Below are 56,568 nucleotides of genomic sequence, written 5' to 3' on the forward strand. Positions count from 1 at the left end.
CGGCGGCACGCAGCTGCTGCCGCGCCGTGTCGGGGCGGCCCGGGCGGCCGAGCTGATCTTCTCAGCGCGGCGGGTGGAGGCCGTGGAGGCGGGCGAGTTGGGGCTGGTCGACCGGCTGGTCGAGGAGGGCCGGGACCGGGAGGAGGCGCTGGCGCTGGCGACGCGGATCGCCGGGAACTCGCCGGTGGGTCTGCGCGCGGCCAAGCGGGCGCTGCGGCTCGGGCAGGGCCTGGACCTGCGGGCCGGGCTTGAGGTCGAGGACGCGGCGTGGCGGGCCACGGCGTTCTCGGGCGACCGGGCGGAGGGTGTCGCGGCCTTCAACGAGCGGCGTACGCCGCAGTGGCCGGGGGAGTAGGGGCCGCAGCGGAGCCGGGCGATACCGGTCGTCCCCGTTCGCGTCGTAAACAGGTCAGTCTGGCTGGAAACTCCCTAGCCTGGAGTGATGGGTGAGGACAGACGGCTCGCGGCCGTCGTCGCGTTGGCTCAGGGGATGGCGGCCGCACACGGGTCGCGTGAGGCGTGGCGCGCCGCGGCCGCCGGGGCGTGCCTGGCACTGGGCGGGAGCTTCGCCGCCCTGTCGGTCTGGGAGCGCGAGCTCGGGCGGCTGCGGGTCCTGGTGAACGTCGGGGAGCTCGCCGAGGGGGAGGAGGAGTTCCCGGACGACGAGGCCTACCCGGTGCACCAGTTCGCGGAGATCACCGAGTTCCTGCACGAGCAGTGGGCCGGTGGCGGGGAGCCCGACGCGTGGGTGGAGACCGCCGAGGGGCCCGCCGCCGGGCGGCCCGGCTACAGCCACCAGCGGGTCGCCGCCCTGCGGCGCCGGGGCCGCGGCTGCTGCGTGGTCGCGCCGATCGTGCTGCACGGCCGGGCGTGGGGCGAGCTGTACGTGGCCCGGCCGGCCGGTGAGGCCGTCTTCGGGCGGGGCGACGCCGACTTCGCCACCGTCCTGGCCTCCGTCGTTGCCGCGGGCATCGCCCAGACGGAGCGGCTGGAGGAGGCCCGGCGGCTCGCCTTCACCGACTCCCTCACCGGGCTGGCCAACCGCCGTGCCGTGGACGTACGCCTGGAGCAGGCGATCGAACGGCACCGCCGGGACGACGCCGTCGTGAGCCTCGTCGTCTGCGACCTGAACGGGCTCAAGCGGGTCAACGACACCCACGGGCACGCCGCGGGGGACCGGCTCCTGGAGCGGTTCGGGTCGGTGCTGTCGCTCTGCGGGGCCATGCTGCCGGGGGCGCTGGCCGCGCGGCTCGGCGGGGACGAGTTCTGCCTGCTCGCGGTCGGGTCGCCCGCCGACCAGGTCGTGAAGGCGGCCACGGAACTGTGCCGCAGGGCAGCCGAGTTGGACCTCGGGGACGGGGTGGCCTGCGGGGTCGCGTCCACCGAGGACCCGATCGGGCCGGTGCGCTCGGCCCGGCGGCTGTTCCGGCTCGCCGACGCGGCCCAGTACCGGGCCAAGGCCGAGCGGGCGGACCGGCCGGTGGTGGCGGGGCGGGCCGGGCCCGACGATCCCGTCGTCAAGCTCGCCGACGAGCCCTCCCAGGAGGAGGGCGGGGAGCGCCGGCGGTTCCGCGGCCGGCACGCGCCCTGACTCCGGCCCGGCGGTGTGACCGGTATCCGGCGGGGTGTGACGTATTCGGTAAGGGGTGAACGCGTTCCCCAGTGGTGACATCATCGAATTCACTGCGTACGCTCCTGAATATGGATATGCACACTGTGGTGGTGGGGACGTCCGGGGTGACCGCGTCCGACGTGCTCGCCGTGGCGCGCGGCGGCGCCCGCGTCGAGCTCTCCGAGGAGGCCGTGGCCGCCCTCGCCGCGGCCCGCGAGATCGTGGACGCGCTGGCGGCCAAGCCGGACCCCGTGTACGGCGTGAGCACCGGCTTCGGCGCCCTGGCGACCCGGCACATCAGCCCCGAGCTGCGCGCCCAGCTGCAGCGCAACATCGTCCGCTCGCACGCCGCCGGGATGGGCCCCGCCGTGGAGCGGGAAGTCGTCCGCGCGCTGATGTTCCTGCGGCTGAAGACCGTCTGCTCCGGGCACACCGGCGTCCGGCCCGAGGTCGCGCAGACCATGGCCGACCTCCTCAACGCCGGGATCACCCCGGTCGTGCACGAGTACGGCTCCCTCGGCTGCTCCGGTGACCTCGCGCCGCTGTCCCACTGCGCGCTCGCGCTCATGGGCGAGGGCGACGCCGAGGGCCCCGACGGTGTCGTGCGCCCGGCCGCGGAACTGCTCGCCGCGCACGGCATCCAGCCGGTCGAACTGCGCGAGAAGGAGGGGCTCGCCCTCCTCAACGGCACCGACGGCATGCTCGGCATGCTGGTGATGGCCCTGGCCGACCTGGAGACGCTCTACCGGTCGGCCGACGTCACCGCCGCCCTGTCCCTGGAGGCCCTGCTCGGTACCGACAAGGTCCTCGCGCCCGAGCTGCACGCCATCCGGCCCCACCCGGGGCAGGCCGCCAGCGCCGCCAACATGCTGGCCGTACTGAAGGGCTCCGGCCTGACCGGCCACCACCAGGACGACGCCCCGCGCGTCCAGGACGCCTACTCGGTGCGCTGCGCCCCGCAGGTCGCCGGCGCCGGGCGCGACACCATGGCCCACGCCCGGCTGGTCGCCGACCGCGAGCTGGCCGCGGCCGTGGACAACCCCGTCGTGCTCCCCGACGGCCGGGTGGAGTCCAACGGCAACTTCCACGGGGCACCCGTCGCCTACGTCCTGGACTTCCTGGCCATCGCCGCCGCCGACCTCGGCTCGATCGCCGAGCGGCGCACCGACCGGCTGCTCGACAAGAACCGCAGCCACGGCCTGCCGCCCTTCCTCGCCGACGACGCCGGTGTGGACTCGGGCCTGATGATCGCTCAGTACACGCAGGCCGCGCTGGTGAGCGAGCTGAAGCGGCTCGCCGTACCGGCGTCCGCCGACTCCATCCCGTCCTCCGCCATGCAGGAGGACCACGTCTCGATGGGCTGGTCGGCGGCGCGCAAACTGCGTACGGCGGTCGACAATCTCACGCGCGTGATCGCGATCGAGCTCTACGCCGCCGCGCGCGCGGTGGAGTTGCGCGAGGGCCTGACCCCGGCGCCCGCGTCGCGAGCGGTCATCGACGCCGCCCGGGAGGCGGGCGTCGAGGGTGCGGGACCGGACCGGTTCCTCGCGCCCGACCTCGCGGCGGCGGACGCGTTCGTGCGCGACGGGCGGCTGCTGGCCGCGGTCGAGAAGGTCACCGGGCCGCTGCAGTAGGCCGACGGGGCCCTGTCGTCGACAAGGCGGCGGGGCCCCGTCGTCGGCACAGCGCGATGCACCCCTGTCGTCGGCACAGGGCGGCGGGGCCCTCCTCGGCAGGCCGGGGCGGCGGGGGGTGTGGTCCGGCGGGTCCCCGCGGCAACCGCCGTCAGAGACCGAGCCGTTCCCGGCGTACCGAGTACACGACGAACCCGGCGCCCAGCGTCAGGCAGAAGGTCCCGCCGATCACGTACGGCGTGCTGTCGAAGCTTCCCGTGTCGGCGAGGCGGGTGCCGCCGACCGAGGCGTCCGCGGTCGTGGCCGCGATCCGCGCCTGCTCCGTGACCTGCGGCGACGGACTCGTCGAGACCGCGTCTCTCACCGGGGAGTCCGACGTCGCGTTCGCGGACGGGACGAACCACAGGGCGCCCAGCAGGGACGCCGCGGCGGTGGCGGTCAGCAACGGACGGCGAGCGGATGACACGGAATATCGATCCCCTTGTGGCGCTGGCGAATTGGCCGTGTGGGGCGATGTTAGTGAAAGTCGCGGGTCACGGGAAAGTCACGGGAGGGCCTGGACGTACGCTCCCGCCATGAGCACTCCTGAGACATCACGTTTTGTACGGCTTCGGGTGGAACTCGTTCTCGAGGTCGACGACTCGGACGCGGTCACCAAGTCCGCGCTGCGCCGCATCGCCGACGAGCCGGAGATGCCGGCGGCGGAGCGGGCCCACGCCGAGAGCGCTGTGACGGAAGACACCGCGGAGGCCCTCGCCTACCTCGTGGACCCGTTCGACCTGGTCAGCCAGGTACCCGGGGTGGAGCTCCAGCAGGCCTCCTGGAGCAGCGAACGGATCGAGTACGACCCCGACTCGCCGGACTGGGACCTCGACGAGGATGATGGCGAGGACAGTGACGGCTGAGCTGTCCGGAAACTCGTGACCCCGGGCGGCAACCGCCGCCCGGGGTCTTCGCGTCTCAAGTGGCGCACAGACCGCACCCGTAACGACCGCACCGTCCGTCACGGACGTGTTGATCCCCACATCTGCGCCACCTGGGGAACCGGGCGCATCGGTCGTAGCGTTGAACGTTCCGGATGAGGACTCACGAGTCCCGGCGGGGGCACTCAGTGGTGACGGGGACACTCGGGGTTTTGGGGAAATCGGCAACGATGGAGAAGCGTGTGATGACGGTCAGTAAGCGGCGCAAAGGCCTGACGGTCGCGTCCGCACTGCTCGGCGGGGTCCTGGTGCTCTCGGCCTGTTCCGGTGGTGACGACGACGCCTCCGGTGGCGGCGGCGACAGCTCGCAGTCGAAGGTCGACGAGGCCGCGGCGAAGAAGACCTCCGAGGCCCAGATCAAGATCACGCCCGAGGACGGCTCCGACAACGCCTCCATCAACAACTCCGCCGCCGTCACGGTGAGCAAGGGCACGCTCACGGACGTCAAGATGACGACGTCCGAGGGCACCGAGGTGAGCGGCCAGATATCCGCGGACAAGACCAGCTGGAAGCCGACCGCCCAGCTGGAGCGGTCCACCACCTACAAGCTGGCGGCCGAGGCCAAGGACTCCGACGGCCGCGTGGCCCACGAGAACGCCTCGTTCACCACGGTCTCGCCGGCCAACAGCTTCATCGGCAACTTCACGCCCGACGACGGCACCACCGTCGGTGTCGGTATGCCGGTCTCGATCAACTTCGACAAGGCGATCACCAACAAGGCCGCGGTCCAGAAGGGCATCAAGGTCAGCACGACCGGCGGCCAGGAGGTCGCCTGCCACTGGTTCAACGCCAACCGCATGGACTGCCGGCCCGAGGACTACTGGAAGGAAGGCTCCACCGTCACGCTGAAGCTCGCGCTCGACGGCGTCGAGGGAGCCAAGGGCGTCTTCGGCGTCCAGCAGAAGACGGTCACCTTCAAGATCGGCCGCAACCAGGTCTCGTACGTCGACGCGAAGACCAAGCAGATGAAGATCACGCAGGACGGCAAGACCGTCCGCACGATCCCGATCTCCGCCGGCTCGCCCGAGAACAAGACCTACGAGGGCATCATGGTGATGTCCGAGAAGTTCAAGGAGACGCGCATGAACGGCGCGACCGTGGGCTTCACGGACGACGACGGCAAGGGCGAGTACGACATCAAGGACGTGCCGCACGCCATCCGCCTCTCCAGCTCGGGCACGTTCATCCACGGCAACTACTGGGGTGCGAAGTCCATCTTCGGCAGCGTGAACACCAGCCACGGCTGCGTCGGCCTCCAGGACGCCAAGGGCGCCAACGACCCGAACACCCCGGGCGCGTGGTTCTTCAAGAACTCGATGCTCGGTGACGTGGTGGTCGTCCAGAACACCGGCGACAAGACCGTCGCCCCGGACAACGGCCTCAACGGCTGGAACATGAGCTGGGCCGACTGGAAGGCCGGCTCGGCGGTCTGACGGTCCGCCGGTTCCACGCATCAGGGCTGCACCGGACGAAAGGCCGCCGCCCATCCCGCACGAGGGGTGGGCGGCGGCCTTTTTCCTGTTCTCATCCCTCTCTTATGCGTCGCTCAAGCCCCCATCACGGGCCGTCCCTGGCCTGCGGCCATGTTCTTCACCCACGTATGGCGACGATCCGCAACGGCCGAATCTCTGTCAAGGAGAACGCGGGTGCGTAACCATGCGGCCCTGTAACGGAGTTCCGACGGCTGTGTAACAGTCGGCCGACGGATTTCTTACCGTCATCTCATCTATTGAGCACCTGATCACCCGTCGGCATACTGCGTATTCCGGGGGGTGTACGTGCGTGCGTACGAGACCACCCCCGGCCGGGTGAACGGGGAATTCACCCGGTTCTTCTGCAAGGGGGAAACTTGCGCAGACAAGTGAACAGGGCGTGCGCGGCCACGGTCGCCACAGCGGCGGCCGTGGCTCTGGCGGCGGGCATGACCAGCCCGGCGTCGGCCGACGGCGAGCGGGCGGCGGCGTCCGCCAAGCCGGCATCCCTGACCGCCAAGCACCGCATCACACTGATCACCGGAGACCGGGTCGTCCTGGACGCCAAGGGCCGTGTCATCGGCCTGGAGCACGCCAAGGGCCGTGAGAACGTACCCGCCCAGATCCGCAAGGTCGACGGTCACACCCTCGTCATCCCGGCCGACGCGGCCCGCCTGGTCGCCACCGGCAAGCTCGACCAGCGGCTCTTCGACGTCACCGAGTTGAACAAGTCCGCGACCCGCAAGGCCCAGAAGAAGGGCCTGAAGGTCATCGTCGGCTACCAGGGCAGCGCCGCGGCCACCAGGGCCGACGTCCGCGAGGCCGGCACCCTGCGCCACGCGCTGAAGTCCGTGAACGCGGACGCGGTGCAGACGCCGCAGCAGGACACGCCCGAGCTCTGGGACGCGGTCACCAACGGGGAGAAGACCGCCGCCGGGATCGCGCACGTCTGGCTCGACGGCGTCCGCAAGGCCAGCCTCGACAAGTCCGTCCCGCAGATCGGCGCGCCCAAGGCGTGGTCGGCCGGCTTCGACGGCAAGGGCACCAGGATCGCCGTCCTGGACACCGGTGTCGACGCCACCCACGACGACCTCAAGGGTCAGGTGGCCGGCGCCAAGAACTTCACCACCTCGCCCGACGCGTCCGACAAGGTCGGCCACGGCACGCACGTCGCCTCCATCGTGGCCGGCACCGGCAAGAAGTCCGGCGGCAAGTACAAGGGCGTCGCTCCGGGCGCGAAGATCCTCAACGGCAAGGTCCTCGACGACGGCGGCTTCGGCAGCGACTCCGAGATCCTCGCCGGTATGGAGTGGGCGGCCGCCGAGGGCGCCGACGTCATCAACATGAGCCTGGGCGGCGGTGACACGCCCGCCATCGACCCGCTGGAAGCGGCGGTGAACAAGCTGTCCGCCGAGAAGGGCGTCCTGTTCGCCATCGCGGCCGGCAACGAGGGCGACTTCGGCGAGCAGACCATCGGCTCCCCGGGCAGCGCCGCCGCGGCCCTCACCGTCGGCGCGGTCGACGACAAGGACAAGCTCGCCGACTTCTCCAGCCGCGGCCCCGGCATGGACGGCGCCCTCAAGCCCGACGTGACCGCGCCCGGCGTGGACATCACCGCGGCCTCCGCCCCGGGCAACCAGATAGCCCAGGAGGTCGGCGAGAAGCCGGCCGGCTACATGACGATCTCCGGTACGTCGATGGCGACCCCGCACGTCGCGGGCGCGGCGGCGATCCTCAAGCAGCAGCACCCGGACTGGAAGTACGCCGAGCTGAAGGGCGCCCTCACCGGCTCCACCAAGGGCGGCAAGTACACCCCGTTCGAGCAGGGTTCGGGCCGGATCCAGGTCGACAAGGCCATCAAGCAGTCCGTGATCGCCGAGCCGGTCTCGGTGAGCTTCGGGGTGCAGCAGTGGCCGCACACCGACGACAAGCCGGTCACCAAGGAGCTGACGTACCGCAACCTCGGTACGAAGGACGTCACGCTGAAGCTGGCGTCGACGGCCACCAACCCCAAGGGCCAGGCGGTTCCGTCCGGCTTCTTCAAGCTCGGCGCCACCTCGGTGACGGTCCCGGCCGGCGGCAAGGCCTCCGTGCCGTTCACCGTCAACACCAAGCTCGGCGGCACGGTCGACGGCGCGTACTCGTCGTACGTCACGGCGACGGGCGGTGGCCAGACCGTCCGCACGGCGGCGGCGGTGCAGCGCGAGGTCGAGTCGTACGACGTGACGCTGAAGTTCCTCGACCGCGACGGCAAGGCGGCGAAGAACTACAGCGCCGACCTGACCGGCATCGCGGGCCTGGGCCAGGGCAAGGGGGCCATGCCGTACGACGAGGACGGCACCGTCACCACCCGTGTCCCCAAGGGCACCTACGTCCTCAACACGAACATCTACGTGGGCGACGACCCGGAGAAGTTCGAGGGCGTCGACTGGCTCGCGCAGCCCAAGCTGAACCTCACCAAGAACACGACGATCACGCTGGACGCCCGCAAGGCCAAGCCGGTGGACATCACCGTCCCGGCCACCGGCGTCAAGTCGGAGTTCGCCTCGGCCGACTACACGGTGGAGAGCGGCGACAGCAGCTACGGCTTCGGCTGGTGGCTGGACTCCTACGACAACTTCCGCAGCGCCCACGTCGGCCCGCAGATCACCGACGGTTCGCTGACCCAGCAGTGGGACGGCCACTGGTCCAAGGGCGGCAAGGAGGAGTACGACGTCATCGCCGGCGGCCCGGTCAAGCAGCTCGCCACCGGGTTCACCAAGCACTACAAGGCGAGCGAACTCGCCACGGTGAAGGCCGGCCTCGGCGCCTCGGCGGGCGGCAAGAAGGGCGCGATCAACGCGGTGGGCTGGATGCCGTGGAGCAGCAGCGCCTCCTCGATCGGCATCCTGCAGACCCTGCCCGGCACCCGGACCCTGCACCTGTCGGCCCAGGGCGGCGTGAAGTGGCAGCTGGAGTTCAACCAGTCCGGAGGTGTGGACCAGGACGGGTTCCCGGTCGACGAGGCGGCCTACGCCCTGGGCACGCAGAAGTACGCTGCGGGCAAGAGCTACTCCAAGACCGTGAACACCGCCGTCTTCGGGCCGCGTCTGACCGGCGACTTCGGTGTCATCCGCGAGGGCAACCAGATCTACGGTTCCCTGCCGCTGTTCGCCGACGGCAAGGGCAACGTGGGCTACTCGAAGTTCTCCGCGGTCGACACGACCCTCTACCGCAACGGCACCAAGGTCGGCAGCAACGACGACCCGCTGTTCGGCGACAAGCAGTTCAAGGTCCCGGCCGCCGACGCCGAGTACAAGCTGACGACGTCGGTCAAGCGCAGCGTCAAGGTCGCCTCGGCCTCCACCCGCGTCGACGCGAGCTGGACGTTCCGCTCGAAGAAGACCAACGGCATCACGAAGCTGCCCGTCTCCACGGCCCGCTTCCTCGCGGCCACGGACCTGGGCAGCAAGGCACCCGCCGACAAGTCCGTCAAGGTCCCGGTCACCGTCGAGGGCGCGGCCAAGGGCAGCAACCTGAAGTCGCTGTCGGTCTACGTGTCGTACGACTACGGCAAGACCTGGAAGAAGCTCACCGTCAAGGACGGCAAGGTCAGCGTCAAGAACCCGGCGAAGGGGAAGGGCATCTCCTTCCACGCCAAGATCGCCGACAAGAAGGGCAACAAGTCGACGATCTCGATCTACAACGCCTACTACGGCAAGTAAGCCGTAGCGCAAGCACGTTGACGGCCCGTCGGAAGCCTCGGCTTCCGGCGGGCCCGTCGCGTCACGGGTGCCCCGCCCACCCCTGGGCACGACACCGGGACGAGGGGGCCCCGGCCTCTCAGTCCGACGGTGTCGAAGCCCTGGTCCCGGAGCGGGTCGCGTCCGCGCCCCAGCTCGCCAGGAGGCGCAGGGCCTCCGCCGAAGGGGTGCCCGGTTCCGCGTGATAGGTGATCAGGGACTGCTCGCCGTCGTCGACCAGGCGGAACGTCTCGAAGGACAGGGTCAGGTCGCCGACCAGCGGGTGGTGCACGCGCTTGACGCCGTAGCTCTTCTCCTTGACGTTGTGGGCGGCCCACAGGCGGCGGAAGTCCTCGCTCTTCACCGAGAGCTCGCCCACCAGGGCCGACAGCCGCGGGTCGTCCGGGTGGCAGCCCGCGTCCATGCGCAGATAGCCGACGATGTCGGACGCCTTCTGCTCCCACTCCACGAACAGCTCGCGGTACTCGGGCCTGAGGAACACCAAGCGCGCCCAGTTCCGCTCCTGGGCCGGCATCTCCGCCCAGTCGCCGAAGAGGGCCGACGCCATCCGGTTCCAGGCCAGGACGTCCGAGCGGCGCCCGACGATGTACGCCGGGACGGACTCGATCGAGTCCAGCAGATGCCGCAGCGCCGGCCGCACCTGCTGGCTGCGCGCCACCGGCTTCTTCTTGTGCTGCTTCGGCTTCGCCAGATGCGTCAGATGCGCATGCTCGGCGTCGCTCAGCCGCAGGGCACGCGCGATCGCGTCCAGCACCTCCGCCGAGACGTTGCGGCCGTTGCCCTGCTCCAGCCGTGTGTAGTACGCCACGGACACCCCCGCAAGCTGCGCCAGCTCCTCGCGGCGCAGCCCGGGCACGCGCCGCCGCCCGAAGTCGGGCAGCCCCACGTCCTCCGGCTTCAGCCGGGCCCGCCGGGTGCGCAGGAACTCACTGAGCTCGGCACGCCGGTCCAGGCCGCCACCGGCCGTCCGCGCGGGTTCGGGCAGTTCGTCCATGCCGTCCAGTATTCACGGTCGTACGCACACGAGCCTGACCCCGCCAGTGGTACGCACCGTGTGCGTACGCAAAACCGTGGCCTGGGTGAGTCCTCCAGGACCGGGCACGCTGGAGTTCGTGCCCGGTCCGAAGATCCAGAAGGCAGCCGGGCACACGACCCCCGCTAGGAGAACCCCGGCATGACCACTGCTGCTGCGTACGCCGCTCCCGCCCCCAAGGCTCCGCTGGAGCGCACCACCATCGAGCGCCGCGAGGTCGGCGCGCACGACGTCCTGATCGACATCAAGTTCGCCGGTATCTGTCACTCCGACATCCACCAGGCCCAGGAGGGCTGGGGCGAGGCGATCTTCCCGATGGTCCCCGGCCACGAGATAGCCGGTGTCGTCTCCGCGGTCGGCCCGGGCGTCACGAAGTTCGCCGTCGGCGACCGCGTGGGCGTCGGCTGCATGGTCGACTCCTGCCGCGAGTGCGAGAACTGCAAGGCCGGCCGGGAGCAGTACTGCGTGCAGGGCAACGTCCCGACGTACAACGGCATCGGCAAGGACGGCGAGCCCACCTACGGCGGCTACGCGCAGAACGTCGTCGTCGACGAGAACTTCGTCGTCCGCATCCCCGACGGCCTCTCGCTCGACGTCGCGGCCCCGCTGCTGTGCGCCGGCATCACCCTCTACTCCCCGCTCCGGCGCTTCGGTGCCGGCCCCGGCAAGAAGATCGCGATCGTCGGCCTGGGCGGCCTCGGCCACATGGGCGTCAAGATCGCCCACGCGCTCGGCGCCGAGGTGACCGTGCTCTCGCAGTCCCTGCGCAAGCAGGAGGACGGCCTGCGGCTGGGCGCGGACCACTACTACGCCACCAGCGACCCGAAGACCTTCGAGGAGCTGGCCGGCACGTTCGACCTGATCGTGTCCACGGTGTCCGCCCCGCTGGACTTCAACGCCTACCTGTCGCTGCTGAGGACCGAGGGCACGCTGGCCAACGTCGGCGCCCCCGAGGAGCCGGTCTCCCTCAACCTCTTCTCGGTGATCGGCGGCGGCAAGACCCTCGCCGGCTCCATGATCGGTGGCATCGCCGAGACCCAGGAGATGCTGGACTTCTGCGCCGAGCACGGTCTCGGCGCCGAGATCGAGCTGATCCGCGCCGACCAGATCAACGAGGCGTACGAGCGGGTCCAGTCCAGCGACGTGCGCTACCGGTTCGTGATCGACACGGCGACGATCTGACGACGCCCCCCTGTGCAGCAGCCCCGAGGGCCCCGGCCGCGCGCCGGGGCCCTCGGGGCTTTCGTGATGCACGGCCGGCCGCAGCCGGGGTACTCGTGGGGGAGTGCACCAGAGGGGTTCGCCGGGTACGTCAGGGGAGGCCCATCATGACCGTGCAGCTGAACCACACCATCGTCGTCTCCCACGACAAACGCGCCTCGGCCCGGTTCCTCGCCGACCTCCTGGGACTCGACGTGAGCCCGCCGTACGGCCCCTTCCTCCCGGTCGAGATCCCCAACGGCGTGACGCTCGACTTCATGGACAGCCCCGGCGCCATCACGCCGCAGCACTACGCCTTCCTCGTCTCGGAGGAGGAGTTCGACGAGATCTTCGGCCGCATCCGGGAAGCGGGGCTGACTTACTGGGCGGACCCGTTCCACAGCCGCCCGGGGGAGATCAACCACAACGACGGCGGCCGCGGGACCTACTTCGACGACCCCGACGGCCACCGCCTGGAGATCATCACGAGGCCCTACGGCAGCGGCGGCTGAGCCGCCCGCGCCTGCGGCTGGGTCCCTGATCCGGTCTCCCCGGGCCGGTCCTGCTCCTCGAAGGTCCACACCGCGCGGGCTCCCGGGCCGACCACGAGGGCCGAGTGGCCGATCCGCTCCACGTGCCGGTCCGACACCGGCCGGTTCAGCGACATCTCGACCCGCTTGAGACCCACCTGGTCCAGGGGCACGGCGTCGAACCGGATCGTGGTGCCGCCGTCCTCGGCGACGACACCGCCACCCGGCAGGGACCGGACCGTGAGCCCGCCGGCCTTCAGCAGGGGCACCGTGGACGCGAGATCCCGGGCGGTCACCGCGATCCTGATCCCGGTCACGTCCCGCATCCGGCGGTCCCGGTAGGTGTCGGGCAGGTACCGTTCCCGGCCCACGTCACCAGGGTGGGAGGCGGGCTCGGTGCCGCTGCGCGGGTCGGCGAAGTACTCCGGCCGGTACTCCATCCCCCAGGCGCCGAAGAGGTCGTACTCGCCGGTGGTGAGGACGGCGTCGAACCACGGCACGGGGACGCCGTCGCCGAAGTCGCGCGTCTGCTGGAACTCGACCGGCTCGCTGACCCCGGCCTTCCGCAGCCGGTCGACCACCACGGGCAGGTCACCGGCGCGCTCGGTGGACACGCCCAGGCCGGCGGAGCCGAGGGTGCCGTCCTTGCCGGGCACATCGCCCACCCCGAACAGCTCCACGTACGTCTCGCGTCCCCGCAGATAGCGGCCGGTCCAGGTCTGCCCGCCCGCGCCGGTCGTGGTGCGGACCTGGAAGTCGGCGAAGTCCCGCAGATGGGCGGAGTGCTCGATGGCGTCGGCGGTCACCCGGTCGAGCACACCGTAGGCGTGGTTGTAGAACAGCAGGCGCCCGGCCGCCGCCCCGTTCTCCTCCGCCCGTGCCGTGACCGCTCCGCCCTGGACCGCCCCCGCGAGGGCCAGGGCGATGACCATGACCAGCTGTAACGCTCGTCTGAGAACCATGCGAGGGAGCGTAGGGCGGGAGGAAACGCTTCCGCTGCGGATTTCGCCCTTCGCCGGCTAGGCCTTGGCCAGCGGGTCGGCCGGTGGCGGTGCCGCCGCCGAGGAGTCCTGCCCGCCCTGGTCGAGCCGGAACGGCGGGTACTTGTCCGTCAGCAGCGCGGCGTAGGCCGCCACGCGGGCCGCCCAGCGCGCGAGGCCGGTCAGGAAGTCGAAGAGCGGCCGCGGGTAGCGGGCGGTGAAGAGCAGGATGACCACGGCGACCAGGGAGAGGAAGGGCAGCAGCCCGGCGCCCCGCCAGTCGTCCTCGTCGCCCCAGCCGCCCCCGACGATCATCGCGACGACGATGTACTGCGGGATGGCCAGCAGCCACCACTTGACCAGCACCAGCCCGCGGGACAGCCGCTCCGGGTAGACGACGTCGAAGCGCGCCGGGTAGTCGGGCACGTCGGCGAGGGTGAACGGCGGGTACCGGTCGGTGCCGAGCACGGTGTGGGCGTAATAGCCGACCCGCCAGTTCCAGCGCAGTACTCCGACGCTGAAGTCGAACAGGGGGCGCGGGTAGCGGGCGGTGAACAGGATGGCGAAGAAGGCGATCACCGTCACGACGACGAACGCGATCCACAGGAAGAACAGCACGATGTAGTGCGGGATGGCGAGCAGCCACTTCACCAGCCACATCCACCGGGACAGGCGGGGATCGACGGACGCTTCCAGTCGTACGGGTGACGCGGCGGCAGGAATCATGAGGCGGCACTCCTCTCGCCTGCAGATTCGCAAGCGGGGGGCCGCCCCGCGACCTGGACGGGGCCGTTCGCGTTCCCGGCCTCCCGGCCTCCCGGCTGTCGGCTCCCGCTTCGCCCGCTCCGGCTGCCACTCCCGTCACGGCTTCGGGTGCCGCTCCGGTCGCGCCTCTAGGACGGGACGGCGGCCCCGGTGTCCGGCTCCTCCGTGCCCGCTTCGGCTTCCGGCTCGACGAGCTGCTCGCGCACGTAGTTCCACACCACCGCGATCAGCGCGGCCACGGGCACGGCGAGCAGGCTGCCCACGATGCCGGCCAGGTTGCCGCCCAGGGTCACCGCCAGCAGGACGACGGCCGCGTGCAGGCCCAGCCCGCGGCTCTGCAGCATGGGCTGGAAGACGTTGCCCTCCAGTTGCTGCACCACGACGATGATGACCAGCACCATCAGCGCGTCCGTCACACCGTTGGAGACGAGCGCGATGAGCACCGCGACGAAGCCGGCGAACAGGGCGCCGACGATCGGCACGAACGCCGAGACGAAGGTCAGCACCGCCAGCGGCAGCACCAGCGGCACGCCCAGGACCCACAGGCCGATCCCGATCAGGACGGCGTCGAGCAGACCGACGGCCGCCTGGGACCGTACGAAGGCGCCCAGGGTGTCCCAGCCGCGTGCGCACACGGTCGGGACGTCGGTGGCGAGCCGGCCGGGCAGCTGGCGGGACAGCCACGGCAGGAACCGCGGGCCGTCCTTGAGGAAGAAGAACATCAGGAAGAGCGCGAGGACCGCGGTGACGACACCGTTCACCACGGTGCTCACCCCGGTCACGACCGCGCCCACCATGCTGCCGACGCCCTCCTGGGCGCGGGAGACCGCGCTGTCGAAGGCCTGGTTGATCTGCGCGTCCCCGATGTTCAGCGGCGGCCCGGCCGCCCACTCGCGCAGCTGCTGGATGCCCTTGACGACCCCGTCGGTCAACTCCCCGGACTGGGACGCCACGGGTACCGCGATCAGCGCCACCACACCGGCAGCGACCAGCAGGAACAGCACGGTCACGACCGACGCGGCCAGCGCGGGCGGCCATCCGCGCCGGCGCAGGAGCCGGGCCGCGGGCCAGGTCAGCGTGGTCAGCAGCAGTCCGACCACGAGCGGCCACACCACCGACCACATCCGGCCCAGCAACCACAACGCCACGGCCGACCCGGCGAACACCAGCAGCAACTCGGTGGAAACCCGTGCGGATATCCGCAGCGCGGCACGGGATCTGTCGGAACTCAGAGGCGCAGTCACGCAGGCACCTTACGGGCTGAGCGCGCGCCCGCAGAGCCCCGTGTCCCGGAAGCGGGCCGTCAGCGGACGGTGTACATGCTGAAGATGTGCACGGCCGCTTCGATCTGCGCTCGCGTGTGGTCGTCGGGGTTACCCGTGATCCGGACGAAGACCACGGACGAGCCGGGGTCGTCCGCGACCAGCAGCGTCAGCGGCACCCGGCCCGAGAGCGGGTAGCCGTACCAGCCGTCGGGCTTGTCGACGTCGGTGCCGGGCAGGGCGTTGCCCACGGCCTGCCAGTCCAAGTCGTCGAACTCGTAGCCCGAGAACTCCGCGATGGTCTCGCAGAACGGCCGCAGACCCTCCTCGAAGATCCAGCCCCCGCCGAAGCTCAAGGCGGAGTCCGCGGAGTCCGCGGAATCCGCGGAGTCGGCGGGGTCAGCCATCGGCCCTCGCCACACCGACCGGGCAGGCAACCCCTGTACCGCCGATGCCGCAGTAACCCCCGGGGTTCTTGTCGAGGTACTGCTGGTGGTATCCCTCCGCCGGGTAGAAGGGGCGGTCCTGCGCCGTGACGATCTCCGTGGTGATGTCGCCGTGGCCGGAGGACCTGAGGATCTTCCGGTACGCCTCCCGGGAGGACTTGGCGGTGGCCTCCTGCTCGGGGGTGTGGGTGTAGACCGCCGAACGGTACTGCGTGCCCACGTCGTTGCCCTGGCGGAAGCCCTGCGTGGGGTCGTGGGACTCCCAGAACGTCTTCAGCAGGCGCTCGTACGAGATCTGCTCCGGGTCGAAGACCACGCGTACCACCTCGGTGTGGCCGGTCAGGCCCGAGCAGACCTCCTCGTACGTGGGGTTCTCGGTGTGGCCGCCCTGGTAGCCGACGAGGGTCGTCCAGACACCGGCCGGCAGCCGCCAGAACACGCGCTCGGCGCCCCAGAAGCAGCCCAGGCCGAAGTCGGCGGTCTCCAGACCCTCGGGGTAGGGGCCGAGCAGCGGGTTGCCCAGGACGGTGTGGCGGTCGGGGACCGTGAACACCGGCTCGGGGCGGCCGCGCAGCGCCTGCTCGGGAGTCGGCAGCTGGGGCGTACGGCTGTACAGGAACATGCGGGCTCCAATCGGGGCGACGCCCACGTCAACATGTCGGTGGCGGCTGGAATTCCGGCCGGTCCCGGCCCTCGCGCGGGGCTCAGTGCGGCAGGCTCGCCGGGCTGCCGCCGTTCGCTTCGTAGCCCGCCACGGCCAGGGCCCGGTACACCGCGAACTCCGCCGCCGGATCCGCGGACAGGGTCCAGGGCAGGGCGCCCACATGGCCGTCGACGTGCACCAGCTGGTTCATGGCCTCCGACCAGCGCTCGCCGCGGACCAGGAAGAACACCAGCATGTGCCGGACGTGCGCGAGCATCGGGTCGTCGGGGCGGGCCGAGTGCACCGCGTGCAGCGCGCCGTGGACCGCCTTCGTGACGACCTCGCTCTGCCAGAAGCTCGCGACGAGGGTCACCTCGGGGAGGTGCTCGAACACCGCGAAGAGCGGCATCGCCGAGAGGAGGGAGCCCTGGGGCGCCCGGGCCGCGGCGGCCTCGGCGAACGCGTACGCCTCCGCACGCGAGCCGTGCCACTTCTCGCACCAGTAGTGCAGCGCCGCCAGATGCGCCCCCATGTGGGCCGGGGCGCGGTCCAGGATCTTCAGCCAGAGCTGCTCGAAGTCCTTCTGCGAGTAGCCGAGGCCGCGGGCCACCGACAGCTCGACGATGTACGGGATCGGGTCACCGGGGGCGAGCAGCGCCGCCTCGCCGCACGCCGTCCGTGCCTCTTCCATGATGATCCGGAACTCGTCCGTCCCGGGTGTCGCCGTACGCCACGCCTGCTGCACCAGGAACTCGGCGTGCACCGCCGCACCGCCCGCGTCCTTGGGCGCCTCGGCCCGCCACACGCGCAGCCACTGCCCGCCCGGCGCCTCGCTCACCCCGCCCGGCCGCCGTGACAGCTCCAGCGAGGCCGCGCCCGCGAAGGCCTGTACGCGCTGCCAGCGCCGCTCGCCCTCCGACTCCGTGCCCGCCAGGAGCTGCTGCGCCGCGCGATGGTCCTGCGTGCGCTGCACCACGTCCAGGACGTCCAGCAGGTCCTGGTCGGGGCCGGGCATGCGGATGTCGAGCTCCTCCTCCAGGACGAAGCCGTAGTTCGCCGGGTCCGCGGCGTCCGGGTGGTCGGGCGAGACCAGCCCTATCGCACCGCCGCGCTTGCGCCGCAGGAAGGGGAGCAGCACGAACCCCAGCATGACCAGCGCGATCAGGACCCAGAGAATCTCCATGCGACAAGCGAACCAGACCGCGCCGACAATTGGCCAACCTGCTCCCGGAACCTGTGGAAAACCCCGCGTCGTCCCCGTCCCCCGGCGCGCTGCGCTTCGGCGCATTACCCTCGGTGCCCATGAGCGACAGGCACATCAGTCAGCACTTCGAGACGCTCGCGATCCACGCGGGCAACACCGCCGACCCCTTGACGGGCGCGGTCGTCCCGCCGATCTACCAGGTCTCGACCTACAAGCAGGACGGCGTCGGCGGGCTGCGCGGCGGCTACGAGTACAGCCGCAGCGCCAATCCCACCAGGACCGCGCTGGAGGAGAACCTGGCCGCCCTGGAGGGCGGCCGCCGCGGTCTCGCGTTCGCGTCCGGGCTGGCGGCCGAGGACTGCCTGCTGCGCACGCTGCTCGCCCCCGGCGACCACGTGGTCATCCCCAACGACGCCTACGGCGGCACCTTCCGGCTGTTCGCCAAGGTCGTCGCCCGCTGGGGCGTGGAGTGGTCGGTCGCCGACACCAGCGACCCGGCCGCCGTGCGGGCCGCCATCACGCCGAAGACCAAGGTCGTCTGGGTGGAGACGCCCTCCAACCCGCTGCTCGGCATCACCGACGTCGCCGCCGTCGCGCAGGTCGCCCGGGACGCCGGCGCCCGCCTCGTCGTCGACAACACCTTCGCCACGCCCTACCTCCAGCAGCCGCTGTCGCTGGGCGCGGACGTCGTCGTGCACTCGCTGACCAAGTACATGGGCGGTCACTCCGACGTCGTCGGCGGTGCCCTGGTCACCGGTGACGCCGCCCTGGGCGAGGAACTGGCCTTCCACCAGAACGCGATGGGCGCGGTCGCCGGGCCCTTCGACTCGTGGCTGGTGCTGCGCGGCACGAAGACCCTTTCGGTCCGCATGGACCGGCACAGCGAGAACGCGGCCAAGGTCGCCGACATGCTCACGCGGCACGCGCGCGTGTCGAGCGTGCTGTACCCGGGCCTGCCCGAGCACCCCGGGCACGAGGTCGCCGCCAAGCAGATGAAGTCGTTCGGCGGCATGGTCTCCTTCCGTGTCGAGGGCGGCGAGGAGGCGGCCGTCGAGGTCTGCAACCGCGCGAAGATCTTCACGCTGGGCGAGTCCCTGGGCGGCGTCGAGTCGCTGATCGAGCACCCCGGCCGCATGACGCACGCCTCCGTGGCCGGCTCGGCCCTGGAGGTCCCCGGCGACCTGGTGCGGCTGTCCGTCGGCATCGAGAACGCCGACGACCTGCTCGAGGACCTGCAGCAGGCACTCGGCTAGCGGAGCCGGTCCGGCCCGGACCGGCTCCCTCGCGGGGTCACCAGCCGGTGAGGGGTGGGGTCGTGTCGGACGGCGGCTCCACCCACGGGCGGGCCGTCAGCGCCCACACCGTGAACGCCACGGCCGCCGCGCACAGCAGCAGCCACATGACGCGGCGGGCGAGCGTCCTGCGCCGCAGCATGCGGCCGCCGCGGCGCACCGCCTCCGCGTGGATCTCGGGCGGCACCGGCCGCGACGGGCCCTGAAGAAGCCTCCGTACGGCCGCCTCGCGGTCGTTCCCGCTCATGCCGACCTCCGGTCGCCGGCCGGGCTCACGGCGTCGCCTTCGCGGCCGTCGCCGCGGGTGCCTGGCCCCGCGAGCGGTGCAGCAGGGCCGACGTCGCCCGGTGCGAGATCGCCCGGACGCGCTCCGGGGACAGTCCGAGCAGGGCCGCCGTCTGCTCCTCGGCGACACCTTCGTGGAGCCTGAGCACCAGGACGAGCCGCTCCTGCGGGGTGAGCGGCGCCAAGGGGCTCGCGGGGTGCGGGCGGGAGCGGCCGAGCACGCCGTGGTGGTGCCAGGCGCCGCGCGCGAAGCGGGTGGCCAGTTGCCGGCGGGTGTGGTCGTAGGGATCCTCGCCGTGCAGCCCGTCCCAGCAGGCGTACGTGTGGGCCAGCGACAGGGTCAGCAGGCGCCGCGCGCGGGGGTTGTCGTCGGGGGACTCGGCGGTGAGCAGCGTGGCGGCGTGCAGCAGCCGCCCGGCCGCGCCCGCGACGAACGCCTCGAACTCCCGGGCGCGACGGGTTGCCCGGGACGCATGCCGCTCCAGCACCGCGCCTCCCGCCTGACGGCGACCCTGAGGATGCGGGCCCCGGCCGCGCGCGACGGGGCCCGGTCTCATATCAGGCCAGACACGGCCCCGAGGTCAAGAGCCGCGCACGGCTCGGTCGGTGCCACGCGCGCGTGCGGCGCCGGTCGCCGTGCCCGAGGGCGTGGGGAACGGGGCGGCGGGCGCTTCAGGGCGTGGTCGGGAACCGTGTCGCGGGGCGTCCCGGACGCGGTCCGGACCGTGCCGCGGGACGTTCCGGGGACGGCCGGGAGCCGGCTCCCGGGGTGTTCAGGGCGTGGCCGTGAGCCGTGCCGCGGGGCGTTCCGGACGCGGTCGTGAGCCGGGCCGCGGGGTGTTCCGGACGCGGTGCGGACCATGCCGGGGGACGTTCGGGACACGGTCGGAAGCCGGGCGGCAGGGGGCTCAGGACGTCGACTGAGCCTCCGGTCCCGGCACCCCCTGCGCGCTCATCCGGGAGGACAGCGCGGTGTTGAAGCGCGTGAGGAGGTCGCAGAACGCCTCCCGCTCCCCGGGCTCCCAGTCGTGCGTCAGTTCGGCCATCAACTGGCGCCGGGAGGAACGCACTTCCTCCAGCCGGGCCTGGCCGCGCGGGGACAGCTGCAGCACCACCGCGCGCCCGTCCTCGGGGTGCGAGGTGCGCTTCACCAGACCGGTGTCGACGAGCGGAGCCACCTGACGGGTGACCGTCGAGGAGTCGATCCCCATGCTCGCGGCGAGTGCCTTGACGCCCATGGGGCCTTCCTTGTCGAGGCGGTTGAGGAGCAGATAGGCGGCGCGGTCCATGGAGTTGCGCACCTGCCCGACCCCGCCGAGCCGGGTCTGTTCGGCACGGCGGGCGAACAGCGCCACCTCGTGCTGCAGCGTGTCGAGGAGACCGGTGTCACCGACGGTCGTCATGTCCATCGACATTTCAGGTGTTGTGGGCATGGCCGGGGGCTCACTTCGTGGAGGGCTGGCAGATTGGGGGACAGGGTACGCGGCCGGAAGGCGGGCCGTACCGGCGCTGCGCAAAGCGGGTCTCGGAGGTTGGTCACAACGGCCGTTCCCGCCTGTGAACTGCGATGCTGGAGTCATGAGCTACAGCACGGCTGACTCCTTTCGGACCGTCACCCTCGACGACGTGCGCGGCGCGCAGAAGATGCTGTCGGGTGTGGCGCGGGTGACCGCGATGGAGGGCAGCAGGCACCTGTCCCAGATGGTCGGTGCGCCGGTGCACCTCAAGTGCGAGAACCTCCAGCGGACGGGCTCGTTCAAGCTGCGCGGCGCGTACGTCCGGATCGCGGGCCTGCTGCCGGAGGAACGTGCCGCCGGTGTCGTCGCCGCGAGCGCCGGCAACCACGCGCAGGGCGTGGCCCTCGCGTCCTCCCTGCTGGGCGTGCGCTCCACGGTGTTCATGCCGAAGGGTGCTCCGCTGCCCAAGGTGAGCGCGACCCGGGACTACGGGGCGGAGGTCCGGCTGCACGGCCAGGTGGTCGACGAGACGCTGGCCGCCGCGCAGGAGTACGCGGCCGAGACGGGCGCCGTGTTCATCCACCCCTTCGACCATCCCGACATCATCGCGGGCCAGGGCACGGTGGGCCTGGAGATCCTGGAGCAGTGCCCCGAGGTGCGCACGGTCCTGGTCGGCATCGGCGGCGGCGGGCTGGCCGCCGGCATCGCGGTGGCGGTGAAGGCGCTGCGACCCGAGGTCCGGGTCGTGGGTGTGCAGGCGGCGGGCGCGGCGGCCTACCCGCCCTCGCTGGCGGCGGGCCGGCCGGTGTCGGTGGAGAATCCGGCGACCATGGCCGACGGCATCAAGGTCGGGCGGCCCGGCGACGTGCCGTTCAGGATCATCGACGAGCTGGTCGACGAGGTGCGCACGGTCAGCGAGGACGAGCTGTCGGCCGCGCTGCTGCTCTGCCTGGAGCGGGCCAAGCTGGTCGTCGAGCCGGCCGGGGCGAGCACGGTCGCTGCGCTGCTGAGCGATGCCGGCGCCTTCGAGGGCCCGGTCGTCGCGGTGCTGTCCGGCGGCAACGTCGATCCGGTGCTGATGGAGCGGGTGCTGCGGCACGGTATGGCCGCGCAGGGCCGCTACCTGGCGGTACGGCTGCGGCTGACGGACCGGCCCGGTGCCCTTGCCACTCTTCTGGGCGTGTTGTCAGTGGTCGACGCTAACGTCCTCGATGTGAGCCACGTGCGAACCGACCCACGGCTCGGGCTCACGGAGGCGGAGGTCGAGCTGCACCTGGAGACGAAGGGCCCGGCGCACTGCGTCGAGGTGGGTCAGGCGCTGCGCGAGGCGGGCTACACGGTCATCGGCTGAGCGGGCCCGACCCGGTCGGGCTACCGCCCGGACCCGGTGGGGATCCTTCCCCCGGCCCGGTCAAGATCCATTCGTCTCACGGAGAGCGACGCGGAAAAACTCATTGTGAGACGCGATACATCGCGTTATGGTGTGTTGGTGAGAAGAAGCTTCGCCGGACATCCGTCCGGTCATCCCCGAAGACGTGGAGACTCATATGCCAGGCGCCATCTACGCCGAGGGTCTGGTCAAGACCTTCGGTGACGTAAGGGCCTTGGACGGCGTCGACCTCGACGTGCCCGAAGGCACCGTCCTCGGCCTCCTCGGGCCGAACGGCGCGGGAAAGACCACCACCGTCCGCTGTCTGACCACCCTGCTGCGGCCCGACAGCGGGCGAGCGGTCGTCGCGGGCATCGACGTGCTCAAACAGCCGGATGCGGTCCGCCGCTCCATCGGGCTGTCGGGCCAGTTCGCGGCCGTCGACGAATACCTCACCGGCCGGGAGAACCTCCAGATGGTCGGCCTGCTCTACCAGATGCGGGCGAAGGCGGCGAAGGAGCGGGCGGCCGAGCTGCTGGAGCAGTTCCACCTCGCGGACGCCGCCGACCGACCCACCAAGACCTACTCGGGCGGCATGCGCCGCCGTCTCGACCTCGCGGCGGCCCTGGTCGTCTCGCCACCCGTGATGTTCATGGACGAGCCGACTACCGGCCTCGACCCGCGCAACCGTCAGCAGCTGTGGGAGGTCATCAAACAACTGGTCTCCGGCGGCACCACCCTGCTGCTCACCACGCAGTACCTGGAGGAGGCCGATCACCTGGCCCACGACATCGCGGTGGTCGACCACGGCAAGGTCATCGCCAAGGGCACCTCCGACCAGCTCAAGGCCCGCACCGGCGGCGAGCGCGTCGAGGTCGTGGTGCACCAGCGCGAGCACATCCAGGCCGCAGCCGACGTCCTGACCGGCTTCGGCAAGGGCGAGACCACCGTCGAGGATCACATGCGCAAGCTCACCGCCCCGGTGACCGGCGGTGCCAAGCTGCTCGCCGAGGTCATCCGCGAGCTGGACACCCGGGGCATCGAGATCGACGACATCGGCCTGCGCCGGCCGACCCTCGACGACGTCTTCCTCTCCCTGACGGGACACGTGGCAGAGACCGAGGACCAGGAGAAGGACAAGGAGGCCGCCCAGTGAGCGCCGTCACCGACACCGTGCGGGTCGCACCGGCCGCGAACCCGGTCAGCCAGTCGATCCGGGACTCGATGGTCGTCGCCAAGCGCAACCTGATCCGCATGTCCCGGATCCCCGAGATGATCATCTATGGGCTGATCCAGCCGATCATGTTCGTGGTGCTGTTCACCTACGTCTTCGGCGGCTCCATGCAGATCGGCAACAGCACCAGTGCCGCCGACTACAAGAACTTCCTGATGGCGGGCATCTTCGCGCAGACCGTCACGTTCGCCACCGCCAGCTCCGGAGCCGGCATCGCCGACGACATGCACAAGGGCCTCATCGACCGCTTCCGCTCCCTGCCGATGGCCCGCGGCGCGGTGCTCACCGGCCGCACCCTCGCCGACTCCGTGCAGACGGCCCTCACCCTGGTCGTCCTCGCCGTGGTCGCCCTGCTCGTCGGCTGGCGCGTCGGGTCGGACGGCAGCACCAACGCCGCCAAGGTCCTCGCGGCCTTCGGCCTGCTGCTCCTGCTCGGCTACGCGTTCACCTGGATCGGCGCCCTGATCGGCATGTCGGTGAAGACCCCCGAGGCGGCCACCTCCAGCGGCCTGATCTGGCTCTTCCCGGTCACATTCATCTCCAACGCCTTCGTGGACACCAGCCACATGACCCCGTGGCTGCGCCATATCGCCGAGTGGAACCCCTTCAGCGCCACGGTCCAGGCCTGCCGTGTGCTGTTCGCCAACCCGGGCCAGTCCCCGTCGGACGCCTGGCCCATGCAGCACCCGGTGTGGGCCTCGCTGATCTACTCGATCCTGATCCTGGTGATCTTCCGGACCCTGGCGGTGCGCAAGTACCGCTCGGCGACCGCATGACAAGGCCCCCGGCACCGCTGCGGCGCCGGGGGCACTCCAGGGAAGGGAAGGCCGGTCAGCCCTCGTACGGCTCGGCCTTGAGGATCTTCACCAGGGCCTTCTTGCCGTTCGGCAGCTCGTACTCGGCGTCCTCGCCGACCTTGTGGCCGATCACGCCGCTGCCCAGCGGGGACTGCGGCGAGTACGTCTCGATGTCGGAGCTGGCGTACTCCCGGGAGGCGAGCAGGAACGTCAGCGTGTCGTCCTCGTCGCCGTCGAACGCGATCGTGACGACCATGCCCGGCGCCACCGCACCGTCCGCCGCGGGCGCCTCACCGACCTTGGCGCTCTCCAGGAGCTGGGTGAGCTGGCGCACGCGGAGCTCCTGCTTGCCCTGTTCCTCCTTGGCCGCGTGGTACCCGCCGTTCTCACGCAGGTCGCCCTCCTCGCGCGCCGCGGCGATCTTCGCGGAGATCTCCGCCCGCGCGGGACCAGTAAGGTACTCAAGCTCAGCCTTGAGCTTGTTGTACGCCTCCTGGGTCAGCCAGGTGACGTTCTCGCTGGTCTGGGTCACAGGTGCTCCTCGTAGGTACTGGGAATACAAAGCATCGCCCTACCCAGAAGAATGTTCCTTCACGGAAGGGCGAAACCACGAGCCTAACAATTCAGGGGCCCGAGGGGGAGGACATATGCGACGACAATCACGTCAATGCAGGTCAGGCTCTACGTATTCCAGGTGACGTCAAGCGGTCGTCAGCCGGTGTGGCAGCCCAGCAGCTCGGCCGTCGTTCCCGGGGAGGTCGTACGGAGGGTGACGACCTTGTCGATGCGGGTGCCGTCCCCGTCGAAGCGGAAGTCGGCCCGGCCCACCTCGGCGCCGTTCTCGGCCTGGGAGCGCACGGTGCAGTAGCCGTCCGTGCCGGCGTCCTTGCGGACCTCCAGATGCACCTGGACGGATTTCTCGCCCGGCTCGAAGCTGATCACCTCGGCGCTGATCTCGTTCTGGGCGACGTAGTGGTAGCCGAACCAGCCGACGAGTCCCAGCAGTGCCGCCGCGAGGACGACGCCCACGACCTTGAGCGTGCGGTCGGCGCGCTCGTCCGAGGAACGGCCGTAACGGCCCTCGGGCGGTCGCGTGCTCGCCGTACTCATGATCGTCCTCCTGGCAGGGCCGGGACGCCCGGTCCCGGAAGGGGCTCCAGGACCGGGCCCCGGAATTATTCGCCCCCCGATTCGGTCACTATAGAAGCCGCTGATTGCGCCGACGCACACAGGGCGCCGACTTACTGAGGATTGAGTCTTGACTGACCAGTTGCGACTGATGGCCGTTCACGCCCACCCCGACGACGAGTCGAGCAAGGGCGCCGCGACCATGGCGAAGTACGTGTCCGAGGGGGTGGACGTGCTGGTCGTGACCTGCACGGGCGGGGAACGCGGCTCCATCCTCAATCCGAAGCTCCAGGGCGACGCGTACATCGAGGAGCACATCCACGAGGTGCGCAAGAAGGAGATGGACGAGGCCCGGGAGATCCTGGGCGTCAAGCAGGAATGGCTCGGCTTCGTCGACTCCGGGCTGCCCGAGGGCGACCCGCTGCCGCCGCTGCCGGAGGGCTGCTTCGCCCTCGAGGACGTGGACCACGCGGCCGGTGAGCTGGTGCGCAAGATCCGCGCCTTCCGCCCCCAGGTGATCACCACCTACGACGAGAACGGCGGGTACCCGCACCCCGACCACATCATGACCCACAAGATCTCCATGGTGGCGTTCGAGTCGGCCGCCGACACCGAGAAGTACCCGGAGGCCGAGTACGGCCCCGCCTACCAGCCGCAGAAGCTCTACTACAACCAGGGCTTCAACCGCCCGCGCACCGAGGCATTGCACCAGGCGATGCTCGACCGCGGCCTGGAGTCCCCCTACGGGGACTGGCTCAAGCGCTGGGATGAGTTCGGCATGAAGCAGCGCACACTCACCACGCACATCCCGTGCGCCGAGTTCTTCGAGATCCGCGACAAGGCGCTGATCGCTCACGCCACGCAGATCGACCCCGACGGGGGCTGGTTCAAGGTGCCTATGGAGATCCAGAAGGAGGTCTGGCCGACGGAGGAGTACGAGCTGGCGAAGGCCCTCGTCGATACCTCCCTCCCCGAGGACGACCTCTTTGCGGGCATCCGCGACAATGCCTGACATGAGCGCAAGCGCAAGCCTGGCAATGACGCACCTCGTCTCCTTCGCCAAGGAGGTCGACGAGGACAAGGTCACCCCCGGAGTCCTCGGCTTCATCGTCTTCGCGGCGATGGCCCTGGCGGTGTGGGCCCTGATGAAGTCCATGAGCCGGCACATGAACCGGGTCGACTTCACCCAGGTCCCCGACCCCGAGGCCGAGCAGCGGGAAGAGTCCGCGACGGAGACGTCCGCGGCGACCCCGGAAGCCGAGCCGTCCGGCGGGACCGGCAAGAAGCAGGGCTGACGCCCCACCCGAGGGCACACCACCCGTCGGCGGCCCGGCACGAAGCGCCGCCGACGGGTGACTCACGCGTCCGGCATCGCGGATGACTCACGCGTTCGGCATCGCCGCGGTGCACACCTCGCGCGCACCGCATCATGCTCCGCGGCGCGGTGCATACGCCGCGCGCGTCGCATCGGGGGCCGCGCCGCGGTGCATCGCCGGGCCGACGCCACTGGGCTGCACCGCCCGGGGGCCCGCCCAGCCCCAGGGCTACCCCTTCGAGGCCACCGCCACCCCCATCACCTCCCGCGCATGCCGGTTCGGCACCATGCCGAGTCGCCAGGCCTGCCAGCCCGCCTCCAGGGTCACGCCGCGCTCCAGCAGGAGCCCGTACGCGTCGAGGTAGTCGTCCAGCTTCGGATCGCGCAGCGGGTGCCCCGCGCAGGACAGCTGCGCCAGCTCCTCCTGCGCCACCGCCGTGCCCACCTCGATGCCGCCCGGGGCCGCGTAGGGGAGGAGGGTGCAGCGCAGGAAGCGGGCCCAGTCCTCGCCCCGGCGGTCGCCGTAGGACGTGAAGAGCTCCACCGCCTCGTCGCACAGGGCCAGGGCCTGCTGGGTGCGGGCGTTGCCCGCGTCCACGACCGCCAGCTCCAAACACGTCCACGCCTCCCCGTGGGCGACGCCGATGCGCTGGAAGTCGGCCCGGGCGTCGACCAGCAGCTGGCGGGCGAAGCCGGAGTTGCGCAGCGAGCCAGTCTGAGCCGCCCGCTGGTCACGGGTGACGCGGGCCGAGTGGTGGCGTGCGCAGGCCAGTCCGTAGACGTCCCGCATGCGGGAGAACATGGTGCGGGCGCGTTCCAGTTCGCGGACCGCCGGGTCGAGGTCGCCCGTCTCCTCCAGGGCCTGGCCCAGGTAGTACAGCGTCCAGGCCTCGCCGCGCGCGTCCTCGTTGTCGCGGTGGCGCGCGGCCGCCCCGCGCAGCTCCTCCACCGCCGGCGACGCGTCACCCGCGACCAGCAGCGCCCGGGCCAGCTGGGTCAGGGCCCAGGCCTCACCACGGGCGTCACGGGTGCGGCCGTACAGGTCCAGGGCCGCCCGCAGCTCGGCCTCGGCGCGCGGGACGTCGCCCATGCGCAGCCCCAGCTGGCCGAGCTGGAAGTGCGCCCACGCCTGGCCGTGCACGGACTCGCCCGCGCGGTGCAGGACGAGTGACTCGGTCAGCAGGTCCAGGGCCTCGCCCACCCGCGCGCGGTCCCGCTCGACGGCCGCCAGGGCGTGCATCGTCCAGGCACGGTCCGTGGCCAGCTCGGCGGAGGCCTGGAGCGCCAGGGCCTCGCGGAGCTTTGCCGACGCCTCCGTCAGATTGCCCTGGTGGTGCAGGGTGATGCCGAGGGAGCACAGGGCGCGGGCCGCACCGGCGTCGTGGTGGGCCTCCCGGTAGAGGTCCACGACCGACGCGAGGGTCGTACGGGCCTTGTCCAGTTCGCCCAGCTGCCGTGCCGCGATACCCGTGCGCCACTGCACCGAGCGGACCAGCAGGCCCTCGTCGACCGCCTGGGCCAGCTCACTGATCTCGCCCAGCCGGTACAGGTCCCCGCGCAGCAGGCAGTAGTCGCACAGGGCGCCCAGCAGGTTCAGCACCGCCGCCTGATTCACGCCCTCGGCGTGCCGCAGGGCCGCCGTGATGAAGCTCGACTCGTCGTCCAGCCAGCGCAGCGCCTCGTCGAGGGAGGTGAAGCCGTACGGGCTGAAGCGGTTGGTGCGCGTCGACATGTTGCCGTCGACCATGCGCAGCACCGAGTCGGCCAACTCGGCGTAGTTCACGATCAGCCGCTCCTGCGCCGCCGTGCGCTCCGCCGGCTCCTCCTCGTCGAGGAGGCGGGCCCGGGCGAAGGAGCGGACCAGGTCGTGCAGCCGGTAGCGGTCGCCGCGGACGTGGTCGATCAGGCCGGCCCGGGTCAGGACCTCCAGATGGCGTTTGGCCTCCGCCTCGTCGGTGGCCAGCAGCGCGGCGGCCGCCGCGGCACCCAGCGACGCCCGCCCGGCCAGGGCCAGCCGGCGCAGCAACCGCCGCACCGTCTCCGACTGGTCGGTGTAGCGCAGCCACAGGGCGCGTTCGACCGGCTCGACCGGGCCGTAGGCGTCGAGGTCCGTGGCCAGCGCGCGCGGGGAGCGCGGGCCGAGGCACGAGCCCGCGATGCGCAGCGCCAGCGGCAGCCCGCCACACAGCTCCCGGACCCGGTCCGCGGACTCCGCGTCGTACGGCCCGGAGTGGTCCTGGGCGGCCGCGCCCAGCAGTTCCTCCGCACCGGCGGCGTCCAGCGGCTGCACCGCCAGCCGGTGCACCCGCGCGGGCAGACCGTCCAGCTCCAGCGGACCCCGCGCCGTCACCAGTACCAGGCTGTCGGACCGCTCCGGGACCAGCGCACGGATCTGCTCCCCGTCCGAGGCGTCGTCGAGGACGACCGTGACGGGCAGGCCGGTCAGATGCTGGTGGTACAGCTCGCTCAGCCGCTTGACCTGCTGGTCGGGGGAGGAGCGCTCGCGGAACAGCAACTGCTCGCGGGGCGCGCCGAGCCGGTTCAGCAGATGGAGCAGGGCGTCACGGGTGGACAGCGGGGACCCGCCCGGCCCCTCGGCCCGCAGGTCGACGACGCAGGCGCCGCGGAAGTAGTCCCTCAGGTCGTGCGTGGCGTGCACCGCGAGCGTGGTGCGGCCGCTGCCGGGCTCGCCGTGCAGCACGACCACGGTCGGCTGGGTCTCCGTGCCGGCCCGGGCCGCTTGCACCCACTGCCGGATCTGCGCCAGCTCGGCCCGCCGCCCCGCGAAGGGCTGCGCCGGCCCGGGGAGCTGCCCGAAGGACTGCTCCAGCACGTTGCGCCCGCGAGCCGCCGCGCTCTTGTCCGCGCCCCGCAGCCGCGGGCCCGTCCTCGTCGGCCCGGTCGAGGCCGCGAGCACCCGCTGCTGGTCCAGGAACGGCCGGATGCCCCGCACCTCAAGCGCCGTCAGCCACTGCAGCCGCAACTGCTCGGGCCCGCCCGGCTGGCTCACGGCCCCGGCGCGGCGGTGCGCGGCCGGCAGATGCGAGCCGACCACCTTCACCACCGTCGCCGCGGCCCCCACGACGCCCACCGTGACACCGGCCCCGACAGCGGTCCCGGTCCCCGTGCCCAGGGCCATGTCGGCGACGACGGCCGCGACCGCCGCCACGACGGCCACCAGCAGCGGCGTTCCGGCGCCCTCCCGGGCGTAGCGCTGCCCGAAGGTGAGCTGACCGGCCGCCGCCTCGTCCAGGGCACGGGTGTAGGCCTCGTACTCCTCGGACGCGCTCCCCGCCATCACGTCGAGCGCGCCGCGCGCCCGGGCCAGCAACACCTTCCCGTCGGTGCGGCCGCCCGAGCGGCGCACCTCCTCCTCCACGGCCCGTCCCAACAGCCGCTCGGCCTCCGCCCGATGACTGTCCCGCATGTCAAGGTCCCCCTCCGGCGGCAACTCCTGTGCGTATGAGTGTCCTTGGTGGGAGGCGTGAGCGCGAGGGGGCGACGATCAACGTTTGCGTCCGGTGACCTCCGGCCGCTCACCCGGGGCGGGAACGCGGCGGGAACGGGACGGGAAGCCGCCCCCCGACGGTGGCCGAGGCACACACCGCACGACACCGGCCACACTTCCACCGAGCTCCGACGCGCTGCGCCCGACGTCTTCCGGCGTCGGCGACCGGCGGTACCGCAGCGCGTGGCTCCTCACCGGGGGGATGACCACCTGCCTTGGGGAGGGCGAGTCCAGCTCAACGAGGGAGCTGTCCATGCCGGACATCGTTCTGGATCGACACCACTCCGGTGCGACGCAGCAGACCCGGGTCGCTGAGGCCGGTCCGGTAGGCGTCAGTACTTCGTCAGTACAGGTCCACGGTGCAGAACGTCGCTGGTCAACGTGCTCCTTCGATAGGTCCTGGCGCCTTTCGACGGCGTGCTGCCGCACGACGCCCGGCCTCCGGGGGCGAGCGGTGTGCGCCGGCCGTGCCGGCTGGTGAGCGCGGTGACCGGTGCGGTCACGCCCCAGCCTGCGATCCGGCGCTCCCGGCCCGGTACCGGATCACTACCGGGCGGATCCCGCGCACCGGCGGGGTGGAGCGGTCGGGGCGGTCGCCGCGCGACGCCTGACGCGTGCGGGGCCGGGTACTGCGGCAGGATGGACACCATGCCGAACCGACTGGCCCACGAAACGTCCCCGTACCTCCTTCAGCACGCCGACAACCCCGTCGACTGGTGGCCCTGGTCGGAGGAGGCTTTCGAAGAGGCCCGGAAGCGGAACGTGCCCGTTCTGCTCAGCGTCGGCTACAGCAGCTGTCACTGGTGTCACGTCATGGCGCACGAGTCCTTCGAGGACCAGGAGACCGCCGAGTACCTCAACGCGCACTACGTGAGCGTGAAGGTCGACCGCGAAGAACGCCCCGACGTGGACGCCGTCTACATGGAGGCCGTGCAGGCGGCCACCGGCCAGGGCGGCTGGCCCATGACCGTCTTCCTCACCCCGGACGCCGAGCCGTTCTACTTCGGTACGTACTTCCCGCCCGCTCCCCGCCAGGGCATGCCCTCGTTCCGGCAGGTGCTCCAGGGGGTGCACCAGGCGTGGGACGAGCGGCGGGACGAGGTGACCGAGGTCGCCGGGAAGATCGTCCGGGACCTGGCCGGGCGGGAGATCTCCTACGGCGACGCGCAGACCCCCGGTGAGGAGGAGCTGGCGCAGGCGCTGCTCGGGCTCACCCGGGAGTACGACCCGCAGCGCGGCGGTTTCGGCGGGGCGCCGAAGTTCCCGCCGTCCATGGTGCTGGAGTTCCTGCTGCGGCACCATGCGCGGACCGGCGCCGAGGGCGCGCTCCAGATGGCGAGCGACACCTGCGAGCGGATGGCCCGGGGCGGGATGTACGACCAGCTCGGGGGCGGCTTCGCCCGCTACTCCGTCGACCGCGACTGGGTCGTGCCGCACTTCGAGAAGATGCTGTACGACAACGCCCTGCTGTGCCGGGTGTACGCCCACCTCTGGCGCTCCACTGGGTCGGAGCTCGCACGGCGCGTCGCGCTGGAGACCGCCGACTTCATGGTGCGTGAACTGCGCACGAACGAGGGCGGGTTCGCCTCCGCGCTGGACGCCGACAGCGACGACGGGACGGGCCGTCACGTCGAGGGCGCGTACTACGTGTGGACGCCCGAGCAGCTGCGGGAGGTGCTCGGCGACGAGGACGCGGAGCTCGCGGCCCGGCACTTCGGTGTGACCGAGGAGGGCACCTTCGAGGAGGGCGCGTCCGTTCTCCAACTGCCGTCTCAGGACGGTCTGTTCGACGCCGGAAAGGTCGCCTCGATCCATGAGCGGCTGCTCGCGGCCAGGGCCGAGCGGCCCGCGCCCGGCCGGGACGACAAGGTCGTCGCCGCCTGGAACGGCCTCGCGATCGCCGCGCTCGCCGAGACCGGTGCCTACTTCGACCGGCCCGACCTGGTCGAGGCCGCCGTCGCCGCGGCCGATCTCCTCGTCAGGCTGCACCTGGACGAGCAGGCCCGGCTGACCCGCACCAGCAAGGACGGGCACGCCGGTGCCAACCCGGGCGTGCTGGAGGACTACGCGGATGTGGCGGAGGGCTTCCTCGCGCTGGCGTCCGTCACGGGGGAGGGCGTCTGGCTGGAGTTCGCCGGGTTCCTCCTCGACCACGTCCTGGCCCGTTTCACCGACCCCGAGTCGGGTGCGCTGTACGACACCGCGGCCGATGCCGAGCAGTTGATCCGCCGTCCGCAGGACCCGACCGACAACGCGGCCCCGTCAGGCTGGACGGCTGCCGCGAACGCGTTGCTGAGTTACGCCGCGCACACCGGCTCCGAGCCTCACCGCACCGCCGCCGAAAGGGCGTTGGGCGTCGTGAAGGCGCTGGGACCGCGGGTGCCCCGCTTCATCGGCTGGGGACTGGCCGCGGCCGAGGCCGTGCTGGACGGCCCGCGCGAGGTCGCGGTCGTGGGTCCGGCGCTGGACGACGAGGGCACAAGGGCCCTGCACCGTACGGCACTTCTGGGCACCGCGCCCGGTGCGGTGGTCGCCGTGGGCGTCCCGGAGAGCGAGGAGTTCCCCCTGCTCGCGGACCGTCCGCTGGTCGGCGGTGAACCGGCCGCGTACGTCTGCCGTAACTTCACATGCGACGCCCCGACGACCGAGCCTGACCGGCTGAGTACGGTCTTGAGTGGCTGAAGTCACGTATCAACGGAAACATGGTCTTTATCTGAACAGCCCCCGGGCTTCACAGTTCCCCCCTAATCTCTGCACAGTGACGTGGCGGACGAGGCCGCACCGGCCCACCGTCACGACAGGGGGTTCTGGGATCTGGGGGGATCTGTTTGCTGACGTCTGTCTTCATCGCTGCTGTTTCGCTTGCCCTGTTCTGGATGGCGGCGTTCACCCTGTGGTGGCAGATGCACGCCTGGCGTACGCCGGAAGTGCTCGCCTCCACCCGGTTCAGCAGCCCGGACGGGGACGAACACGTCTCCTTCTCGCTGCTGTTGCCCGCCCGGCACGAACAGGCGGTGCTGGACCACACGATCCAGCGGCTGCTGGAGTCGAGCCACACCGACTTCGAGATCATCGTGATCGTCGGGCACGACGACCCGGAGACCACCGCGGTCGCCGAGCAGGCCGCCGCACGTGACCCACGGGTCCGGGTCGTCGTCGACACGCACGAGAAGAAGAACAAGCCGAAGGCCATGAACACGGCCCTGCCGCACTGCCGCGGTGACGTCGTCGGGGTCTTCGACGCGGAGGACCAGGTCCACCCCGAGCTCCTCGCCCACGTCGACCACGCCTTCCTCACCACCGGCGCGGACGTCGTCCAGGGCGGGGTGCAGCTGATCAACTTCCACTCCAGCTGGTACAGCCTGCGCAACTGCCTTGAGTACTTCTTCTGGTTCCGCTCGCGGCTCCATCTGCACGCGCAGAAAGGTTTCATTCCGCTCGGCGGCAACACCGTCTTCGTCCGCACGGACGTCCTCAGGGAAGCCGGCGGCTGGGACCCGAACTGCCTCGCCGAGGACTGCGATCTGGGCGTGCGCCTGTCCAGCGTGGGCAAGAAGGTCGTCGTCGCCTACGACTCCGACATGGTGACCCGCGAGGAGACCCCGGGCTCGCTGATGTCCCTGCTGAAGCAGCGCACCCGCTGGAACCAGGGGTTCCTCCAGGTGTACCGGAAGAAGGACTGGAAGCAACTGCCCACCCTGGGGCAGCGCCTCCTCGCCCGCTACACCCTGATGACCCCGTTCATGCAGGCCTTCACCGGCCTGATCATCCCGCTCAACGTGGCGATCGCCCTGTTCCTGGACGTGCCCGTCGGCATCGCCTTCATCACCTTCCTGCCGGCCGTCACCGCCCTGGTCACCTTCGTCTTCGAGGTCGTCGGACTGCACGACTTCGGCAAGCAGTACGGGCTGCGCGTCCGCCTCGCGCACTACCTGAAACTGATCGTGGGCGGCCCCTTCTACCAGGTCCTCCTCGCCGGCGCGGCCGTGCGGGCCGTCTGGCGTGAGCAGCGCGGCCGCAACGACTGGGAGCTGACGACCCACGTCGGCGCGCACCTCGACGAGCCGGCCGTGAACCGGCAGGACGCGACCCGAGAGGACGTTCCCGCGTGACCTCCACCCTTCCCGCGGTGACCGCCGCGAAGGTCCCCGCGCAGCGCGGGCCCGCCCCCCGCACCGGTGCGCACCGGCGAGTCGAGCCGCCGAGCCGGCTGCGCTCCTCCCGGCCCGACCTGATCCTGTGCGGAGTCCTCCTGGCGGCGATCCTCGTCGTGCAGGGCTGGAACATCGCCGACTACCCGGCCCTCAGCGACGACGAGGGCACCTATCTCGCCCAGGCCTGGTCGGTCCAGCAGGGCGACGGACTCGCCCACTACACCTACTGGTACGACCATCCGCCCCTCGGCTGGATCCAGATCGCCCTGCTGACCTGGATCCCCGCGCTGATCAGCCCCGAGTCGATGACGGTGGGCACCATGCGCGCCGCGATGCTGGTGATCAGCGGCATCAGCGCGGTCCTGGTCTTCGTGCTGGGCCGGCGCCTGGCGCTGCCCCGCTGGGCGGCCGCGCTCGGCATGGTGTTCTTCGGGCTCTCGCCGCTGTCGATCGTGCTTCAGCGGGAGATCTTCCTCGACAACCTCGCGGTGATGTGGACGCTGCTGGCCTTCACCCTGGCCGCCTCCCCGAGCCGGCACCTCTGGCACCACTTCGGCGCGGGCATCGCGGCCGCCACAGCCGTACTCACCAAGGAGACGATGCTCGTCGTCCTGCCCGCCCTGTTCCTCACCATGTGGCGCCACAGCCACCGCGACACCCGCAAGTTCGCCCTCACCGGAGCCGTCACGGCCTGCGCCCTGATCGGCTTCTCGTACCCGCTGTTCGCCCTGCTCAAGGGCGAGCTGATGCCGGGCGCAGGCCACGTGTCCCTCTGGGACGGCGTCAAGTACCAGATGACCAGACCCGGTTCGGGCTTCATCCTGGACCAGGGCTCCGGCTCCTGGGGCGTGCTCCAGTCGTGGCTCTACTACGACCGGATCCTGCCGCTCGGCGGCCTCGCGGGCGCCCTGCTGCTGCTCCTCACCTGGCGCTGGTCGGTCACCGCCCGCGCGCTCGCCGGACCCGCCCTGGCCGTCGCGATCTTCGCCGCGCTGGCCCTGCGCCCCAACGGCTACCTCCCCGCGATGTACGTCATCCAGGCCCTGCCGTTCCTCGCGCTGGTCCTCGCCGGAGGCACCGCCTCCGTCGCCCATGCCGTGCTGAGCCGCTGGCGCTCCGAGGCGGAGAAACGGTACGTCAGCGCGGGCCGGTACGCGCTCGCCGCCGTCCTGGCCCTGGCCGCCGGCGCCTACGTCGTCCCGCACTGGTACGACGGCGCCCGCACGGCCGTCACCACCGACGCCAACGCCCCCTACAAGGCCGCGTCGAAGTGGCTGGCCACGGAGGTCGACGACCCCGGGCGCACCCGGGTGCTGGTCGACGACGCGCTCTGGCTGGACCTAGTGCACCAGGGCTACCGGCCCGGCCTCGGCGTCATCTGGTTCTACAAGGCCGACCTCGACCCGGCGGTGACCAAGACGATGCCGCGCGGCTGGAAGGACCTCGACTACGTCGTCGCCTCGCCGACCGTGCGGCGGGACGCGGCCGACCTGCCCAACGTCAAGGCCGCCATGGAGCACTCCGAGCCGGTCGCCACCTTCGGCACCGGCGAGGACCGCATCGAGATCCGTCAGATCCAGACGACCGCCGGAGGCAGGCGATGAGCCAGGAGCACACCGTCCCCGGTGAGGTCGTCGAGACCGAGCCCACCGAGATCCCCGAGCCGGGCGCGGTCACCATCGTCGTACCGACCTTCAACGAGTCTGCGAACGTACGGCAGTTGCTGCACCAGATCACCGAGGCCGTCCCGGCCCGGCTGCCCTGCGAGGTCGTCTTCGTGGACGACTCCACGGACGACACGCCCGAGGTCATCGAGAAGGCGGCGCAGGACTGCCCGTTCCCGGTGACCGTGCTGCACCGCGAGGAGCCGGTGGGCGGGCTCGGCGGCGCGGTCGTCGAGGGCCTGAAGGCGGCCACCTCGGACTGGATCGTCGTCATGGACGGCGACTGCCAGCACCCGCCGTCCCTCGTGCCCGACCTGGTCGCCACCGGCGAACGGGCGGGCGCCGGGCTCGTCGTGGCCTCCCGCTACATCAAGGGCGGCAGCCGGGCCGGGCTCGCGGGCAGCTACCGCATCGCCGTCTCGCGTGGCGCGACCTGGCTGACCAAGGCGCTCTTCCCGCGCCGCCTGCACGGCATCAGCGACCCGATGAGCGGCTTCTTCGCGATCCGCCGCAGCGCGGTCACCGCGGAGGTCCTCCAGCCGCTCGGCTACAAGATCCTCCTCGAACTCGCCGTACGCAGCCGCCCGCGCACGGTCACCGAGGTGCCCTTCGTCTTCCAGGACCGGTTCGCCGGGGAGTCCAAGTCGACCGCGCAGGAAGGCCTGCGCTTCCTGCGCCACCTGGCCGGACTGCGCACCGCCTCCCCGGTGGCCCGCATGATCGGGTTCGGCCTGATCGGACTGACCGGCTTCCTGCCGAACCTGGTCGGCCTGTGGGCCCTCACCGCGCTCGGCATGCACTACGTACCGGCGGAGATCCTCGCCAACCAGCTCGGCGTCGCCTGGAACTTCCTGCTCATCGAGCACCTGCTGTTCCGCGAGCGGCGCCGGCACCGCCGCTGGTGGGACCGGGCCGGACGGTTCGCGCTGCTCGCCAACGCCGACCTGGTGCTGCGCATCCCGCTGATCGCCCTGTTCGTGCACCAGTTCCACCTGGGCGTGCTGTCGGCCACCGCGCTCGCGCTGGTGACGACGTTCGTCCTGCGCTTCGCCGGGACCGAAGCGCTGGTCTACCTGCCGCGCCGGGGCCGTGAGAAGCCCGCGCGTGACGGCCGTACAGCAAGGAGAGCCGTGTGAAACCCCGCCGCAGAACGACCGCACTCCTGTCCGTGGCAGCCCTCACCTCGGGCCTGCTCCTGACCGCACCCCAGTCCGCCTCCGCCGCCAACCTCATCAAGAACCCCGGCTTCGAGACCGCGGGCGGCGACGGCATGCCGTACTGCTGGGAGAAGTCCGGCTGGGGCGACAACGACTTCACCTTCACCACCACGGCCGACGCGCACACCGGCTCCAAGGCCATGAAGGTCGAGCTGACCCGCCGCGTCGACGGCGACCGCAAGGCGCTGATCACCGAGTCCGCCGCGTGTGCGCCGGTGGTGACGCCGGGCAAGCAGTACGACCTCGGCCTCTGGTACAAGACGACGACCCCGGACGCGGCGATCACCCTGTTCCGGCACGACACGACGGCCGGCTGGCAGTACTGGACCGACCTCAAGACGCTGGACATGGCCGGCAACTGGACCGAGGCCACCGTCCGCACACCCGAGGTCCCGGCCGGCACCGACCGCATCTCCTGGGGCGTCTCCGTCTACGGCACGGGCTCCGCCACCACCGACGACTACACGATGGACCAGGTCCCCGACCCGGTCCTGCCCCCGGAGTGCACCGGCACCGCCGCGCAGTGCGCCGACGGCAAGTGGGAGGTGCTGCCCACGCAGAACCCGGTCCGCTCCATGCACTCGGTCGTCCTCCACAACGGCAAGGTGTTGCTGATCGCGGGCTCCGGCAACGACGAGTCGATGTTCGAGGCCGGCACCTTCACCTCGGCGGTGTACGACCCGCAGAAGGGCACCTACAAGGTCATCCCCACCCCGAAGGACATGTTCTGCGCCGGCCATGTGCAGCTCCAGGACGGGCGCGTGCTAGTGATGAGCGGCAACAAGGCGTACCCGGTGCCGGGCGGCCACGGCTACGAGGGCTTCAAGGACTCGTACGTCTTCGATCCGCGGACCGAGACCTACGCCAAGACCAACGACATGAACGACGGCCACTGGTACCCGTCGGCGACGATCCTCGGCAACGGTGACGTCATCTCCTTCGGCGGCCTGCGCGAGGACTCCACCGGCTCGGTCACCGCCGAGCTGTTCTCCGAGGCCGAGCAACGCTGGCAGCCGCTGTGGAAGGTCAACCAGACCTGGTCGTACTGGGGTCTGTACCCGTCGATGATCCTCATGCAGGACGGCCGCCTCTTCTACTCGGGCAGCCACGTCTTCGGCAACAACATCCCGGGGACGGGCTCGGCGATCTACGACTACGGCGCCAACACCACCACCCAGGTCCCGGGCCTGCGCGACAAGGACGAGCGCGACCAGTCGGCGAGCGTGCTGCTGCCCCCGGCGCAGGACCAGAAGGTCCTCACCCTCGGCGGCGGCAACATCGACTCCAACCCGGAGGCGAACCGCCTGACCGACATCATCGACCTCAAGCAGCCCAACCCCTCGTACGTCGCCGGTCCGCCGATCCCGCAGGGCACCGTCGACCTCGGCAACGGCCCGGTCCCGCAGACCGGGAACCAGGGCAAGATGTACGTCTCCGCCGTGCTGATGCCCGACGGCAAGGTGCTGGAGACGGGCGGCGCGCTGCACAACCGCGCCAACCCCGTCCACGAGACGTCGATCTTCGACCCCGAGTCGGAGACCTTCGACCCGGTGGCCGCCGACCCCGAGGCGCGCGGCTACCACTCGTCGGCGTTCCTGCTCCCCGACGGCCGGGTGATGACGACCGGCGACAACCCGGGCAACGGCACCTGGAACCACGACGTGTCGGTGTACAGCCCGCCGTACCTCTTCAAGGGCCCGCGTCCCGCGATCACCTCCGTCATCGACACCGAGTGGAACTACGGCGACACCCAGCGGATCACCGTCGACCGGCCCATCGCCAAGGCCGAGCTGATCCGCCCGGCGGCCGTCACGCATTCCTCCGACCCCAACCAGCGGTTCGTGGACCTGCCGCTGTCCGTCGACGGCAACAACGTCGACCTCAACGTGACGAGCAACCCCAACCTGGCCCCGCCCGGCTGGTACATGCTCTTCGCGGTCGACGCCAACGGGGTTCCCTCGGTGGCGAAGTGGGTGCACCTCCAGGGGCCGCAGGCCCTCAGGGCGACGGACGCCTCGGCCCATGTCCACGACTTCGCGGACCGGCCGACGGGCAAGGTGATCAAGCCCGGCAAGAAGCGGGTGTCCCAGAAGGTCAGCCCGACGATCTCCGGCTGCGACCGCCACTACGGCTCGATCAACGTCTGCGTGCCGACGGACTTCCCGGCGGAGGTGAAGAAGACGACGGCGGCGCGCTGTGAGTGGCTCAGGACCAACGACTACGGCCGCCTGAGGATCAACGGCAAGGACGACCCGCTCGGCCTGGACCGCAACAGGGACGGAATCGCCTGCGGCAAGGCAGACATGACCAGGCGCTAGGTGTGCCGTCCGGACAGGTTGGTGACGCGGCCCAGGGGCGGCACGCCCCTTTCAGGGGCGGGGAACTGCGCGACCGACCACAACGGCCGCGCGGTTCCCCACGGCGCTCAACCGTCAACGGCGCTCCAGGCGGTGTGCGGCGGTTCGCGACAGTCGAGGTGGCCGGCCGCCCCGACCGACTGCGGCGACCTGGGAGGCCGCGGCGGCCGGCTGCCAGCGGCCGAAGGCCCGCCGGGAGCTGGGCGCCTTTCACGTGGCTCCGCGGCGCGGCCGATGAGTTTGTGGCTCCTGGCCGGTCCAAGCTCGTGACACTCCAGGAAAGGACACCGCCATGTCGGAGCTTCTCGTCGACTTCATCACGTCCCTCGACGGCTACGCGTCGGGAGAGGGGTGGCCCGGGTTCTGGGGCCTGGAGGGCCCGGAGTACCTCGCATGGCTCGGTGAGCAGCCCGAGGTCACCTACCTGATGGGGACGAACACGTACCGCCTGATGTCGGGCTTCGCCGCGGGCGAGGTCCCGAAGGGGCAAGACGAGTTCAGGCCCGAGGAGGAGGCATCCGTCGACGAGCTCACGCAAGCGCCCAAGGTGGTGTTCTTCTCCTCCCTGGAGGAGCCACTGACCTGGGCCAACTCCACGCTCGTCCGCGACGACGCCGTCGAGGCGGTCCGCGCGATGAAGTCGAGCGGCTCAGGGCTCCTCAGCACGATCGGCAGCCTCAGTCTGTGCCGGTCCCTGCTGCGAGCCGGACTCGTCGACCGCTTCCGGGTGGTGATGTTCCCGGTGATCACCGGGGCGACGGGCGCGGAACGCATCTACGACGGCTATCCGGACGTCGCCCTCGAGATGATCACGCACCGCACCTTCGACGGCCGCATCCAGCTGGTCGAGTACAGGCCCCGCGTGCTCGAGCACCCCCCGCTCGGCGCCCCTGCGTGACGTCGCCCCCGGCCCGGACAGCCGCCGGTCCGACGGGGAGCGGCGGCCGGCCGCGGTCAACGGCGCTCGGCCCTCAACGGCGCTCAGCCCTCGACAGTGCTCCGGGCGAAAGCGACCGCCCGCTCCACGATGGCCTCCAACTGCTCGTGATGCGCACCCCGCCAGTAGGCCCGGCCACACGCAGTGCATCGCGCGAACACGTCGTACGTCGCATGCGTACCGTGTTTCAGCTGGTCGGCGACCTCGTCCTTCGTCGCCTCACACAGCACCCCGTTACAGGCCGTGCACCGCGACCAGGGCCGCAACTCGGGCCGGAACCGGTCCAGCACGTCCCGCAGCTGCTCCTCGGGCCGCGTGCTGTAGACGAACGCCCCCGCCCACAGCTCCCGGCGCCGCAGCAGCCCCCGGTCGCGGCTCAGCATCACCCGCCGCTCGGCCGCCGAACGCGCCGCCAGCGCCGGGTCGCCGATGTCGGTCGACTCGTACGCGGTGTCCACGCCGAGCAGGCGCAGCCGCCGGGCCAGCGTGCCGAGGTGCACGTCCAGGAGGAAGCGCAGGGGAGCGCCCAGGACCTGCTGGGGGCGGGCGACGGCCCGGACCGTCACCGTCTCTCCGGCCGCCGGGACGTGCGCGAAGGGCACCTCACGGCCGTCCACGAGCAGCGCGCCGACCTCGGTCAGCGGCACTCCGAGGGACTCGACGACGTGCCCCAGGCTGGAGACGCCGTCGGTGGCGGCCCGCACGGCGTCCGCCTGCCGGGCCCGCGGCACGAAGACGTGCAGCTCAGGGGGGAACTCGACCTGGATCTCGGGACCGTTCACCCGGTCAGGATGCCATGGCGAAACGGCGCCGGCCTCAGGGTTTTCCGGTCGGCAGGCCGTGTTCCAGGACGACCAGGGCGCGGTCGACGAGATCCCGGATGTCGTGGCGGTGCCCGGTCTCGGCCCAGTAGTGGGAGACCTCCGTCAGCCCGCTCATCACGGCCATGGCGAAGACCCGCAGCTCCAGACCCTCGGGGTCGAGCCCGGAGCGCTCCGCCAGGGCCTGGCGGAGCAGCCGGCCGGTGGCCGCGGTGCTCTGCAACATGCGGGCCCGGACAGCGGGCACCTCGACCCCGAGCCGTGCCCGCAGCCGGGTCACCTCGGGCTCTTCGGCGAGGCCCGGGCCGAGGGCCGTGCGCAGCACGTGCCGGAGGCTGTCGGCCCACGGCTCGTCCGCCGGCCGGGACCGCAGCTCCGCCGCGAGCGCCGGGTCCCACTCGTCGGTGACGACGATGTCCTCCTTGGCCGGGAAGTAGCGGGAGACGGTCGACGGCGACACCTCGGCGCGGTCGGCGATCTGCTCGATCGTCGTGGCGTCGTAACCCTGCTCCTCGATGAGCGCGTAGGCGGCGGCGCGGATCGCCCCGCGGGTCTTGATCTTCTTCCGCTCCCGGAGTCCCGGCCGGGGCGGGTCGGCGTGGGTGGTGCTCGGAGCCGTCATGCAGGCCATTGTCGGCCATCGCAAGGGGCCGGGCATGCGAAGGGCCACGGCCGGCAGCCGTGGCCCGACGGGGGAGGGGGCTCTACCCGTGCTGGTACGCCACCAGCGAGATCCCTACGTAGTGCGCGATGAAGGCCGCCAGGGTGAGGGAGTGGAACACCTCGTGGAAGCCGAACCAGCGCGGGGACGGGTTCGGCCGCTTGATCCCGTAGACCACGCCGCCCGCGCTGTAGAGCACACCGCCGACGATGACCAGGACGAGGACGGCGATGCCGCCGGTCCGCATGAAGTCGGGCAGGTAGAAGACGGCCGCCCAGCCCATCGCGATGTAGCAGGGCGTGTACAGCCAGCGCGGGGCGCCGACCCAGAAGACGCGGAAGAGGATGCCGGCCACGGCCGCGGCCCAGATGCCCCACAGCAGCCACTGACCCTTGGCGCCCGGCAGGAGCAGCATGGTCAGCGGGGTGTACGTGCCCGCGATGATCAGGAAGATGTTGGCATGGTCCAGCCGACGCAGGACGCCGTCCATGCGCGGGCTCCAATTGCCCCGGTGGTACAGCGCGCTCACGCCGAACAGCAGGCATGCGGTCAGAGCGAAGATGCCGCAGGCGATGCGTCCTCTGGAGGAGTCGGCGAGGGCGGTCAGCACCAGGCCGGCGATCAGCACGGCGGGGAACATGCCGAGGTGCAGCCAGCCGCGCAGCATCGGCTTCACCGGGTGCGGCAGGGAGAGCGCCTTCGGACCGTGGCCGTCGGCCGCCGAGTCCGTGGGCGCGTCGGGGACGAACGCAGTCATGGGCGAATGGTAGCTACGGAACCGTAAGTCACGTATCAGTGCCGCTGCTTGGCGGGCGAAGAGTGGCCATGCTCTCACTGCGGTCCTGCGACGGTCACGCAAACGGACTCCCAGGTGAACGCAACGTGCACGCAAAGCCGCCGCGGGAAACCGTGGCGAGCCTCACGTTGCTCACCTGTGCGCTCCTCTGGACAGATGGGCGCATACGTCGGATGATCAAATGAGTGCGGTCGGCACCGGATGAGCGCCAAGATCCACCCAGAAGCATCCGGGTCGCAGCCCCCACGGGGCCTCCACATCACAAAAAATCCCTCATTTAGGAGCAATCGTGGCGCGCGACATCGCGGCTCCCACCGTCCCCACCACCCATCAGGGGCTGATCTCGTGGGTCAACGAGATCGCCGAGCTGACGCAGCCGGACAACGTGGTCTGGTGTGACGGATCCGAGGCCGAGTACGAGCGGCTGTGCGAGGAGCTCGTAGAGAAGGGCACCTTCCGCAAACTCGACCCGATCAAGCGCCCCCACTCCTACTACGCCGCCTCCGACCCCACCGACGTCGCGCGCGTCGAGGACCGGACGTTCATCTGCTCCGAGAAGGAGGCGGACGCGGGCCCGACCAACCACTGGAAGGCCCCCTCCGAGATGCGGGAGATCTTCCAGGGCTCCGGGGGTGAGGGCGGTCTGTTCCGCGGCTCGATGCGCGGCCGCACCATGTACGTCGTGCCCTTCTGCATGGGCCCGCTCGGCTCGCCGCTGTCCGCACTCGGCGTCGAGATCACCGACTCGGCCTACGTCGCCGTCTCGATGCGCACCATGACCCGCATGGGCCAGGCCGTCCTGGACGAGCTCGGCTCCGACGGCTTCTTCGTCAAGGCCGTGCACACCCTGGGCGCCCCGCTGGAGCCCGGCCAGGCGGACGTGCCCTGGCCCTGCAACCAGACCAAGTACATCTCGCACTTCCCCGAGGACCGCGAGATCTGGTCCTACGGCTCGGGCTACGGCGGCAACGCCCTGCTCGGCAAGAAGTGCTACGCCCTGCGCATCGCCTCCGTCATGGCCCGTGACGAGGGCTGGCTGGCCGAGCACATGCTCGTCCTCAAGCTGACCCCGCCGCGCGGCGAGGCCAAGTACGTCGCCGCGGCCTTCCCGAGCGCCTGCGGCAAGACCAACCTCGCCATGCTGGAGCCGACCGTCCCCGGCTGGACCGTCGAGACCATCGGCGACGACATCGCCTGGATGCGCTTCGGCGAGGACGGCCGCCTCTACGCCATCAACCCCGAGGCCGGCTTCTTCGGCGTCGCCCCCGGCACCGGCGAGCACACCAACGCCAACGCGATGAAGACGCTCTGGGGCAACTCGGTCTTCACCAACGTCGCCCTCACCGACGACAACGACATCTGGTGGGAGGGCATGACGGAGGAGACCCCGGCCCACCTGACGGACTGGAAGGGCAACGACTGGACCCCCGAGTCCGGCGTCCCGGCCGCGCACCCCAACGCCCGGTTCACCGTGCCGGCCTCGCAGTGCCCGATCATCGCGCCGGAGTGGGAGGACCCCAAGGGCGTGCCGATCTCGGCGATCCTCTTCGGCGGCCGCCGTGCCACCGCCGTACCGCTGGTGACGGAGTCCTTCGACTGGAACCACGGTGTCTTCCTCGGCGCCAACGTGGCCTCCGAGAAGACCGCCGCCGCCGAGGGCAAGGTCGGCGAACTGCGCCGCGACCCGTTCGCGATGCTGCCGTTCTGCGGCTACAACATGGGCGACTACATGGCCCACTGGGTCGACGTGGCCAAGGACAAGGACCAGTCCAAGCTGCCGAAGATCTACTACGTCAACTGGTTCCGCAAGAACGACGAGGGCAAGTTCGTCTGGCCCGGCTTCGGTGAGAACAGCCGCGTCCTGAAGTGGATCGTGGAGCGCCTGGACGGCACCGCCGAGGGCGTCGAGACCCCGATCGGCGTGCTGCCGACCAAGGAGGCCCTCGACACCGACGGCCTGGAGCTGGCCGACTCCGACCTGGACTTCCTGCTCACGGTCGACAAGGAGGTCTGGCGCGAGGAGGCCGCCCTGGTCCCCGAGCACCTCAACACCTTCGGCGACCACACGCCGAAGGAGCTGTGGGACCAGTACCGCGCGCTGGTGCAGCGCCTGGGCTGAGCCCCACCCCTGAAACTCCGCGGCCGACTCGAACCGAGAGTGCCCTGACCAGCAACATCGTCACGGTCGGCCGCGGAACCGACTGGCGGGACCCGTACAACGGCGTGCGGGGTTCGGGGCCGGTCACCGCGCCCTCCGTCCGCCCCGACGGAAACCCAGCGGCGACCGGCCCCCTCCCGCCCGCTTCGGCACGGCCCCCAGGCGGGCTCACGAACGTGCCGATGACTGACCGAGCGCTCCGGCCGACTGCCTACGTCGACCGGGGCGCTCGGGCGTTTTCGGGGCGCCGGCGGCGGTGACGGCGATGGTCTCGGCGTCGCTGAACAGTTCGCACCACACCGTCTTGCGGCCGGCCTCCTGCTCCACACCCCACCGCACGGCCAGCGCGTCCAGCAGCGCCAGACCCCGGCCCGACTCCGCGTCGGCGCCGGCCGCCGCGACCAGGACGGGCAGGGCCCGGGGGTCGGGATCGGTGGTCCCGAGCCTGACGCGCTGTCCGTCTCGCCACACCCGCACCGTGACGGGGACGCCCTCCCCGACATGCCGGATCACGTTCGTGACGAGTTCACTCGCGCAGAGCTGCACGTCGGTCCCGTGCGGGCGCAGGGCACGCCGCACGCCGGACACCTCGGCGGGGGTGGCGAGCAGCTCCAGGGTCAGCACGGGCCGCATCAGGCGACACCCCTGCGGAGGGCGGCCGTCAGCGCTTCGACGGTGAGGAGGTTGCAGTTGCCGAGCGCGATCAGCGGCCGCGTGGGGCAGCGGGAGGCGAAGGCCGGGAGATCGAGCCCGAGGGACGGCAGGGTGATGCCGTGCGCGGCGAGCGCGGCTCGCAACTCCTCGACGCAGGCGTCGGCTTCGACGGGGCTGTGCATGGGGTTCACACCTTCCAGTGCGCTGAGTGACCAACTCCTCACACTGTGGCGCCGACCGCCGTAGCGTGACAGCCCATCGCTCTCCCGCTCCTGAACCGCGGCTGCGTGGTGAAGGGGCTGGTAGCGGGCGGTAACGGCACACCAAGGACGGTGAACGATGGGTCAGCGCAAGGACATCGACGGTTCGACGGGCGTCCCGACCTTCTACGGCAGTGAGTTGCGCTGGAAGCGGGAGGAGGCGGGCCTGACGCTCCAGCAGTTGGTGGAGGGCAGCTTCTACGGCCCGAGCCACCTCAGCGAGATCGAGCGGGGGACGCGCCGGATGCCGGCGGAACTCGCCGAGCACGTGGACAGGGTGCTGGGCACGGACGGCTTCTTCAGGCGGCGGTGCGAGGACGTGCGCCGGGCGAAACGGCGGGGCCACGCGAGCTACTTCGAGCGGGTGCTGGAGGCGGAGCAGCACGCCGAGACAATCGAGGAGTGGTGTCCGACGCTGGTGCCGGGGTTGTTGCAGACGGAGGCGTATGCGCGGGCGGTCACCCGCTCCGCGCATCCCCTGGCGCCGGACGAGGATGTGGAGGAGAAGGTGACAGCCAGGCTGGCGCGGGCCAGGCTGTTCGAGGACGACCACAAGACGCCGGAGTACTGGGTGATCCTGCCCGAGTCACTGCTGCGGCAGCCGATCCTGCCGCCGGAGCGGAACGCCGAACAGTGGGCTCGCATCACGGAATTGGCGCGGCGCCGCAGGATCGTTCCCCAGATCCTTCCGTGGAACTGCGGGGCGCACCCGCTGATGCTGGGCTCGGCCATGGTCATGACCTTCCCGGACGCGCCGCCTCTGGTGTACACGGAGGCGCAGTACAGCGGAGACACCATCGACGACCCGGCCCTCGTGAGGCAGTACCGCAAGGCATACGATCGGCTCAGGGCCGCCGCACTGCCCCCGGAGGCGTCCCTCGCCCTGATCGAGCAAGCGGCTGAGGATGACCGAAATGGCAAACCAAGCAACTGACTTGAGCACGGCCATCTGGCGCAGGAGCAGCTACAGCAACGGGGATGGCGGCAACTGCCTGGAGATAGCCGAAGCCTTCCCGGGCTCCCCCCGCTGGCGCAAGAGCACCTACAGCAACGGCGACGGCGGCAACTGCGTCGAAGTCTGCGACGCCCACACCGCCGTTGTCCCCGTCCGTGACTCCAAGGTCCCCCACGGCCCGGTCCTCACCATCACGGCCCCGGCCTGGACGTCCTTCGTCACGTCCCTCAAGTCGGTACGTGTCGCCTGACCGCCACGTGGCGCAGTGACGCTCGGCTGGGACACCCCAGCCGAGCGCCACCCTTAGTCACCGTTGGATCAGAGCTCTGTTCGTGCGTCCGTATGAAGAGACGTTGCTCATCATCACTTTTGGTCTATTCCCTGCCGTCGTTGGGTGCGCGCTCAGCCTCTCGCAAACCCTGAAACAGCTGCTGAGCGGCCAGGACGGCCACACCCAGGAGGACCCAGAGCAGAAGCGTCCGGTACTCCACCCACAAGACAGTGATCACCAAAGTGATACCGCACACTGCAAGAGCCACTGCGGCTCCGCGCGCTCGACCTCTTCCCTGCCAGGGGCCACGCATGGTCACTAGCTCGCTCCCGAGTTCATCAGAGGGAACCAACACGACTTTGCGGAGTCAGTGAGCGAACCACCGGTCACACTCTCACCGGCAGCGCCGCCTACGGCGTAGAGGTAGGGGTTGGTCTCCTGCCCCGACGAGTCGGGCCGGGTAAAGCGGCCGAGGTTTAGCCGCTACCGATCACTATGAGCGTGTCGGTACGCGTAATGCGCCGGAGCATCGCCGGGTGACAGCTCGGAGCTGAGACCACCACCCGACGCTGCCGCCGCCGCTCACAGTTGCTGGTGTCAGCTGGTCGGTCCTCGTCGGTTGGCGGCGCGGCGATGCCACAGCGCCGCGACGGGGTAAGCAAGCAGCCCGACAACTCCTCCCCATACGACGAGCCAGAGCATCCCTGCCGCGCCCCAGTCCACCCGAGGTAGTACGAAGGGCCCTGTAAGGATCAGGAGAATGAGGCCGACTACCAGTCTGGTCTGGGCCTTGCTGTCCAGCACCGCTTCACTCCTCACGGCTGCGCGTCATTGCAGCTCCTCGTAGGTCCCTTGCACAGCTCCGCCTACAGCACCGGCGAAACCTCCGACTGTTGCGCCCGCGACACAACCGGTGGCCAAGGCCGCGATGCAGCCGGTTACGCCTCCACCGACGGCGGTTGCCATGGACTTCTTGCCGACCCTCTTGACAGCGTCCAAGAATCCAAGCCCGGCCGGATCGGTGAAGTTGATGAAGTCGCCAGCGGCGTACAGGTAGGGGTTCGCCTCCTGCCCCGACGGGTCCGGTTGGGTGAAGCGGCCGAGGGACGGGTCGTAGTAGCGGTGGCCCATCTTGTAGAGGCCGGTCGGGTCGAGGTACGTGCCCGCGTAGCGGTGGGGCTGGGGGGCTGCCTCGGTGGTGGTGCCGCGGGGCAGGCCGGTGGGGCCGTAGGCGTAGGTGTGGGTGCGCTTGCCCGTGTCGTCGGCCAAGCCGAGGACGTTGCCCGTGGCGTCGGTGAGGTAGTAGTAGGACTTCCCCCCAGTCGTCATGGAGTTCAAGGTGCCCGCCGGTTCGCGGATGAATCCGGTGTCGACGCCGTTCGTCGTCGTGGACGCCAGACCGAGCGCGGTGTGGTGGAACCACGTCGAACCCAGCTTGGTGCGCTCGGAGTTGTCCGTGCCCGCGTGGACCAGGTCGTAGCTCTTGCCGTCCGCCGTGATCCCGGAGAGCTGGCTGTGGTCCGTCCACGTCTCGTTCGTGCGAGCCGTGGCGCTCGCGCCCGCCGTCTCGTTGCCGAGCTTGTCGTAGGACCAGCCCGTGGCGGAGCCGTTCTTGCCGGTCAGTTCGCTCGCGTCGTCGTAGGTGTAGGTGCTGCCGCCGGGGCAGGCGTTCTTGGTGCCGTCCTGGCTGGTGAGGTTGCCGGCCTTGTCCCAGCAGTAGAGCCACGACGCCTTGCGGGCACCCGCGGAGTCGGCTTCCAGGGCGTAGCGCAGGCGGTCCTGGGAGTCGTAGTCGTAGGTGGTCTTGTACTTGGTGAGGTTGTCGGTGCGGGTGCGGATCTTGGTCGTGTCCTTGCCCGCGGTGTTCTTGTAGCTGTAGGTCAGGTCGATGAGTGTGGTCGAGCCCGAGGTGGTCTTGATGGCCTCGGGGCGGCCGTTCTTGTCGATCGTCACCGACTGTGTCGTACCGCCGGGGTAGACGGTCTTGGTGCGCTTGTCGTTGTTGTTGTGGTCGAAGTCGGTCTTCTTGCCGTCCGGGGCGACCAGGTAGTCGAGGCGGCCGGCCTTGTCCCAGGTGTAGTCGGTCTTGCCGGTCGGGTCGGTGTAGTGGTCGACCTCACCGCCCGGGGTGTAGGCCAGCGCCGTCTGGGCGCCGTTCTGCAGGGTGCGGACGCTCTCGCGGTTGAGCTTGTCGTAGGTCCAGCCCGTGGTGCCGGAGGCGTCCGTGCGGGTCCTGACGTTGCCGTCGCCGTCGTATGCGTAGGTGACCGTGGCGTTGGTGGAGGACACCTTCGTCACGCGGTCGCGGTTGTCGTAGACGTAGACCGTCTTGATGCCGCGTCCGTCGGTGACGGTCTCCACCCGGCCGAGTGCGTCGTAGGTGTAGTCCGTCTTGCCCAGCGGCGCCGGCGGGGTGACCGTCTTGAGGTTGCCCTTGGCGTCGTACGCGAACGAGGTGACCTTGCCGTTGCCGTCTTTGGCGGTGCAGCGCTGGCCCTCGAAGCCGCCGCAGGTCGGGGTGTCCTTGTTGTAGGTGTACTCGCGGGTGCCGCCGGCGGTGCCCGAGGTGGTCACCGACATGGTGTTGCCGTTGGTGTCGTACTTGAAGGTGTCCTTGCGGCCGTCCGCCGTGGTGAAGTCGTTGGGCAGATCGGTCCCGGCGACCGTTTGATACGCCGTCACGGACGCCGTCGCCCCGAGCGGGAGCTTCTGGGAGACGGCGTTGTTGCGGCCGTCCCAGCCGTAGGTGGTGGTGTTGCCGCCCGTGCCGTCCGCTCCCGTGCCCATCGCGTCGATCGCACTCTGGAGAAGGTGGTTGGTGTACTTGGCGTGGCGGGAGTGGTTCAGGGGGTCGGTGACCTTGGTGACCTCGCCGTCCGTGTTGTGGGCGTACTGCGTCTCGTCGCCGTCGGGGTCGGTGACCGTCGTCGTGCCCGCGTCCGACGGGGTGGCGGCCGTGTAGTCGTAGCGCCAGGTCGGACCCGTGTGGCCGCCGCCGGAGGACTCGGTGGCGCGCTGCATGGAGGTGACGCGGTTGTGGTCGTCGTAGGTGAACAGGGTGACGGTGCCCTCGGGGGTGGTCACCTTGGTCAGGCGGCGCGAGGAGTCGTACGCGTAGGCCGTGGCCTTGCCGTCGGTGTCGGTGACCTTCGCCAGGTTGCCCGCCGGGTCGAGATCGAACACGGCCGTGCGGCCCGTGTGATCCTTGGCCTGCCACTGACTGGCGTTCGTCTTCACCAGGTCGATCCAACGGCCCGAGCGGGTCTCCGTCAGCTTGAAGCCCTTGTGCTCGCCGCCCTCGTCGTGCTGATCGACCGTGATCGTGCCGTCGTTCCTGTCCGTGACCTTGGTCAGCGTGCCGTGCTCGTCGTAGGTGTCCTTCGAGCCCGACTTGCGGTCGGTCAGCGTGTAGGTGCCGTCCGCGTTCTTCTTCAGGTCCTTGGAGTAGCCCGTCGGCGTGGTGTAGCCGCCGGTGGATGTCTGCTTGAACCGCAGGGCGTCGCCGGTGGCGTCGTAGACGATCACTTCCCCGTCACCGAACTGGAGATAGCGCTCGTAGGCCTGCCACCAACGCTGCGACACCTTCCCCCAGGGCGCTTCAAGGGAGTTGTACGTCCGCGTCAGCTGCAGCTTCCGACCGACGCCGGCGATGTCGAAGTCGGTGGCCGCCAGCATCAGATTGCCGTTGGAGAAGTTCACCCGCGCCACGAGTGCGTCGTTCAGGCGGGTGTCGATGATCCGGTGCCAGGGCACCTGGCCCTGCCCCTCGGGCACGAACGGGATAGCCTCGGCGGCGGCCCCCGCACGCTCGGCCCCGGCCTTGCCGCCCGCAGTACGGGCCCGCTGCGCCGCCCGCCAAGCGGCGACCTCGGCCGACGGCTCGGCCTCCGCCTGCGATACCGGTGCCTTGATCGATCCGGCCGGAGTCGCGGGAGCCTCCACCTTCGTCGGCCGGGTCCACGGACTCTCCGGCTCCGGTAACTCCGGCTTCGGGCCCGCCGCCAGCCCCGGTGCCGCCGAGAGCACCACAGCGGCAGTCGTGATCGCGGACAGGACAGCGGTTCTGTGTGTTCTTCGGGCACGCCGAAGAGACGTGCCTCTTGTACGTGCATGCATGAGCTTCCCCCACGGAAGACAGACAGTCAGAACCGGTGATCACGCTGGTCACCGGAGACGCACAAGCTGTCATAAGAAGCACACAACTGGGCGCGGCGTGCCCCGGAACGTCCCTTGCATTCGGGCCGGAATCAGCCCTGCCGTTTCTCCGCGTCAAACCGGGGCGATGTCACTGCAGCTGCCGTAGAGCGCGGGCGGAATGCGCGGTTCTGCCTCGATTGCGAGGGGGACGTTGACCGAATTCTGTGAGAGACGCCTGCCTCGTGCGCACCGTGTAACGGATTCCGAGCCCGCTCGTTCTTACCGGTGTACTTCTAAGAGGTACGTCTCTAAAGAGTGGAGCGTCATGGCCCGCCCCGCAGCGCGCAATCTGCCGAGACCCGCGGACATGTTCGACAGGGAGTGGGAGTGGAGTGAGCTGACCGCCTTCGCAACCGCCGAGGGGGCCGGTCCTCGGCTCGGCGTGGTGTCCGGCCGCCGTCGGCAGGGCAAGAGTTTTCTTCTTCAGGCGCTGGCGGACGCCACCGACGGCTTCTACTACGCGGCGGTCGAGGCATCGGCCACCGAGTCCCTGCACCTCTTGGGTGACGCGGTCGCACGCTTCACCGGTGCCGTCGTCCCACCTGCGCCGGCCAACTGGGAACAGGCGCTGGAACTGCTCTTCGGGCTGGCGAAGGACAGACCGCTGCCCGTGGTGATCGATGAGTTTCCCTACCTGGTACGGAACGCCCCAGCCCTCCCTTCCCAGTTGCAGGCCGCCATCGGGGTCCGCTCCGAACGCAACCGCAAGGAGCGGCCTCGGATCCTGCTGTGCGGCAGCGCGATGTCCTTCATGGGCGGACTCCTCTCCGGGGCTTCCCCGCTCTACGGCCGGGCGGGCCTCGATCTCGTGGTCCACTCCCTCGGCTTCCGCGAGGCCGCCGAGTTCTGGGGCATCCGTGACCCGCGGCTGGCGGTGCTCGTCCACGCGATCGTCGGCGGTACCCCGGCGTACCGACGGGAGTTCGTCGACGACGACGTGCCGGACGGGCCCGACGACTTCGACGCCTGGGTCTGCCGGACCGTACTCAACCCGGCCCGTCCCATCCATGGCGAGGCGCCGTACCTGCTGGCCGCCGAACCGGATCTGCGCAACCGGTCGCTGTACCACTCGGTCCTGGCCGCGGTGGCCGGCGGCAATCGCACCAGCGGTGGCATCGCGAGCGCGGTGGGCCGCAAGGCCACCGACATCTCGCTGCCGCTGTCCGTCCTGAAGAGCTGCGGCCTGCTCACCGCCGAGCCCGACGCCTTCCGCACCAACCGGACGACCTATCACGTCGCCGAGCCACTGATCACCTTTCACCATGCCGTCGTCCGCCCCGAGACGGCTCTGCTGAGTCGCCGCCGAGGTGCGGCCATGATGTGGGAACACAGCAGGTCCACGTTCCTCAGCAAGGTCGTCGGTCCCCACTTCGAGCGCTTGTGCCGTGAGTGGGTCGAGTGGCACGCGGACCCCGCGACGTTCGGGGGCATGCCGATCCAGGTCGCCTCCGGGACCGTGGCCGACCCGGTGAACCGGACCTCACTCGAGGCCGACGTCGTGGTGCACGGAGCCATCGGCCAGGGTCAGGGCATCCTGCTGTCCGTGGGAGAGGCGAAATGGCACAAGGTCATGCACCTTGGGCACCTGCAACGCCTGCGGCGCATCCTGCAGTTGCTGGAGGCGAAGGGCGTCGACATCCGTCACGCCAGACCCGCCTGCTACAGCGGCACCGGCTTCGACCCGGAACTGCGGGCGGCCGAGAGCCGAGGCGAGGTGGTCCTCGTCGACCTGCAACGGCTGTACCACGGTTCCTGACATCCCGGCACGCCGCGCGGTCCCGGGAGAGACGTCGACGGGGGATGTGTGGCGCCCGGTCCGCGCGTCGCTGCGGGTGCGCGCGGACCGGGGCCGTAAAGGGGGAGCCTCTGAAGAGCTCAGCGGGACGCGAGTTCGCGGGGCTCCAGGGCCGCGGTGTGGGCGTCCATCCGCTCGGCGGCCAGGATCGCGGCCGCCGTGTCCGCGCGGGAGGCGGCGACGACCAGCGCACGGCCCGCCAGGGTGTGCGCCCGCCGGTGCAGGGCAGCCGTTCCGCGATCGCGCCGGCCGCTCATCGGGGCGCGCACCGGAGTGCGCCCGCCGCGCAGCCGGCCCACCTGCTCCGCGAGCCGTTCCGCCGCGGCGTCCAGGTCGGCCGAGCCCTCCAGTGCACGCAGTTCGTCCGTGACGGCGAGCAGCGCGGCCAGGTGGCCCGCGAGCTGGATGTCCAGCTCCTCCTCGCGGGAACGGTGCGGGAAGTCGGAGTCGGGGCCGTCCACCGTGCTGTGGACCGACTTGGTGCGGATCGGTTCGTACATGGGAGGGCCTCCTGAGTTCTTACAGGAAGCCATCCTAGCTTAGATTTCGTCTAAAGTTGATCCGTTCACAAAACAGGACTGCCTGCACACAAAGCGTGAGCAGGCAGTCAAGGTCGTTCGGGCGCGGTCAGGGCTGGCTGTAGCCGTCCAGGAAGTGACCGATCCGCCCCACCGCGTCGGTCAGGTCCCCGACCGTCGGCAGGGTCACCACCCGGAAGTGGTCCGGCTCCGGCCAGTTGAAGCCCGTGCCCTGGACAACCATGATCTTCTCGCGCCGGAGCAGGTCCAGGACCATGCGGCGGTCGTCCTTGATCTTGAAGACCTTGGGGTCCAGGCGCGGGAAGAGATACAGCGCGCCCTTGGGCTTCACACAGGTCACACCGGGGATCTGGGTCAGCAGCTCGTACGCCGTGTCCCGCTGCTCGCGCAGCCGTCCGCCCGGCAGTACCAGGTCGTTGATCGTCTGCCGTCCACTGAGTGCCGCGACGACTCCGTGCTGCCCCGGCATGTTCGCGCACAGGCGCATGTTCGCCAGGATCGTCAGGCCCTCGATGTAGGAGTCGGCGTGGGCGCGCGGCCCGGAGATCGACATCCAGCCGACCCGGTAGCCGGCGACCCGGTAGGCCTTCGACATGCCGTTGAAGGTCAGGGTGAGCAGGTCCGGGGCGACGGAGGCGGTAGGGGTGTGCGTGGCACCGTCGTAGAGGATCTTGTCGTAGATCTCGTCGGAGCAGACGAGCAGGTTGTGCCGGCGGGCGATGTCGGTCAGGCCCTTGATCATCGCCTCGTCGTAGACGGCCCCGGTCGGGTTGTTGGGGTTGATGATCACGAGCGCCTTGGTGCGGTCGGTGACCTTGCGCTCGATGTCGGCGAGGTCCGGCATCCAGTCGGCCTGCTCGTCGCAGCGGTAGTGCACGGCGGTGCCGCCGGACAGGGAGACGGCGGCGGTCCACAGTGGGTAGTCGGGCGCGGGGACGAGGACCTCGTCGCCGTCGTCCAGCAGGCCCTGCATCGCCATCACGATCAGCTCGGAGACGCCGTTTCCGATGAAGACGTGCTCGACGTCGGTCTCGATGCCGAGGGTCTGGTTGTGCATGACGACCGCCCGGCGTGCGGCCAGCAGGCCCTTGGCGTCGCCGTAGCCGTGCGCCGACGACACGTTGCGGAGGATGTCCTCCAGGATCTCCGGCGGGCACTCGAAGCCGAACGCGGCCGGGTTGCCGGTGTTCAGCTTGAGGATGCGATGACCGGCAGCTTCCAGTCGCATCGCCTCCTCGAGCACCGGGCCCCGGATCTCGTAACAGACGTTGGCGAGCTTGGTCGACTGGATCACCTGCATGTCTGGGAGCTTACGGCCCGGTAATGCCTCCCGGGTCGTGTTTTCCGCCACGTGAGACGCGGGGATTTGGGGCGATATCGCCACACGCTGTCCCACCAGCCCCTTCGGTCCCTACAATTTCCCGCCATGTCCAAGCCATTCGATTACGCCGACGGAGCGACGGGCGGTGAGCAGCCCCAGGGGCCGCCGCCCGTGTACCTGCCGCAGGGGGTCGCCCCGCCGGTGTACGACGCCTACGCGGACCCGGCGGCGGCGCACGGATGGCAGGACCCGTACGACCCGGCGGGCCCGGCACCCGCCGAAGGCGGTGCGGGCCATGCCCACGGCGGCCCCGGGTATCCCGGAGACACCGGCGGCCCCGGGTATTCCGGAGACACCGGTGGCACCGGAGACACCGGAGGCCCCTCGCATCCCGGTCGCTCGGGCGGTCTCGGGGAGACCCGTGAGATGCCGGTGGTGCCGGGGGAGGTGCCGGTGCCGGGTGGTCGGGCCGGGGGTGGGCGCCGGGCCCGGCGCAAGCCCCCTGTCTCGCGGTCGCGTCGCCTGGCGGTCGCGGCCGGTGCCGTGGGTGCCGTGTCCGCGGCCGTGCTCATCGCCGGATTCTCCTTCTCCGGCGCGCCCTCCGGCGGGACGCGGGGCGGCGAGAGCGGCCGCACGGATCCGGCGACGGGGGGCTCCCCGGCGGCGTCGCCCGGGGACAGCGGTCCGGCGGCGAGTCCGGACGCCCCGCTCGCGGATCGCCCGGCGACCTCTGACGGTCCGTCCGGGGCCGCGTCCCCGAGTCCGGCCCCGGCGGAGAGCCGGACCCGGTCCGCGTCGCCGTCCGCCACGGACAGCACGCCGCCCCCGGCCGACGGTCCCACGACCACCGCCCCCGCCGACTCCGTCCCCACCGCCACGGCCTCGGCGCCCGGCAGGCCGGACGGGAAACCCGGGCACGGACCCGGCGGCACCAAGGGCCCCAAGTGAGCGGCCGGTAAGGGTGGTTGAGTAGGGTCATTCCGGACCCTGAAGTTCCGGTTGTGGAACAGGTTCTTGTGCCACCCCCTTGCGACGATCACAATGTGCATGACAATCGTGCAGGCGGCCGGAGGATTTCCGGCCGCCTCCGTCGCAAGAGGGGACCCCCCATGAGAAAACCTCTCGCCGCCGCGATCTGCGCCCTGGCGATGGCCGGGGCCGGCGCGGCTCCCGCGACCGCTGCCGATGCCGCCCCCACGGGCGTCGGCAAGGCCGCGGACACGGGTCAGGTCACGTCCGCCGTGTCGGGCGTGGTCGATTCCGTGGAGCAGACGCTGTCCGGGCTCCGCGGCCCCCAGGCCAAGGCCGTGAACTTCGCCGGCACCGTCGCGCTCAGCAACTGCTCCGGCTCGGTCGTCCGCATGCCGGACTCCGAGGCCGACGACCCGGCGCTCGTGATGACCAACGGCCATTGCCTGGAGTCCGGCTTCCCCGGCCCCGGCCAGGTCCTCGTCGACAAGGCCTCCAGCCGCACCTTCGGCCTTCTCAACGCCTCCGGCTCGCGCGTCGCCACCCTTCGCGCCGCCAAGCTCGCATACGGCACGATGACCGACACGGACGTCGCGCTCTACCAGCTCACCACCACGTACGCGCAGATCAAGAGCTCGTACAACATCAACCCGCTGACGCTGAACGACAGTCACCCGGTGGCCGGCACCGCCATCAGCATCCCCTCCGGCTACTGGAAGCGGATCTACAGCTGCTCCATCGACGGGTTCGCGTACCGCCTGAAGGAGGGCGACTGGACCTGGAAGGACTCGGTCCGCTACACCTCCGCCTGCAACACCATCGGCGGCACGTCCGGCTCACCCGTCGTCGACCAGGCCACCAACAAGGTCGTCGCCATCAACAACACCGGCAATGAGGACGGTGAGCGCTGCACGGTGAACAACCCGTGCGAGGTCGACGAGAACGGCACC

At 70.6% G+C, this 56,568-nt stretch carries 48 protein-coding genes (2 of these 48 cut by a window edge); 26 read left to right on the forward strand and 22 right to left on the reverse strand.

The window, feature by feature from the left end:
• The 3 genes from ACIQU3_RS02415 to hutH form a co-directional block, all read left to right on the forward strand.
• A protein-coding gene (locus tag ACIQU3_RS02415; RefSeq protein ID WP_403923070.1) for an enoyl-CoA hydratase/isomerase family protein crosses the window boundary here: on the forward strand, positions 1 to 355 show its final stretch. It extends 446 nt beyond the left edge of the window; 355 of the gene's 801 nt are visible here — the last part of the coding sequence; its start codon lies beyond the left edge, outside the window; the stop codon is at positions 353 to 355.
• 87 nt (positions 356 to 442) lie between these two features.
• A complete protein-coding gene (locus ACIQU3_RS02420) occupies positions 443 to 1,591 on the forward strand; it encodes a diguanylate cyclase domain-containing protein (RefSeq protein ID WP_403724895.1) in 1,149 nt (382 codons plus the stop codon).
• A gap of 116 nt (positions 1,592 to 1,707) precedes the next feature.
• A complete protein-coding gene (hutH, locus tag ACIQU3_RS02425) occupies positions 1,708 to 3,246 on the forward strand; it encodes a histidine ammonia-lyase (RefSeq protein ID WP_403725608.1) in 1,539 nt (512 codons plus the stop codon).
• A 151-nt stretch (positions 3,247 to 3,397) separates the two neighbouring features.
• Here hutH and ACIQU3_RS02430 read toward each other — a convergent pair whose 3' ends face one another.
• Positions 3,398 to 3,712: a hypothetical protein gene (locus ACIQU3_RS02430; RefSeq protein WP_403724898.1), complete on the reverse strand. Its 315-nt coding sequence runs from the start codon at positions 3,710 to 3,712 to the stop codon at positions 3,398 to 3,400.
• Positions 3,713 to 3,821: 109 nt separating this feature from the next.
• Between ACIQU3_RS02430 and ACIQU3_RS02435 the strand changes: the two genes are divergently transcribed.
• From ACIQU3_RS02435 to ACIQU3_RS02445, 3 genes are all read left to right on the forward strand, one after another.
• On the forward strand, positions 3,822 to 4,151 hold the full coding sequence (locus ACIQU3_RS02435) for a hypothetical protein (protein WP_403724901.1): 330 nt from the start codon (positions 3,822 to 3,824) through the stop codon (positions 4,149 to 4,151).
• 263 nt (positions 4,152 to 4,414) lie between these two features.
• Positions 4,415 to 5,662, forward strand: a complete 1,248-nt coding sequence (locus tag ACIQU3_RS02440; protein WP_403724905.1) for an Ig-like domain-containing protein — start codon at positions 4,415 to 4,417, stop codon at positions 5,660 to 5,662.
• A 428-nt stretch (positions 5,663 to 6,090) separates the two neighbouring features.
• On the forward strand, positions 6,091 to 9,405 hold the full coding sequence (locus tag ACIQU3_RS02445) for a S8 family peptidase (protein WP_403923218.1): 3,315 nt from the start codon (positions 6,091 to 6,093) through the stop codon (positions 9,403 to 9,405).
• A 118-nt stretch (positions 9,406 to 9,523) separates the two neighbouring features.
• Here the strand turns inward: ACIQU3_RS02445 and ACIQU3_RS02450 are convergent, their stop codons facing one another.
• Positions 9,524 to 10,438: a helix-turn-helix domain-containing protein gene (locus ACIQU3_RS02450; RefSeq protein ID WP_403923072.1), complete on the reverse strand. Its 915-nt coding sequence runs from the start codon at positions 10,436 to 10,438 to the stop codon at positions 9,524 to 9,526.
• A 180-nt stretch (positions 10,439 to 10,618) separates the two neighbouring features.
• Between ACIQU3_RS02450 and ACIQU3_RS02455 the strand changes: the two genes are divergently transcribed.
• Both ACIQU3_RS02455 and ACIQU3_RS02460 read left to right on the forward strand, forming a co-directional pair.
• Positions 10,619 to 11,659: an NAD(P)-dependent alcohol dehydrogenase gene (locus tag ACIQU3_RS02455; protein WP_403724910.1), complete on the forward strand. Its 1,041-nt coding sequence runs from the start codon at positions 10,619 to 10,621 to the stop codon at positions 11,657 to 11,659.
• Positions 11,660 to 11,805: 146 nt separating this feature from the next.
• Complete coding sequence (locus tag ACIQU3_RS02460; RefSeq protein ID WP_403923074.1) at positions 11,806 to 12,189, forward strand: VOC family protein; 384 nt, start codon at positions 11,806 to 11,808, stop codon at positions 12,187 to 12,189.
• On the opposite strand, the gene ACIQU3_RS02465 is transcribed toward ACIQU3_RS02460, so the two are convergent.
• The 6 genes from ACIQU3_RS02465 to ACIQU3_RS02490 all read right to left on the reverse strand — a co-directional run bounded on the left by ACIQU3_RS02465 (position 12,171) and on the right by ACIQU3_RS02490 (position 17,486).
• Positions 12,171 to 13,145 (reverse strand): DUF5829 family protein, encoded by a 975-nt coding sequence (locus ACIQU3_RS02465; protein ID WP_403923220.1) that lies wholly within the window; start codon positions 13,143 to 13,145, stop codon positions 12,171 to 12,173. The two genes, ACIQU3_RS02460 and ACIQU3_RS02465, sit on opposite strands and share 19 nt — an antisense overlap.
• An 81-nt stretch (positions 13,146 to 13,226) precedes the next feature.
• Positions 13,227 to 13,913 carry a DUF4389 domain-containing protein gene (locus ACIQU3_RS02470; protein WP_403923076.1) on the reverse strand — a complete coding sequence of 229 codons (687 nt, stop codon included), beginning with the start codon at positions 13,911 to 13,913 and terminating at the stop codon, positions 13,227 to 13,229.
• Positions 13,914 to 14,080: 167 nt separating this feature from the next.
• The gene (locus tag ACIQU3_RS02475) at positions 14,081 to 15,196 is read right to left on the reverse strand and encodes an AI-2E family transporter (protein WP_403724919.1); all 1,116 of its coding nucleotides are present in this window, start codon (positions 15,194 to 15,196) and stop codon (positions 14,081 to 14,083) included.
• Positions 15,197 to 15,255: 59 nt separating this feature from the next.
• Complete coding sequence (locus ACIQU3_RS02480) at positions 15,256 to 15,621, reverse strand: hypothetical protein (RefSeq protein WP_403724922.1); 366 nt, start codon at positions 15,619 to 15,621, stop codon at positions 15,256 to 15,258.
• Positions 15,614 to 16,282 (reverse strand): peptide-methionine (S)-S-oxide reductase MsrA, encoded by a 669-nt coding sequence (gene msrA / locus ACIQU3_RS02485; protein WP_403724925.1) that lies wholly within the window; start codon positions 16,280 to 16,282, stop codon positions 15,614 to 15,616. The genes ACIQU3_RS02480 and msrA overlap by 8 nt, the downstream gene beginning before the upstream one ends.
• An 82-nt stretch (positions 16,283 to 16,364) precedes the next feature.
• On the reverse strand, positions 16,365 to 17,486 hold the full coding sequence (locus ACIQU3_RS02490) for a hypothetical protein (protein WP_403724928.1): 1,122 nt from the start codon (positions 17,484 to 17,486) through the stop codon (positions 16,365 to 16,367).
• Between the two features lie 119 nt (positions 17,487 to 17,605).
• Between ACIQU3_RS02490 and ACIQU3_RS02495 the strand changes: the two genes are divergently transcribed.
• Positions 17,606 to 18,760: a cystathionine gamma-synthase gene (locus ACIQU3_RS02495; RefSeq protein ID WP_403724931.1), complete on the forward strand. Its 1,155-nt coding sequence runs from the start codon at positions 17,606 to 17,608 to the stop codon at positions 18,758 to 18,760.
• Between the two features lie 37 nt (positions 18,761 to 18,797).
• On the opposite strand, the gene ACIQU3_RS02500 is transcribed toward ACIQU3_RS02495, so the two are convergent.
• From ACIQU3_RS02500 to ACIQU3_RS02510, 3 genes are all read right to left on the reverse strand, one after another.
• Positions 18,798 to 19,046, reverse strand: a complete 249-nt coding sequence (locus ACIQU3_RS02500) for a hypothetical protein (RefSeq protein WP_403724936.1) — start codon at positions 19,044 to 19,046, stop codon at positions 18,798 to 18,800.
• A 25-nt stretch (positions 19,047 to 19,071) separates the two neighbouring features.
• The gene (locus ACIQU3_RS02505; RefSeq protein ID WP_403724938.1) at positions 19,072 to 19,572 is read right to left on the reverse strand and encodes a sigma factor-like helix-turn-helix DNA-binding protein; all 501 of its coding nucleotides are present in this window, start codon (positions 19,570 to 19,572) and stop codon (positions 19,072 to 19,074) included.
• Positions 19,573 to 19,992: 420 nt separating this feature from the next.
• The gene (locus tag ACIQU3_RS02510) at positions 19,993 to 20,499 is read right to left on the reverse strand and encodes a MarR family winged helix-turn-helix transcriptional regulator (RefSeq protein ID WP_403725616.1); all 507 of its coding nucleotides are present in this window, start codon (positions 20,497 to 20,499) and stop codon (positions 19,993 to 19,995) included.
• A 163-nt stretch (positions 20,500 to 20,662) separates the two neighbouring features.
• Between ACIQU3_RS02510 and ilvA the strand changes: the two genes are divergently transcribed.
• The 3 genes from ilvA (at position 20,663) to ACIQU3_RS02525 (ending at position 23,920) form a co-directional block, all read left to right on the forward strand.
• Positions 20,663 to 21,892, forward strand: coding sequence for a threonine ammonia-lyase (gene ilvA / locus ACIQU3_RS02515; protein ID WP_403724941.1), 1,230 nt, complete (start codon positions 20,663 to 20,665; stop codon positions 21,890 to 21,892).
• Positions 21,893 to 22,088: 196 nt separating this feature from the next.
• Positions 22,089 to 23,066 carry an ATP-binding cassette domain-containing protein gene (locus ACIQU3_RS02520; protein WP_403923078.1) on the forward strand — a complete coding sequence of 326 codons (978 nt, stop codon included), beginning with the start codon at positions 22,089 to 22,091 and terminating at the stop codon, positions 23,064 to 23,066.
• Positions 23,063 to 23,920, forward strand: a complete 858-nt coding sequence (locus ACIQU3_RS02525; protein WP_403724947.1) for an ABC transporter permease — start codon at positions 23,063 to 23,065, stop codon at positions 23,918 to 23,920. The genes ACIQU3_RS02520 and ACIQU3_RS02525 overlap by 4 nt, the downstream gene beginning before the upstream one ends.
• A 55-nt stretch (positions 23,921 to 23,975) precedes the next feature.
• On the opposite strand, the gene greA is transcribed toward ACIQU3_RS02525, so the two are convergent.
• Together greA and ACIQU3_RS02535 are read right to left on the reverse strand one after the other, a co-directional pair.
• A complete protein-coding gene (gene greA / locus ACIQU3_RS02530) occupies positions 23,976 to 24,473 on the reverse strand; it encodes a transcription elongation factor GreA (RefSeq protein WP_234845475.1) in 498 nt (165 codons plus the stop codon).
• A 179-nt stretch (positions 24,474 to 24,652) separates the two neighbouring features.
• The gene (locus tag ACIQU3_RS02535) at positions 24,653 to 25,051 is read right to left on the reverse strand and encodes a DUF4307 domain-containing protein (RefSeq protein WP_403923080.1); all 399 of its coding nucleotides are present in this window, start codon (positions 25,049 to 25,051) and stop codon (positions 24,653 to 24,655) included.
• A gap of 148 nt (positions 25,052 to 25,199) precedes the next feature.
• Between ACIQU3_RS02535 and mca the strand changes: the two genes are divergently transcribed.
• Positions 25,200 to 26,081: a mycothiol conjugate amidase Mca gene (mca, locus tag ACIQU3_RS02540; RefSeq protein WP_403724955.1), complete on the forward strand. Its 882-nt coding sequence runs from the start codon at positions 25,200 to 25,202 to the stop codon at positions 26,079 to 26,081.
• Positions 26,074 to 26,364 (forward strand): hypothetical protein, encoded by a 291-nt coding sequence (locus ACIQU3_RS02545; RefSeq protein ID WP_403724958.1) that lies wholly within the window; start codon positions 26,074 to 26,076, stop codon positions 26,362 to 26,364. The genes mca and ACIQU3_RS02545 overlap by 8 nt, the downstream gene beginning before the upstream one ends.
• 249 nt (positions 26,365 to 26,613) lie before the next feature.
• Here the strand turns inward: ACIQU3_RS02545 and ACIQU3_RS02550 are convergent, their stop codons facing one another.
• The gene (locus ACIQU3_RS02550) at positions 26,614 to 29,811 is read right to left on the reverse strand and encodes a tetratricopeptide repeat protein (RefSeq protein ID WP_403923082.1); all 3,198 of its coding nucleotides are present in this window, start codon (positions 29,809 to 29,811) and stop codon (positions 26,614 to 26,616) included.
• A 729-nt stretch (positions 29,812 to 30,540) separates the two neighbouring features.
• Here ACIQU3_RS02550 and ACIQU3_RS02555 point away from each other — a divergent pair.
• The 6 genes from ACIQU3_RS02555 to ACIQU3_RS02580 all read left to right on the forward strand — a co-directional run bounded on the left by ACIQU3_RS02555 (position 30,541) and on the right by ACIQU3_RS02580 (position 40,182).
• A complete protein-coding gene (locus ACIQU3_RS02555; RefSeq protein ID WP_403923084.1) occupies positions 30,541 to 32,574 on the forward strand; it encodes a thioredoxin domain-containing protein in 2,034 nt (677 codons plus the stop codon).
• Between the two features lie 146 nt (positions 32,575 to 32,720).
• Positions 32,721 to 34,004, forward strand: coding sequence for a glycosyltransferase (locus ACIQU3_RS02560; protein ID WP_403724966.1), 1,284 nt, complete (start codon positions 32,721 to 32,723; stop codon positions 34,002 to 34,004).
• Positions 34,001 to 35,650 carry an ArnT family glycosyltransferase gene (locus ACIQU3_RS02565; RefSeq protein WP_403724969.1) on the forward strand — a complete coding sequence of 550 codons (1,650 nt, stop codon included), beginning with the start codon at positions 34,001 to 34,003 and terminating at the stop codon, positions 35,648 to 35,650. Before ACIQU3_RS02560 ends, ACIQU3_RS02565 begins: the two co-directional genes overlap by 4 nt.
• Entirely contained in the window at positions 35,647 to 36,846 is a 1,200-nt protein-coding gene (locus ACIQU3_RS02570) for a glycosyltransferase (RefSeq protein WP_403724973.1), read from the forward strand. Before ACIQU3_RS02565 ends, ACIQU3_RS02570 begins: the two co-directional genes overlap by 4 nt.
• Complete coding sequence (locus ACIQU3_RS02575; RefSeq protein WP_403724978.1) at positions 36,843 to 39,245, forward strand: galactose oxidase-like domain-containing protein; 2,403 nt, start codon at positions 36,843 to 36,845, stop codon at positions 39,243 to 39,245. Before ACIQU3_RS02570 ends, ACIQU3_RS02575 begins: the two co-directional genes overlap by 4 nt.
• Positions 39,246 to 39,576: 331 nt before the next feature.
• Entirely contained in the window at positions 39,577 to 40,182 is a 606-nt protein-coding gene (locus ACIQU3_RS02580) for a dihydrofolate reductase family protein (RefSeq protein WP_403923086.1), read from the forward strand.
• A gap of 83 nt (positions 40,183 to 40,265) precedes the next feature.
• Here the strand turns inward: ACIQU3_RS02580 and ACIQU3_RS02585 are convergent, their stop codons facing one another.
• From ACIQU3_RS02585 to ACIQU3_RS02595, 3 genes are all read right to left on the reverse strand, one after another.
• Positions 40,266 to 41,003, reverse strand: a complete 738-nt coding sequence (locus tag ACIQU3_RS02585) for a Mut7-C RNAse domain-containing protein (protein WP_403923088.1) — start codon at positions 41,001 to 41,003, stop codon at positions 40,266 to 40,268.
• A gap of 34 nt (positions 41,004 to 41,037) precedes the next feature.
• Positions 41,038 to 41,673, reverse strand: coding sequence for a TetR/AcrR family transcriptional regulator (locus ACIQU3_RS02590; protein ID WP_403923090.1), 636 nt, complete (start codon positions 41,671 to 41,673; stop codon positions 41,038 to 41,040).
• A gap of 73 nt (positions 41,674 to 41,746) precedes the next feature.
• Complete coding sequence (locus tag ACIQU3_RS02595) at positions 41,747 to 42,460, reverse strand: hemolysin III family protein (protein ID WP_403724991.1); 714 nt, start codon at positions 42,458 to 42,460, stop codon at positions 41,747 to 41,749.
• A 328-nt stretch (positions 42,461 to 42,788) separates the two neighbouring features.
• Here ACIQU3_RS02595 and ACIQU3_RS02600 point away from each other — a divergent pair, with 328 nt between their 5' ends.
• Positions 42,789 to 44,618: a phosphoenolpyruvate carboxykinase (GTP) gene (locus ACIQU3_RS02600; RefSeq protein ID WP_403724994.1), complete on the forward strand. Its 1,830-nt coding sequence runs from the start codon at positions 42,789 to 42,791 to the stop codon at positions 44,616 to 44,618.
• A gap of 207 nt (positions 44,619 to 44,825) precedes the next feature.
• On the opposite strand, the gene ACIQU3_RS02605 is transcribed toward ACIQU3_RS02600, so the two are convergent.
• Both ACIQU3_RS02605 and ACIQU3_RS02610 read right to left on the reverse strand, forming a co-directional pair.
• Complete coding sequence (locus ACIQU3_RS02605) at positions 44,826 to 45,290, reverse strand: ATP-binding protein (protein ID WP_403923092.1); 465 nt, start codon at positions 45,288 to 45,290, stop codon at positions 44,826 to 44,828.
• On the reverse strand, positions 45,290 to 45,493 hold the full coding sequence (locus tag ACIQU3_RS02610; protein WP_403923093.1) for a hypothetical protein: 204 nt from the start codon (positions 45,491 to 45,493) through the stop codon (positions 45,290 to 45,292). The genes ACIQU3_RS02605 and ACIQU3_RS02610 overlap by 1 nt, the downstream gene beginning before the upstream one ends.
• Before the next feature lie 157 nt (positions 45,494 to 45,650).
• On the opposite strand from ACIQU3_RS02610, the gene ACIQU3_RS02615 reads away from it, so the two are divergent.
• Together ACIQU3_RS02615 and ACIQU3_RS02620 are read left to right on the forward strand one after the other, a co-directional pair.
• Positions 45,651 to 46,505 carry a helix-turn-helix transcriptional regulator gene (locus ACIQU3_RS02615; protein ID WP_403923095.1) on the forward strand — a complete coding sequence of 285 codons (855 nt, stop codon included), beginning with the start codon at positions 45,651 to 45,653 and terminating at the stop codon, positions 46,503 to 46,505.
• Complete coding sequence (locus ACIQU3_RS02620) at positions 46,477 to 46,776, forward strand: DUF397 domain-containing protein (RefSeq protein WP_403923097.1); 300 nt, start codon at positions 46,477 to 46,479, stop codon at positions 46,774 to 46,776. The genes ACIQU3_RS02615 and ACIQU3_RS02620 overlap by 29 nt, the downstream gene beginning before the upstream one ends.
• Before the next feature lie 849 nt (positions 46,777 to 47,625).
• Here ACIQU3_RS02620 and ACIQU3_RS02625 read toward each other — a convergent pair.
• Positions 47,626 to 50,913: an RHS repeat-associated core domain-containing protein gene (locus tag ACIQU3_RS02625; RefSeq protein WP_403923099.1), complete on the reverse strand. Its 3,288-nt coding sequence runs from the start codon at positions 50,911 to 50,913 to the stop codon at positions 47,626 to 47,628.
• A gap of 346 nt (positions 50,914 to 51,259) precedes the next feature.
• Between ACIQU3_RS02625 and ACIQU3_RS02630 the strand changes: the two genes are divergently transcribed.
• On the forward strand, positions 51,260 to 52,750 hold the full coding sequence (locus tag ACIQU3_RS02630) for an ATP-binding protein (protein WP_403923101.1): 1,491 nt from the start codon (positions 51,260 to 51,262) through the stop codon (positions 52,748 to 52,750).
• 119 nt (positions 52,751 to 52,869) lie between these two features.
• Here ACIQU3_RS02630 and ACIQU3_RS02635 read toward each other — a convergent pair whose 3' ends face one another.
• On the reverse strand, positions 52,870 to 53,289 hold the full coding sequence (locus ACIQU3_RS02635; RefSeq protein ID WP_403725018.1) for a hypothetical protein: 420 nt from the start codon (positions 53,287 to 53,289) through the stop codon (positions 52,870 to 52,872).
• Between the two features lie 127 nt (positions 53,290 to 53,416).
• Entirely contained in the window at positions 53,417 to 54,628 is a 1,212-nt protein-coding gene (locus tag ACIQU3_RS02640; RefSeq protein ID WP_366712153.1) for a pyridoxal phosphate-dependent aminotransferase, read from the reverse strand.
• Between the two features lie 126 nt (positions 54,629 to 54,754).
• On the opposite strand from ACIQU3_RS02640, the gene ACIQU3_RS02645 reads away from it, so the two are divergent.
• Both ACIQU3_RS02645 and ACIQU3_RS02650 read left to right on the forward strand, forming a co-directional pair.
• Entirely contained in the window at positions 54,755 to 55,597 is an 843-nt protein-coding gene (locus tag ACIQU3_RS02645) for a hypothetical protein (protein ID WP_403725022.1), read from the forward strand.
• A gap of 161 nt (positions 55,598 to 55,758) precedes the next feature.
• A protein-coding gene (locus ACIQU3_RS02650) for a serine protease (protein WP_403725026.1) crosses the window boundary here: on the forward strand, positions 55,759 to 56,568 show its 5' portion. The gene runs 117 nt beyond the window's last position; 810 of the gene's 927 nt are visible here — the first part of the coding sequence; it begins with the start codon at positions 55,759 to 55,761; its stop codon lies beyond the right edge, outside the window.

The sequence above is a fragment of the Streptomyces sp. NPDC101110 genome (assembly GCF_044759525.1).
Taxonomy (GTDB): domain Bacteria; phylum Actinomycetota; class Actinomycetes; order Streptomycetales; family Streptomycetaceae; genus Streptomyces.

Excerpts from the sequence above, each read along its gene's own strand:
- ACIQU3_RS02480 (WP_403724922.1), bottom strand. The coding sequence starts at position 15,621 with ATGGCTGACCCCGCCGACTCCGCGGATTCCGCGGACTCCGCGGACTCC.
- ilvA (WP_403724941.1), top strand. The coding sequence starts at position 20,663 with ATGAGCTACAGCACGGCTGACTCCTTTCGGACCGTCACCCTCGACGAC.
- ACIQU3_RS02545 (WP_403724958.1), top strand. The coding sequence starts at position 26,074 with ATGCCTGACATGAGCGCAAGCGCAAGCCTGGCAATGACGCACCTCGTC.
- ACIQU3_RS02610 (WP_403923093.1), bottom strand. The coding sequence starts at position 45,493 with ATGCACAGCCCCGTCGAAGCCGACGCCTGCGTCGAGGAGTTGCGAGCC.
- ACIQU3_RS02440 (WP_403724905.1), top strand. The coding sequence starts at position 4,415 with ATGACGGTCAGTAAGCGGCGCAAAGGCCTGACGGTCGCGTCCGCACTG.
- ACIQU3_RS02500 (WP_403724936.1), bottom strand. The coding sequence starts at position 19,046 with ATGAGCGGGAACGACCGCGAGGCGGCCGTACGGAGGCTTCTTCAGGGC.
- ACIQU3_RS02455 (WP_403724910.1), top strand. The coding sequence starts at position 10,619 with ATGACCACTGCTGCTGCGTACGCCGCTCCCGCCCCCAAGGCTCCGCTG.
- ACIQU3_RS02620 (WP_403923097.1), top strand. The coding sequence starts at position 46,477 with ATGACCGAAATGGCAAACCAAGCAACTGACTTGAGCACGGCCATCTGG.
- ACIQU3_RS02460 (WP_403923074.1), top strand. The coding sequence starts at position 11,806 with ATGACCGTGCAGCTGAACCACACCATCGTCGTCTCCCACGACAAACGC.
- ACIQU3_RS02570 (WP_403724973.1), top strand. The coding sequence starts at position 35,647 with ATGAGCCAGGAGCACACCGTCCCCGGTGAGGTCGTCGAGACCGAGCCC.
- ACIQU3_RS02590 (WP_403923090.1), bottom strand. The coding sequence starts at position 41,673 with ATGGCCTGCATGACGGCTCCGAGCACCACCCACGCCGACCCGCCCCGG.
- ACIQU3_RS02550 (WP_403923082.1), bottom strand. The coding sequence starts at position 29,811 with ATGCGGGACAGTCATCGGGCGGAGGCCGAGCGGCTGTTGGGACGGGCC.
- ACIQU3_RS02495 (WP_403724931.1), top strand. The coding sequence starts at position 17,606 with ATGAGCGACAGGCACATCAGTCAGCACTTCGAGACGCTCGCGATCCAC.
- ACIQU3_RS02555 (WP_403923084.1), top strand. The coding sequence starts at position 30,541 with ATGCCGAACCGACTGGCCCACGAAACGTCCCCGTACCTCCTTCAGCAC.
- ACIQU3_RS02580 (WP_403923086.1), top strand. The coding sequence starts at position 39,577 with ATGTCGGAGCTTCTCGTCGACTTCATCACGTCCCTCGACGGCTACGCG.
- ACIQU3_RS02470 (WP_403923076.1), bottom strand. The coding sequence starts at position 13,913 with ATGATTCCTGCCGCCGCGTCACCCGTACGACTGGAAGCGTCCGTCGAT.
- ACIQU3_RS02535 (WP_403923080.1), bottom strand. The coding sequence starts at position 25,051 with ATGAGTACGGCGAGCACGCGACCGCCCGAGGGCCGTTACGGCCGTTCC.
- ACIQU3_RS02510 (WP_403725616.1), bottom strand. The coding sequence starts at position 20,499 with ATGTCGATGGACATGACGACCGTCGGTGACACCGGTCTCCTCGACACG.
- ACIQU3_RS02435 (WP_403724901.1), top strand. The coding sequence starts at position 3,822 with ATGAGCACTCCTGAGACATCACGTTTTGTACGGCTTCGGGTGGAACTC.
- ACIQU3_RS02615 (WP_403923095.1), top strand. The coding sequence starts at position 45,651 with ATGGGTCAGCGCAAGGACATCGACGGTTCGACGGGCGTCCCGACCTTC.
- ACIQU3_RS02420 (WP_403724895.1), top strand. The coding sequence starts at position 443 with ATGGGTGAGGACAGACGGCTCGCGGCCGTCGTCGCGTTGGCTCAGGGG.
- ACIQU3_RS02635 (WP_403725018.1), bottom strand. The coding sequence starts at position 53,289 with ATGTACGAACCGATCCGCACCAAGTCGGTCCACAGCACGGTGGACGGC.
- ACIQU3_RS02645 (WP_403725022.1), top strand. The coding sequence starts at position 54,755 with ATGTCCAAGCCATTCGATTACGCCGACGGAGCGACGGGCGGTGAGCAG.
- ACIQU3_RS02450 (WP_403923072.1), bottom strand. The coding sequence starts at position 10,438 with ATGGACGAACTGCCCGAACCCGCGCGGACGGCCGGTGGCGGCCTGGAC.
- ACIQU3_RS02490 (WP_403724928.1), bottom strand. The coding sequence starts at position 17,486 with ATGGAGATTCTCTGGGTCCTGATCGCGCTGGTCATGCTGGGGTTCGTG.
- ACIQU3_RS02520 (WP_403923078.1), top strand. The coding sequence starts at position 22,089 with ATGCCAGGCGCCATCTACGCCGAGGGTCTGGTCAAGACCTTCGGTGAC.
- msrA (WP_403724925.1), bottom strand. The coding sequence starts at position 16,282 with ATGTTCCTGTACAGCCGTACGCCCCAGCTGCCGACTCCCGAGCAGGCG.
- hutH (WP_403725608.1), top strand. The coding sequence starts at position 1,708 with ATGCACACTGTGGTGGTGGGGACGTCCGGGGTGACCGCGTCCGACGTG.
- ACIQU3_RS02630 (WP_403923101.1), top strand. The coding sequence starts at position 51,260 with ATGGCCCGCCCCGCAGCGCGCAATCTGCCGAGACCCGCGGACATGTTC.
- ACIQU3_RS02625 (WP_403923099.1), bottom strand. The coding sequence starts at position 50,913 with ATGCATGCACGTACAAGAGGCACGTCTCTTCGGCGTGCCCGAAGAACA.
- ACIQU3_RS02595 (WP_403724991.1), bottom strand. The coding sequence starts at position 42,460 with ATGACTGCGTTCGTCCCCGACGCGCCCACGGACTCGGCGGCCGACGGC.
- ACIQU3_RS02605 (WP_403923092.1), bottom strand. The coding sequence starts at position 45,290 with ATGCGGCCCGTGCTGACCCTGGAGCTGCTCGCCACCCCCGCCGAGGTG.
- ACIQU3_RS02640 (WP_366712153.1), bottom strand. The coding sequence starts at position 54,628 with ATGCAGGTGATCCAGTCGACCAAGCTCGCCAACGTCTGTTACGAGATC.